Raw genomic sequence first — 56739 nt, forward strand, 5'->3', positions numbered from 1 at the left:
GCCCGCCGGCTCCACACGGAGTCGGCGGGCGCCCGTCTTTTAGCTGCCTTATAGCTTTAGGCGCCGCGCCCGGTGACGATTTCGCCCTCCAACCTTTACCCCGTCAGCGGCCGAAGCGGCGTGAACGGTTCGAGTAGTCGCGCACCGCGCGCAGAAAGTCTGTCTTGCGGAAAGCCGGCCAGTAGGCCTCACAGAAATAGAACTCTGAATAAGCGCTCTGCCACATAAGAAAGCCTGACAGACGCTGTTCGCCCGACGACCGGATGATCAGATCCGGGTCCGGCTGGCCCTTCGTGTACAGGTGCTCTGACAGCTTCTCTTCGGAAACATCGTCGATTGCACAGCTGAGGTCTCGCCCGGATTCGAGTTCCGCCTGAAGATAGGAACGGATCGCATCAATGATCTCAGCCCGCCCTCCGTAGCCGACGGCAATGTTAACCGCGACTCTCGAAGCGGTTTCAGACGCTCCAGCCGACCGTTCCTGAGCCGCCTGCAGTCTGCTGCGCAGAGCACCGGGCAGAAGTTCGAGGTTGCCCACAAGGTTGACGGAGTACCACTCGGTGTCTGCGATTTCGTCGACAAGGTCGCCGATGATTTCGGTCAGCGCAGCTACTTCTTCTTCAGCCCGCGCCAGATTTTCCTTCGACAGGACGTAGAGAGTGACCATTTCAACGCCGATTTCATCGCACCAGCCCAAGAACTCAATGATCTTCTGTGCACCGGCCCGGTGGCCCTGCTCGGTGGTTGCACCGAATTCGCGCGCCCAGCGGCGGTTGCCGTCGGTAATGACGCCGATGTGCCGGGGAATCGCGGTATCCGGCCGCAGGGACTTGACCATGCGCAGGTTGTACAGCCGGTGCAGCAGGCCCGTGGATGAACCAGCACGCGGTATTCTCGGTGCTTTCATCTTTCGGCCTTTCTCCCGTGCGGACATTTTCACTCGTGCAGGCATTCAGCCCATCACGCCCCGCATCCACCGTGTGTTTGTGGGTGCGTACCTAATCTAATGGATAGAAGGCACCGCGCTGTGGAATGCCCACGCTTCTGTCAGACCCACAACATAGACTTCACATATGGAGCACCAAACCACCGCCTCGGCCCTTGTTCCGGACGATCGTCCACGTGAAGAAACCGCTGCCCCCGGCCGCAGGGTCTCTGTGTCGCGCAGCCGCATGTCACGCCGCAGGCGAGCCTTTCTTCGCACTGAGCTGGGCCGCATGGCCGGGCAGAAGAAAACGTCGTGGCGCGGGTGGATTCACGTCGGAGCGTTCCCTCTTGCCGTCATCGGCGGCTTGGCTGCCGTCATCCTCGGTCCGACCGTCGGGGTGCGCCTGGGTGCTGCTGTTTTTGCCCTGACCGGCATGCTGCTGTTCGGTACGTCGGCCGTGTATCACCGTGGGCCGTGGCGCATGCGCATTCGTCTGTTGCTGCGCAGGTTCGACCACGCCAATATCTTCCTCATCATCGCCGGCACCTACACTCCCCTGGCACTGCTCTTGCTGCCGCCTGGCGAGGCGCTCATCCTCCTGACCGTCATGTGGGTTGGGGCGGCTGCCGGTGTCGCGTTCCGGCTCATCTGGACGTCAGCCCCGCGAGCGCTGTTCGTCCCGGTCTACATCGGCATCGGAGTGGCCGGGGTCGGCTATGTGCCGCACATGTGGATGGCAAACCTCGCGGCGGGAATCCTGATTGTGATCGGCGGGGCGTTCTACATTGCCGGAGCTGTCATCTACGGGCTCAAGCGCCCCAATCCGGTGCCGGGAGCCTTCGGCTTCCACGAGATCTTCCACGCCTGCACGGTGGTCGGCTACGGCTGTCATTTGGCGGCTATGCTCACCGCCTCCGCTATGGCCATGTAAACGATTGGGGCGACTGCCTGATACGGCAGTCACCCCGGTCTTTTGGCATTCCTCTTAAAGGCGCCGATCAGCTTTCAGCTGTCTGTGCGGGTGTCTTCGGGTCCGGTTTGTTCGCTGTCACTGTCCTGCTGCTCTTCCGGTCCCTGCCAGTCGGGACGGGCTGACTGCTGTCCTTCGAGGTCGCCGTCTTTGCGCAACGGAATGGTGTATTCGACCCGTGCGCCGTCGCGTGCGCGAATGCGGCGGATGCGGCGTACGGCGTCGCGGATGAGGAAGATCGTTGCAACCACAACAAGCGCTGTGGCGACGAAGCCGATTGTGCCGGGGGTGACCAGCACGGGGTCCGGCATTTTCGGCGGCTGTTCCTGTGCCACGGCGAAGACGATGGTGTCGAGCATCATTCTCCTTGGAGTTTCTGGGCGGGTTCGACGATCTCAATTCCGGCTGTGCGCATGGCGGCTTTCAGGTCTCCCGGCGCTACGCCGGCGCCGTCTTCGAGTGTGATTCCCTCAAACAGGTCATGTTCGGAGAACTCGCCGAAATCGCCGTCCCTGCCGGTGTTGTCGACGGCGAGTTCGAACTCTTCTGTCGGCCAGTACTGTTCGGCCATCATCTGCACTTCTGAGAAAAACCCGCTGCTGGGGTCGATCTGGGTTGCGTGAGCACGCAGCGCTTCTGCCGCGGTTTCCAAGAAGGCCCCCGCGGGGATTGATGCGGTCAGCTTGTAGTCGCGTTTGTTCGCCGAGGTGCGGATGCGCTCCTGGCGTTCAGGGCTCAGGGGCGATTCGACGCCCAGTTTCGCCATGATGCCGTGAATGTGCATCCACTTAGCCGGGGTGAGGTCCATGTTGTAGTAGACCTTCGGCACCTGCCAGGCCTCGCCCAGTTCGGGGTTGCAGTCAGCATCAGCTGCCATCTGGACCGCGAGCATCGTGGCTTCGTGAGCGCGGATGTGGTCCGGGTGGGGGTACCCGCCGAGTTCGTCATACGTCGTCACCACGTGCGGGCGCAGTTGGCGGACGAGGTGGACCAGGGGCCGTGCCGCAACTTCTGTTGGGGCGGTCCAGAACGTTCCGTGATCAATATCGTCGAAGCCGCCTTCGGGCAGACCGGAGTCGACGAATCCGATCCACTTGTGCTGGGCACCAAGACGCTGTGCGGCACGCGCCATTTCGTCACGGCGCAGACCCGCGATGTCGCGAATGGCCGCGGGGCTTCCCTCCAGAGCAGGGTTGAGAATCGAACCCGCTTCCCCACCGGTCATCGTGGCGATCGTGACCTGCGCTCCGAGTGTCGTGTAGAGCGCCGTCGTCGCACCTCCCTTAGACGATTCGTCGTCAGGGTGAGCATGCACTGCAAGCATGCGCAGCTGCGAATACGGCGCGGTTGGCTTCACGTGGACCTCCATGAGGGCGCCGGCTGGCTCCCGGCAGAAATGACTACTCTAGACTAGTACGTCGAAGGTAGACGCTTGACAGAAAGGTCGGCTGTGAGCGAAAGATACGGGGGTCGTGCACCCGGCTATCAGGGCACGAAGCTGAATAAGCGCCCTCTGCTCATCGTCGCCGGCATCGTCACCGTACTCATTGCAATCGGGGCTGCTTTCTTCGCGTTCCGCCCGGCCGGCGCACCGACCACAGCGTCCGATGTTTCGTTTGAGGCCCTCGACTCCAACCGCGCGGTCGTGACATTCAACATCCGTCCGGATCGCGAACGGGACTCCGTGTGCTCAGTTGTTGCCAAGAACGATTTCGAAGCCGTGGTGGGCTACCGCGAAGTGACGATCCCAGCGTCACCCGACACCGCCTCGTCAGATCTGTTCCATCAGGAAGTCGAGGTCAACACGACCCAGCGGGCCGTACAGGGACACTTAGAATCCTGCTGGTTCGTCAGCTAAGATAGCCGAATCACCATCCCGGGTCCGCAGCGGACCCGGGATTTCACGTAGACAAGCGCTGCACGGTGCAGCGCCTGAGGAGGAAACAGCATGGCTGAGGAAAACGTCGGCGACAAGACGTGGCTGACCAAAGAGGCCCACGAGCGCTTGACGAAGGAACTCGAGCACCTCCAGGGCCCGGGCCGCGCAGAAATCGCCGAGCGCATTGACGCGGCACGCGAAGAGGGCGACCTCAAAGAAAACGGCGGCTACCATGCTGCCCGCGACGAACAGGGCCAGATGGAAGCTCGTATCCGCCAGCTCGAAGAGCTGCTGCGCAACGCAGAAGTCGGCGAAGCCGATGCGGACGACAAAATCGCAGGCCCCGGCAAGCTCATCGTGGTCGAAATGAACGGCCGCAAGATGGAGTTCCTGCTGGGTTCGCGCGAAATCATCTCGGAAGAGGACAAGGTTGAAGTCTTCTCCGAACAATCGCCACTTGGCAAAGCGGTCAACGGTGCGAAGGTCGGCGACGACGTCGAATACGAAGCACCCAACGGCCGGAAGATCACCGTCACCGTGAAGTCGGCCAAAGCTTACTGATCACCTGAGACAGCGGAAAGCAGACTTCCCAAAACACTGACGGCGGGAACAGACACACTGTCTGTTCCCGCCGTCTTTGTGTTCAGGCTCAACCCAGTCAGAACCTCACAGACTCAGTCAGAATCAGCGGGCTCAGAATCACTGAGCTCAGTCAGCCGGTTTGCCCTCCTCGAAATCGGAGATGATGACGGTGCGCCGGCGGCCGTCGGAAGGATCTGCAGCGTGGCCGGGTGAGTCTTCACCCGGCAAGTTCGGCCCTTCCCCCGGGGCGATCACGCCTTCACGCCGGGCGTCGGCAAGCATCTGCTGGGAGGACAGCTCGGCAAGATAGCCGATGGCTGCGGATATGGAAGCGACGACCGGCACGGCGAAGAGAGCGCCGACAATGCCGAACTGGTAGGAGCCGACGGCCACTGCGAGAACAACGGCGAGCGGGTGGACAGAAACCGCCTTGCCCATGAGGAACGGCTGGAGGACGTTGCTTTCGACCTGCTGCACCAGCAGGACGATGCCCAGCATGATGATCGCGTGGACGAAGCCCTTGGCCACCAGTGCCAACAGAACCGCGATGATCCCGGTTGCGACCGCACCGACGATCGGGATGAAGGACGCCAGGAAGATGAGCACAGTCAGCGGGATGACAAGGGGAACACCCAGAATCAGCGCGCCGATGCCGATGCCCAGGGCATCTACCGCGGCGACGATCACCTGGATGCGGGCGTACTGGCCCAGCGCCACCCAGCCGCGAACAGCGGCCCCGAGGGCAGGTTCGCGCGCGGGCACCGGCAGCAGACGGGTGATCCAGCGGGCAATCCTCGAACCTTCCAGCAGGAAGAAGAAGGTGGCGAACAGCGAAATCAGCAGGCCGGCGAAGAAGCTGCCGACACTCGTCGCAGCACCGACAACACCCGTTGCGATTTTGCCCTTCTGGGCGCTGAGGAAATCATTGACCTGCTGTGTTCCGTCAGCAACAGCCTGTGCGATCACGCTTGAATCCAGGCCCAGCGGGTTTGACTGAAGCCACGTGGCAATGGCGTCAACACCCTTCATGGTGGTCGATGTCAGATCGATGATGCCGGTGACAAGCTGCTGGCCGACGAGCGCAAGCAGGCCAACCACCACAAGGATGAAGCTCAGCAGCACCGTCGCGGCAGCAGCTGCACGCGGCCACTTGTGACGCACCAAGAAATTCACCAGCGGAGTCAGCAGTGCCGAAATGAGCAGGGCGACAAGCAGCGGAATGAGAACGTACGTGACCTTCCCCAGGAGCCACAGAAGAACCGCAACCGCTGCCAAAACAACAAGCGAGCGCCAGCTCCACGCTGCGGCCAAGCGCAGTCCGCGAGACACAAAAGGCACATAGCTTCGCGACTGCAGACGGTACGCGTCAGCCATAGCGGGATCCGTCAGCGGCTTGACCGCTGTTCCCGGCTGTTCTTTGGAGATCTTCTTCGTCATGAGACCAGGCTATATCCTGCACGCCGTTTCAGCGCTCCCGGCTGGCCGAACGCGAGGTGTGTCCTGTGCGTACGCCGCCGTCTTCGGGACGGTTAGAGTGGAATTGTGAAGAACAGCTGGAAAGCGATACTCGCAGCCGGAACGACAGCCGGTGCTGCAGTGGGAGCCGGATCGGGAATTCTGCGCGCACAGTCGAAGCGTGTTCGCCGCGCGTTCCGCGCCGATGCACAGCGGCGAAAATATCCCCATGCCGCCATCGTGAGCGAAGACGGCTCGCGCGGCCCGCTGAGCGCTGAGGACAGCGGCCTGCCCGCCGTTGCCGTCATCGGGGATTCGTGGCTGTCCGGCGTCGGTCTGGAAACAGCTGCCGACCACCCGGCTGTGCGCATTGCCCGGGGCTTTGCCGCTTTGGCACAGTCACCCGTGCGCCTGCGCAGCCTTGCTGTTCCCGCCGTCGGAGCTTCCGCTGTTGCCTCCCAGGTTTCGGAGCTGCTGGCCGATGCGACCATGGAGCGCACACCCGGCGGATCGCAGCTTCGCCTGGCCGTTATCTCAATGGGCACAGCCGATGTGGCCCATCCGGTCAAAGGCACAATTGGCCTGCCGATCCTCACCAACGCCATCAACCGACTGCAGGTTGAAGGCCACTACAGGGTCCTTGTTCTCACCACTCCGAACCTCGGCGGGCTGCCGGGTCTGCGCAATCCCGTGCGCACAGTCCTGCGCCGCTCATCGCGTGTTCTTGCCGGTTCGCAGACTGTCGCCGCCCTGTCGACCAATGCGGTCCCCATCAGCCTCACCAACCTGCTTTCCGGCACCTCGCGAGTGAGCCTGCTGGCACCCGAAGGCCGCTACCCATCCCGCTTCGGAAGCGCTCAGATCGCCTCGGGTGTCATCACAACAGCCGCCCGCGTCATGGAGTTCCCCACCGCGATCACCCAGCCTTCCCAGCCCTCGTCCACTCCCCCTGCACCCACACAGGCCTTGGAAAGGCAGGCCGCCCGGGCGCCTCGGAACCGTGCGGCAGAAGAAGCCGCGGGGGAAGAACAGGAGAGCACAGTATGACCGCAGTGATCCTCGCATCCGGGTCTCCCTCCCGCCTGTCGATCCTGCGGGCAGCCGGCGTCGAACCGACAGTCATCGTGTCCGGCGTTGACGAAGACGCGGCCCTTACCCGGGCAGAAAAGGAGCGCGGCCGCGAGCTCACCACCGCTGAGCAGACCGCCGTCCTGGCCACCGCTAAGGGCCGTGCGGTCATCAGCGAACTGACCGCTGACAGTCTGCCGGGCCGCACCGGTGAACCGGTTGTGCTCATTGCATCGGATTCCATGCTGGAACTTGACGGGCGGGCCGTCGGCAAACCGCACACACCGGAAAGGGCGCGCGCACTGTGGCGGGACATGGGCGGGCGCACCGCACATCTGCACAGCGGCATCTTCATGGCGCGCTTGAGCCGCGTAAGCGACGGCGGTGCACCCGCTGTTGAGGACTCAGCGGAGGCCGTGGGCTCCACGCTGATCACCACCGCTGAACTCACAGATGCTGAGATCGATGCCTATGTGGGAACCGAGGAGCCTCTCGAGGTGGCAGGAGGCCTCACAATCGACGGCTACGGGGCCGCTTTTGTCACCAGGATCGAGGGTGATCACACCAATGTCCTGGGCATGTCGGTTCCACTGTTGCGCGATATGTGCCGACAGCTGGGCATCGAATGGCACTCCCTGTGGAACAGGGCGTCCGGCGCCAGCGTGTGAGCGCTGACGCCGTCGGTGCCGTGTGAGCGATCGCGTGGATGGTCCCCAGCACGCACCGGGCTGACACGTAGGCCAACCCACAGAAGACACGCGCGCACAATGCTTGCGCCAAAAGCTTTTCCCCTGCTTTTGTCTCCAACACACAAACCATTAGTGCCTATCACTAGATTTGCTGTGTCTATCCCCGATCCCCACAGGAGAGCGAATGTCGTCGACCTTTTCCGCAACGGTGAACACAAAGCCGTTCACGCGGGTGCTCATCGCCAATCGCGGTGAAATCGCCCTCCGGGTTGTCCGGGCATGCCACGATCTCGGCCTGACCGCGATCGCTGCATACACGACACCCGACTCCGACGCCGACTTCGTCCGCTACGCCGACGACGCCTGGCTCATGCCCGGCAACGGCGCAGCTGAAACCTACCTCGACATCGACTCCATCCTCACAATCGCCGAACGCTCTGGCGCTGAAGCCGTTCACCCCGGCTACGGGTACCTGGCAGAAAGCCCCGAATTCGCGCAGGCGGTCATCAACGCGGGGCTCGTGTGGGTCGGACCTCCCCCGGCGGCCATCGCCGGTCTTGCAGACAAAGCCAACGCCCGCGCGGTTGCCCGCGAAGTCGGTGCGCCCACCACGCGCGGCTCCAACGGTCCCGTGAAGAACGTCGACGACGCTCTGGCCGTGGCCGATGAAATCGGCTACCCCGTCGTCATCAAAGCAGTCCACGGCGGCGGCGGACGCGGCTTCCGCACGGCAGCAAGCCGCGCCGAACTGCCGCACGCCTACGAATCCGCTGGCCGCGAAGCCAAAGCCGCTTTCGGCCGCGACGATGTGCTGGTCGAACAGCAGATCCTCCGCCCCCGCCACATCGAGGTTCAGGCAATTGCCGATGCCGCCGGACGGATCCTCATCGGCTCGACCCGCGACTGCACACTGCAGCGCCGCAACCAGAAGATCATCGAAGAGGCACCGGCACCGTTCCTCAGCGACGAACAGGTGGCCACGCTGACAGAGGCGACTGAAAACATTCTGCGCGCCGTCGGCTACGTGGGTGCTGCCACGTGTGAGTTCCTCATGGGCGATAACGGCACGCTGTCGTTCATGGAAACCAATGCCCGCATCCAGGTGGAGCACACCATCACGGAAGAAGTTGCCGGCATCGACCTGGTCGCATGGCAGCTGAAGATCGCCCAGGGTGAATCGCTGCCCGAATCCTTCCCCGCTCCCCGCGGTCACGCCATCCAGTTCCGCATCAACGCCGAAGACCCCGCCCAGAACTTCTTCCCAGCAACCGGCAAGATCACGGCTCTGCGCGAACCCGCAGGCCCGGGTGTGCGTATGGACTCCGGTGTGGAGGTCGGTCGTTTCGTCACTTCTGACTTCGACCCCATGCTCGCCAAGCTCATCGTGACCGGCGAAGACCGCCAGCAGGCTCTCGCCCGCGCCCGCCGCGCCCTGGACGAGTACGTGCTGGAAGGTGTGGCCACACTTCTGCCGCTGCACCGCGCACTGGTGAACGAACCGGCTTTTGCTGAAGACTTTTCGGTGTCGACCGAATGGCTGCAGACGGAATACGTCCCGAACTTCGACATTCCCGCCTCAACACCGGGCGAGACCAGCCCCGACACCAGTTCGGTCGATGTTGTCGTCGAGGTTGACGGTCACCGCCTGACGGTCAAAGTTCCCAAGGAACTCGCGGCTGCCGGCAACGGCAGCGCAGTCCCCGCTGAGCGTCCCGCCCGTCGTCTGCGCCGCAAGGGATCGCGCCGTTCGAACGAATCGGCTGAACTGGCAGCCCCCATGCAGGGCACCATCGTGTCCGTCGAGGTGGCAGCCGGCGATTCGGTATCTGAAGGTCAGACGCTGGCCGTCATTGAGGCCATGAAGATGGAACAGCCGCTCAAGGCCACCCGCGAGGGTGTCGTGAGCGACGTGTTGGTTGAGGCAGGCGCCTCCGTAAAATCAGGGACGACGCTCATCACCTTCGCCTCCTAAGGCCTGCCTGCCGAGCGTACGGGCCAGCTCTCGGCACACCCGTTAGACGGAATCCACGCCTTAGCCGCACAAAAACACCCGATAGCCGGGATGTGCGCCTTAGCAACCACTGCTAAAGCGTGGATCCGTTGCTAAAGCGTGGGCGGGTGCTGAAGGCCGAGGCGCCGGGCGGGTGCTGAAGGCGAAGCACCGGGGCCATAGGACCAACTGAAAGCAGAAGAGCCGCACACTAAGTGCGGCTCTTCTGCTTTTGCGGCTTTTCTGCCGGGATTCAGAACTCCAGACCTGCCGACTGGTGCAGACGGCGGGCGGCCTCTGTAATAGAACCAGACAGCGACGGGTAAACGGCAAAGGATGCTGAGAGCTGATCGACGGTCAGGCGGTTTTCGACTGCAACCGTAATCGGCATGATGAGCTCAGATGCTTTCGGACCGACAACAACACCGCCGAGCACGGAACCTGATCCGCGGCGAGCGTAGATCTTGACGAAGCCGTCCTTGATGCCCTGCATTTTTGCGCGCGCGTTGGTGGGCAGCGGCTGCAGCAGCTCTTCGACGTCGTGACCGGCTTCAGCCATTTCGGCCTGCGAAAAGCCGACGGTTGCGATTTCCGGTGCCGTGAAGACGTTGGATGCGACGTTGCGCAGCTTCAGCGGCATAACCGCGTCGCCGAAGGCGTGCCACATGGCGATCCGGCCCTGCATGGCGGCAACCGAAGCCAGCGGAAACACCGGCGTGCAGTCACCGGCCGCGTAGATGCCGGGAACCGTGGTGCGCGAAACCCGGTCGACGACAATGTGCCCGGACTCTTCGACTGCGATCCCGACCTTTTCCAGTCCGAGGTCGTCGGTGTTCGGGATCGAGCCGACTGCCATAAGGCAGTGGGAGCACTTGACCTTGCGACCGTCAGCGAGTTCCACCGTCACGCTGTCGCCGTCACGAGTGACAGAAGCTGCGCGCGAACGGCTGAGCACGTTCATACCGCGACCGCGCAGAGCATTCTCAAGCACTTCGGCGGCGTCTTCGTCCTTGCCCGGAAGAACCTGGTCACGCGAGGACACGAGGGTCACTTCGCAGCCGAGTGCCTGGTAGGCCGAGGCGAACTCGGCACCCGTCACACCGGAGCCGACAACCACGAGGTGCTCGGGTAGTTCGTCAAGGTCGTACAGCTGCTTCCAGGTGAGGATCCGCTCGCCGTCCGGCTTGGCGGTATCGAGTTCGCGCGGGTGCGCGCCGACGGCGACGAGAATGGTGTCGGCCTTGAGCTGGTATTCCGTGCCATCCGGCTCGGTCACATCGACAAGATCCGGGCCGGCCAGGCGGCCGCGGCCCTTGATGACTTTGACGCCCGCTTCGTGCAGGCCCTGCTTGATGTCTGATGCCTGAGCATCGGCAAGCCGCTTGATGCGCGCGTTGATCCGAGCGAGGTCGGCACCGAGGCCAGGATCTTCAGAACCGCCGGAGGTCACGAGCCCCAGGTGGGAGGCCGATTCCATTTCGACCATGAGTTCGGCCGTTGCGATCAGGGACTTCGAAGGCACAACGTCGGTCAGCACTGCCGAACCGCCGGTGCGGTTGGCTTCGACGAGCATGACTTCACCGCCCATCTGAGCGGCGACGAGAGCGGCTTCGTATCCGCCGGGACCACCGCCGATGATGACTACACGGTTCTGCGAGGGATCAAGCACATTCTTCACACGGGCATTATCGCAAACTCTCGCGGCGACCGAGCTGGCCGGTCCGGGTGTGCCCATCCAACAGCACCGGCCATCACCCTGCGGTCAACCAGAGTTGTCATGGAGTTCACACAAGAAACCCCTTGTGCACGCGTGCCCGGTGTGTGACCCTTAATGCAGGCTGTAAACACAGGCCATTCGAAGCATCGCCGCTCCCTCCATCCACACCCCTGGATCAGGCATGCTTTGGTGCCCTCACCAGCCGCCTGCCTAACGGCAACCGTACGAAAGGACATCATGGACTGGCGCCACCGCGCAGCGTGCCTCAATGAGGACCCCGAGCTCTTCTTCCCCATCGGAAACACAGGGCCGGCCCTGCTTCAAATCGAAGAGGCCAAAAGTGTCTGCCGTCGTTGCGAGGTTGCTGAAACCTGCCTTCAGTGGGCTCTTGACTCCGGTCAGGACGCCGGTGTGTGGGGCGGTATGAGCGAAGACGAACGCCGCGCCCTCAAACGTCGGGCTGCACGCGCACGCCGAGCACGCTGACATCATTCAAAGCGCAAGCGGGGACTGAGTGACTCAGTCCCCGCTTCTGCGTGTGTACGGGAATTCCCCGGCTGCCCCGGGCTTCAGCTATTCGCCTTCGCGCAGCGGAACATCAATAACAGCTTCCGTGCCGCCGCCGGGGCGCGGCCGCCATTCGATGCTTCCGTCGAGGTTGGTGGTGATGAGTGTGCGCACAATCTGGGTGCCCAGGCCGGACCCCGGTCCGCGCTCACCGGAAATGCCCACTCCGGTGTCGGCGACGATCACTTCGAGGCGATCGTCATAGCGGCGAGGTGTCACAGTCACCGACCCCTCAACTTCTTCATCTTCGTCGAAGCTTCCGAAGCCGTGTTCCACAGCGTTGGTGACCAGCTCCGTCAGCGCCAGCGCAAGAGCGGTCGAATCAGCCGAGCTGATCGGCCCGAAGCTGCCGCGCCTGCTCACCTCCACCCGAATGTTCGGTGAAGCCAACTCCGGTGTCAGGCGCAGGCCCTTGTCGACGATCTCATCGAAGTTGACTTCCGTTTCAATACCCTGCGAAAGCACGTCGTGGACAATCGAAATCATCTCGACTCGGCGCATCGCCTCCGAAAGCGACTCCTTGGCGTGCGGTGATTCCGTTCGCCTCTGCTGCAGGCGCAGAAGCGCCGATACGGTCTGCAGGTTGTTCTTCACCCGGTGATGCACTTCGCGGATCATGGCGTCACGGCTGAGCAGATCGCGCTCACGCCGGCGGATTTCCGAAACGTCGCGCAGCAGAACAAGCGCACCCGTGCGCACACCACCGCGCGACAGCGGCACCGAGCGCAGCGAAACGGCAACCCGGCCCGCCTCGACCTCGGTGCGCCATGCGGCCCTCCCCGTGAGCACCAGCGGAAGAGCTTCATCGACCGGCCGCTGCTGTTTGATAAGCCCGGACACGATCTCAGCCAGGTAGAGGCCCTCAATATCGCCTTCGTGCCCCAGCCTGTGCAGAACCGAAATCCCGTTCGGCGACACGTACCGCACCCGGCCCTCGCGAGCGAGAACAACCAGGCCGTCTCCCACGCGAGGTTCACCTCGGCGGGCAGCAGACGGCGCCTCGGTCCCGGGGAAAGAGCCTTCGGCGATCATCGCCAGAAGAGTCGACCCGCACAGCCGGTAGTTCCGCTCCAGCCGGCTGACACCGCCGCGGCGCACACCCTGCGTGTGGCGGGTCAGCAGCGCAATCGTGCGACCATCGCGCTTAACCGGCACCGCTTCGACCTCGGCCAAGTCACATTCGTCCTCGTGAGTGGCGACAATCCGCCCCTCCGCGTAGGCGCGCGCCAGAAGATCGTGCACCACGGGCTCAGCGCGCTCCCCCACCTGGTCGCGGTGGAACACCGTCGCCCCCGTTGTGGGCCGGCAGTGGGCGATGATGCGGAAGCTCTCCTCACCATCGACTTCCTCGGGAACCCACAGCACGAGGTCGGCAAAGGACAGGTCGGCAATGAGCTGCCAGTCCCCCACCAGCAGGTGGATCCACTCGGTGTCTTCTTCCCCGCGGATCGACGGCGCCGATTGCAGCTGGTCCGTGAACGTCATCGAACCTCAGACTGGAACTCGGTGGAGCGGACAACCGAACGCAGCATGCGCAGCAGAACCGAAATCGGGGCCTGTCCGGGATCATCGATCCGGCTGATCTCGTCAATGAGCTCCACCACCTGCTCCATGGTCGTGCGGTTGGTGTACTCCCACTGCTCCATGCGCTCAGCCGCACGGTCTTCCAGCGTCGGCGCTGTTGTGTGCGAAACATCGAAAACAGACACGACGATTCCGTGCAGGGCCTGGTAGAACTCGTCGCGCGTTGCCGCACGCGCCAGGGCCTTCCAGCGGCTGCTGCGGTCGAGCCTGCCGATCATCTTCAGAAGCGACGCCGCCTGGAAGCGAGCCGACATTCCGTAGTAGACGGCGGCCACGTCGAGTGCCGGACGGTCCACGCGGCTGGCGATCTGCACAATGTCCAGCAGCGAGAACTCATCGAGCAGCCCGGCTGCGCGAGCGGCGACGTCCTCCGGGACGCCCTCGTCGATGTATGCCTGCTTGTTCGCTTCGTAGTCCGACAGGTCCTTGCCCTGCAGAACTGAGGGCATGAGATCGCGCAGCTGAGCGACAGTGGCCTGGTAGTACTCGAGTGCGCTGAGCACGTCGAATTCACCCGGCGCCTGCTGGATGAGCCAGCGCGATGCGCGGTCAAGCAGGCGTACTGCGTTGTACTGCAGGCGCTTCTGCACATCGACCGAGACCCGGTTGTCGAGCGTGCGGATGTCATCCAGGTGCGCCTCAAGGCTGAACAGCTCGTTGACAACCGTGTAGACGCGTGCCGCGTGAGCCACGCTCGTGCCGGTCTCTTCCAGCAGACGGTAGAGATAGCTGATGCCGCCGAAGTCCACGATCCGGTTGACGAGGTTCGACACCGCGATTTCGCGGGCCAGCGGGTGGGAGGCCAGGACCTCGGAGAACTGCTCGGCAAGTGATGCCGGGAAGTAGCTCTCCAGGTAGCGGCGCATGAACGCTTCATCCGGCACCGCCGAGTTGTAGATCTGGCTGCCGGCGTCCATCTTGACGTAGGCCAGGAGCACTGCGGTTTCCGGCGTTGTGATGCCGCCGCCGGCTTCGTGGCGCTCCGTCAGCTCTGCGTCGGTGGGCAGAGCTTCGACCTCGCGGTCGAGCCCCGCGTGCTCTTCCAGGTACGCCATGAGGCGCACGTGCGTCTGCGTCATAGCGCGGGCGTTCCACGCGGCGTCGCCAAGTGCTGCGTTCTGCGCGTAGTTGTGCGCAAGCACCGACTGTGCGACGTCATCCTGCAGTGAGCGCAGAAGGCCGCTGCGGTCTTCGCGGGCCAGGGCGCCTGCGGCGATGGCCCGTTCGAGCAGCAGTTTGATGTTGACTTCGTGGTCAGATGCGTCAACGCCGCCGGAATTGTCGATTGCGTCGGTGTTGATGCGCACCCCGCTGCGGGCGGCTTCCACGCGTCCGCGCTGGGTGCAGGCGAGGTTGCCGCCCTCCACCACGACGCGGGCGCGCACGTCTTCGCCGTTGATGCGGATAGCGTCATTGGCCTTGTCGCCGACGTCGAGGTCGGTCTCTTCCGTGGCCTTGAGGTAGGTGCCGATCCCGCCGAAGTACAGGAGGTCGACCGGCGCGCGCAGGACTGCGCGGATCAGGTCATCCGGCGAGGTGGAGCCCGGTTCGATTCCGAGGGCCTCGGCTGCCTCTTCACTCACCGTGATGGCTTTGGCGCTGCGGGAGAACACGCCGCCGCCTGAGGAGATGAGCTCCCTCGAGTAGGCTTGCCAGGACGAGCCGGGAAGGTCGTACAGGCGCTTGCGCTCCTGGAACGATGCGGCCGCATCCGGGTTGGGGTCGATGAAGATGTCGCGGTGGTCAAACGCGGCAACAAGGCGGGTGTGAGGTGTGCGCAGCATGCCGTTGCCGAACACGTCGCCGCTCATGTCGCCCACGCCGACGACGGTGAAGTCATCTTCGTCCGTGTTGACCCCGAGCTCACGGAAGTGGCGCTCCGTGGACTTCCAGGCGCCTCGGGAGGTGATGCCCATTTCCTTGTGGTCGTAGCCGTTCGACCCACCGGAGGCGAAGGCGTCTCCCAGCCAGAAGCCGCGGGCGGTCGAGATTGCGTTGGCCACGTCGGAAAAGCGCGCCGTGCCCTTGTCTGCGGCGACGACGAGGTAGGCGTCTGCGCTGTCGTAGATGACGGTACGCTCGGGGCTGACGGCCGTTCCGTCGGCATCGAGGTTATCGGTGATGTCCAGCAGCGCGCCGATGAACTCTTCGTAGGCAGCCTGGCCCAACTGGGCGCGAGTTTCAGGGTCGCCGACCGGCAGACCCTTCGGGTAGAAGCCGCCCTTCGCACCCGCCGGCACGATGAGGGCGTTCTTGACCATCTGGGTCTTCGCCAAGCCGAGGGCTTCCGTGCGGAAGTCATCGCGGCGATCCGACCAGCGCAGGCCGCCGCGGGCGACCGCACCGAAGCGCAGGTGCACGCCCTCAACCCGCGGTGAATAGACCCAGGTTTCGATCTGCGGGCGCGGCAGCGGAAGGAAGCTCAGCTCTTCCGGCAGCAGTTTGAACGCGAGCGCCGTCGGCAGGGTGCCGTCGGTCGGGTGGTAGAAGTTGGTGCGCACAACAGCCTTGATGAAGGCCAGCATGGAGCGCACGATGCGGTCCTCATCGAGGGTTGCAAGGCCGCGCAGGCTTTCCTCGACTCCGCCTTCGAGTTCGCTGACCGCGGCTTCGCGGTCACCGACGAAGTCCGGATCGAACTTAGCGGCGAAAAGGTCGACCAGGCCGCGGGCAAGGTCTGTGTTGGCCGCGAGCACGCGCGCGATGTAGCTGTCGGAATAGGCCACCGAGGCCTGGCGCAGGTAGCGGACAATTGCGCGCAGAATCTCGACTTCGCGCCAGTTCAGGCCCGCCAGCAGCAGTCGGTCGAGGTTGCCGTACTCGCGTTCTTCCATCCACCCGGCCAGGTAGGCGTCTTCCAGCCGGCCGAAATCAGCCTGCGTGATGGGTGTGGGGAACTCGATGCCGAAGTCGTACAGGTAGCGCTGTGTGCCATCGCCGAGCGACAGGCGGAAGGGACGTTCGTCGATGATGTCGCCGCCCATCGACGACAGCAGCGGCAGCATGGTCGACAACGACGCGGGCTTTCGCTTGTAGAACAGCATGCGCACGCGGGTGAGTTCTGCGTCGTCCGGCAGGGTGTCAGGATCGATACCGGCCTCACGCAGATATTCGGAGTCCGGTTCAAAGCGCATGAGTGCGCTGCCCAGACGTTCGCACTTTTCAAAGCGCGCAATGTCGGTCAGTGCGTCGTGCGGCGTGTAGGACTCTTCGTAGGCGCCGGGGAAGGCGTTGCCCCACTGGGCCACGCGGACCTGATCGCTGTGGGATACACGAGTGCCCGAAGGTGCGAGGAATTCCTGCACGTCTTCGCTCCAGGACCGCACGGCGGCCCGAATCCTGTCGGCCACTTCTGCGGAGTCGACCGCGGGAAGCGGTTCGCTGCGGGCCACCCGGGCGGTGAAGTGCAGGCGGGCGAGCGCGGAGGAACTCAGCTGGACGTCGAAGTCCACGCTTTCAGCCCGGTAGCGCTGACGCAGGACGCGCTCAACGCGCTTGCGCGAAGCTGTGTCGTAGAGGTCGCGCGGCACGTACACGAGCACGGACACGAAGCGTTCGTATTCGTCACGGCGGATGAAGACGCTGGCTTCGCGCTTCTCCTGCAGGTTGACCACCGGCAGGACGACCTTTTCGATGTCTTCGATGGTCGACTGGAGGATTTCGTCGCGCGGGTAGCTTTCGAGCACCGACAGGAGTTCGTCACCGGAGTGCGATTCCCGGGACATGCCGGAGCGTTCGATGATCGCGCGGGCCTTGCCGCGGATGACCGGGATGTCGAGGACTGACGAGGTGTACATGGACGTTGTATACAGCCCGACGAAGCGCTTCTCGCCGACGATCTGCCCGTTTTCGTCAAAGGTTTTGACACCCAGGTAGTCCATGTAGTCAGGACGGATGATGTGGGAGCGCGAATTGGCCTTTGTCAGGACCAGAACGTGGCGGTCCAATGCATGCGCCGCAACGGCTTCTGACAGCGGCGAGGTGGTTGCTCTGCGCATAGCGGAAATGCCCAGCGCGGTGGCCTCAATCGGTTCGAGGACAGACTGGCCGTCGACTTCGTTGAGCCGGTATTCGCGGTACCCCATGAAGGCGAAGCGCCCATCGAGCCATTCGAGCAGTGCGGCGGCTTCGCTGGCTTCGGCTGCGAGGTCTTCCGCCGGCGGGTTTGCGCGCAGGCCTTCCGCAATTTCGCGGGCGCGGTCGCGCATGGCCGGGTAGTCGCGGGTGGCCGCACCGAGCATGCTGACAACGCTGGCGAGGGTTTCCTGCAGCTGGCCGAACTCTTCTTCCGGGATCCGGTCGATTTCGATGTGGATCCACGATTCGACGTTCGACTGTCCGCCTTCGCTGAGCTCAGCCGAGATGATCGGCAGAGCCGAGGTGTCGGTCGTGGTCTGTCGCAGCTGCGCGGGGTCGATCACTTCGAGAGTGCCGCCGGTGCGCACGGTGCGCAGGATGGGGTGGTGCACGGCCCGGATGGCGTAGCCGAGGCTGGAGATCTTGTTGACGATCGAGGACAGGAGGAACCGCTTGTCACCGACGACGATGTCGATGATGGTGCGGTTGCCGGTGTAGTCCGGGGCCTCGGTGTCGGGGTTGTGAATGTCAATCTGCGGCGCTTCGCCGTCGAAGCGCTGGGCAACACCGAAGTGGTAGTCGAGGGTAGCCGCGAGAACTTCTGGGCCGTACACCTCGAAATCGCTTTCGGTGACATTCGGGTAATACGCGCTGGCAAGGGCAGCTGATCCGGGGTTGCTTGACAGCTGCTGCCAACGCTGTGCGATTTCGGCTGTGTACGCCTGCGTCACGCTCATCACCTCATGAATGGTCTAAAGCTTTCGGTACCACTCTAGGACGTGAAAGGCGATCGGTATATTTGCCGAATGAAGAAAATTCGCGTGAGTGAACGACTGAGGGTGGAAACCGACTCGATCCGCTCGATTCTGGCCTCCCCGGACAGCTGGCAGACGGCTGAAGGATCTGCTGCGACAGCCGAAGCGACTGGCTCCGGAACCGTCGTACACGCCCGGGCCTCGCTGGCCTCTTTTGACATTCCCGATGCCGCTGCCGCGTTCGTGAGCAAAGCGGCGCACCTCGAGCAGACGATCACGGTGCCGAACGCATTCCCGGATCAACCGGCCGCCTACAGCGCAGAAATTCCGGGCGTGCCGCTTGGCATCACCGCCGACATCACCGCTGAGGGGCTGGGTGACGGTCATTCGCTCATCACGGTCGACGCCGAGGCGGAATCCTCCATCCCGCTGCTGGGCGGCATGATCGAAGAAGCCGCTGCAGCCGCGGTCGAACGCGTCTTCCGCGAACGGCTGGCCACCATCGCCGGCTCTGAGTGAGGCGGAGCTGAGCGAGGGTCGCGCGGCTCTGAGTGAACCTCGCGCGGCTCAGCCGCGGAAGTCCCCCAGCAGGTGATCAATTTCAGAAGGCGCGTACCACAGCAGGTCCTGCTGGATGAGATCGTCTTCCGTGCTTTCGTGCCGCAGATGCTCATCCACGTGGAAGCTCACAACCGACGCCGCGGGAACGCTCGCCGAACCCACCGCTATCTGGTCATCCACGTTCGAGGTACTACTCACCTCAACATCGGCAGCCGCCACGATCCTGGCAGTTCCGCTGGAAGCCGCAGAAGCGGCTGCCGCTGTCGCCGCGGCCGTCATCGCACGCCACTCGGCATAATCAAGGTCGTCCCCGCGCAGGGCTGCCGCTGAATCTGTCAGGAAGAACACCGTCCGCTCCCCCAGGTTCGGCCAGGCGGCTGCGAATTCTTCCAAATCACAAGCTGTGTAGACGCGCTTCTTCATACGCCTATTGTCCAATGCCTGCGCGCCTGCCTGTGCGAGCCCCGCTGTCGCGCGGTGAACTCTTCAGCAGCTTCGCAAAACCGCGCCTGCGAGGCCTCCCCGCTCTCCTGCGCCCGGCCGGGGCGAGCCCGAGTTCCCTTGCGAAACCCCACAGGGCAATGCTCAGGGGATTCTTCGGAGCGGACTCAATGATCGTGGTGCCGGCAAGAACTGCCCTGTCGATGACATCCCGCGCATCCGGCAGCAGAACCGGTGATTCGCATGCGACAAAGCGCTGAAGTGTCTGCTGGATGCGCCGCTCGGGATCGGCTCCAACAGCGCTTTCGCGCACCCGGTTGACAACGACGCGTGTCTTCTCCGCATGCCGAAAACGCTCGCTGCTGAGGACATTCATAAGCCTCACGAGCGCCGGCGGTTCCGCCGCACCGACCACGATGACGTCATCAGCGGCATCCAGAACCGCCCTGGTCGCCGCATGCCGGTCATAGAAGGGATCCGCAAGCGGGTCATCGGGGTCAATGCGGGCAGAAACATCGACGATGACAACCGGATAGCGCTTGGCCAGTTCCTCAAGAACGGCAGTCAGTGCGCCGGCTCGCACCTCGGGCCACCGATCCGCGCGGCTGAGCCCAGTCACCACATCCAAGCCATCGCGGACGCGCGCAATGCAGCGAGAAATCACCGTGTCGTCAAGAGATTCTGCGCTGCGACACAAAGCGGCGATCTTCGATGCGTCGTCCAACAGGCCCAACATGACAGCCTGCCCGGCATGGACCGTGTCAGCATCGACGAGAACCGTACTCGCCGCCCGCGAGCTGATGTCGGCAAGCGCTGCCGCAATCGTCGAGCGGCCCGGAGCACCGTCAGCGCCCCACACGGCGACAATCCGCCCCGGGCTTCCAGCTTCGACCGGTGCGACGGCGGGCGCTTCAGAAACCTCCGCTGGTTCAGCCTGAGCACAGGCGCGCACAGCCTCACACAGGGCTTCCGCCGAACAGCCGGCCTCCACCTCGACAGCCACACCCCAGTCCGCCACCAGCCCCGCGCCATAGCCCAGAATGCGCACACCCAGCCGGCGCGCGCGATCCCGGAACTCAGCATCGACTCCGGGGAAATAGCGGCTCAGCACATAGACTTCCGCGGCACCGGCCGACATCGCGGCAGCAAGTTCAACCCCATCGGCGGGCCGGGAGCGAACCGCTATATCGCCGGCAGCCGAAAGTGCGGCTGCGGCGGAGCTTTCGAACTCAACATCGACCGCCAGCACAACCGAAATCATGGACGGTCCTTCGGAATCGACACGACCGACAGATGGTCTTCAGCCGCAACGGCCTGCAGAACCTTCTGCAGACTGTCATTGGGCACGAACACCTCAACGCTCACACCCGAACTGACAGTGAATCCCCCACCGTCGCGATTCACGGCAAGAACCGCAGCATTGCGCAGAACAGGCTGCGGTTCTCCCCTGTCCTCGCGCATGTCAACCGCCCACACATCGACCCGGGAACCGGCCTTGACATCTGCCGGCAGAGACCGCTGCAGCGGAAGCGAAACTCGTCGACCGCCCAAGCTGTCACCCGAACCGACCTGCGATGCCGGTACAAGGTCGCCGGCCGCAATGGGGCTGAGGACTGTCTGGCCGATGAGGTCGTCATCGGACGCCCGCTTGTATCCGCCGCTGTCCTCCGGCAGTCGCACTTCGACCGGCCGGACGTTCTCGCGCGTGATGACAGTGCCCGGCGCCAAAGGCTCCGCTGCTGCCCACACCGTCGTCGTCTTCGCAACGCTCGTGACCACCAGCCACGTGGCGACAACGGAGGCGACAAGTAAGAGAACAGCTATGAGAACGCGCGGATCACGCAGCTTGGGAGTGCGGAAACGGGGTGCAGTGTGCATCAGATCTCCATTGATCGATTTATCTGCCGTTAGGTGTACTTTGCTATCATTTTATGCAGTTTGCGGAATATTCTTCTTTGAATATACACGGATACGCCACCCTCGCCCACCCCTTTGCGGTTGGCCACCAGACCAAGGAGCTCGCAATGGTCGTCGAAACACGCTTCCTCCCTCTGACCGATGTCGCCGAAATGCTCAGCATCTCGACCGCAGGGGCTCGCGCACTCGTCCGCTCCGGCGAACTGCGAGCCATCAAAGTCGGCGGCCGCGGGCAGTGGCGCGTCGAAAAAGCTGAAATCGAAAACTACATTCAGCGCATGTACGCCCAAACCCAGCAGGAAATCGAAGCCGGCACTGACGTGTGAGCACGTCCGCACAGCGGCGCTATTGCAGCACCCGGACCACAGAAATCCTGCGCAAAGGCACCAGCTCAAAGGCACCTCGTCTGCGCAGCTGCAGATAGTCACGCGCAACAGCGTGCAGCGTCCCCTCGAGTGCTGTTCCTGCAGTTTCAACCCGCACCTGCTTACGCTCAGCACACCACTGCCCCAGAATTGAACGCGCAGACCTCCAGCGCTCCTGCGCTGCGTGCTCACGCGGCTTCAGCGCCACGCCTTCGACAGCTGCGAGCATCACAAGAACTCCTCCGTCAATACAGCAGCACCCTTCACCCACCGAGGTCAGCACGCCGGAAACGGGGCCGGAGGCGGTGCGCAGATCGACGTGCTCACCGACAGCGCCGGCCAGCCGCTCCACAAAGGTGACCTCATAGAAGCTCTCAGCAACGAGATCGCCGAACTCACCATCGCGTTCGCGCGCCCTCTCAGCCGCAGCCTGGCCCTCCAAATCAGCAAAAAGCTCATCAAAGCGATCCATAAAAACATTGTGCCCCAGGCACGCAGCCAAACCATGGCTTGAAGATTTTATTCGCACTTATTCGAACATTCTTGTGTTTTGAGTTTGATCATGTACTTTGGTTGCAGATGATCACAAAGGAGTGAACATGAAGCCAACAGAAATCCATGTGGGAGCATCCGCTCTGCACCTGCTGATATGCGCTGCGCTGCTCACAGCGGGTCCCTCTTTCGCAGACCGCGCGCTCAACGCAGACATCGGTGCCGCGGTCGTCGTAACAGCACTCTGCGCGGCAGCCCTCGCCGGTCTTCGCCTGCAGCTGTCGCTCGTACTCATCTCGGCGGCTCGCGTCTTTGACCTCATCGGCGTGCCGGGCGCAGTCGCACTTGCCACGTGGGCGCGCAGGATCGCCCCCGCCGCGCTGAAAGCATCAGCCGCATCCATGACAGCGGTCGTTCTCGCCGCCGGAACAGCCCACGCGGCACCGGCGCAGAATTCGCCCTCACAAGCAGAGGCCGCACACGGTGAGTCCACAGCACCCCAGACCGAGGGCACGCAAACACCCCCGCCGCACTGGCCGACGTCCCCGCCGGGCGACACCCCCTACCCCGGACCCAGCACGGCCCCACCTGCCGACCCCAGCTGGCCAACACAGAAGCCCGAACCGAAACCGCCTCGGACGCAGACCAAGGAACCGAAGGAACAAGAAACTAAACCCGAGCAGCGCAAACAGGACGCGCACGGCAAAGAAGCCGAACACACAGCACCGAAACCCGAATCGCCTCAGCGCGTAACAGTCAAAAAGGGCGACAGCATCTGGAAGATCGCCATCGCCCACCCGAAACCCGGCCAGTCAACAGCTGAACGCGTAAGCGCCATCAGCAAAGCCAATGCCGACACCCTGGGCGGCAACCCCGACCTCATCTACCCCGACACCGAACTGGAGCTGCCATGACCGCCGAACCACTCACCCTGACCCGACCCGCGACACCTCGTACCCGCATGTTCAACAAGCGCCCGCCGACTCCCGAAGAGCAGACAGCTGCCGAAAAACAGCGCGAAGCAGCAGCCGCAGCCGCCTTTGTGCGCTCAATCGTCACTGCTTTGACCGAAGTCGAATACGGTGTGCGGACCCTGCAGTCCATTGAACGCTGGCTCGACCCGGAAGTCCGCAGCTCCGTGGTCTCCGCACTGCGGATGCGCCGCGCACTGCGATCCGAACAGCAGGTTGACTACATCCGCGGCATCGGCCGGCCGCGCTTGAGTTCACCTGCGCCGAACGTCATAGAAGCCGCTGTGTCGATCGCTCTGCGGCCCCGCACAAAAGCCTGCGCGCTGCGTTTGGAGAAGAATCGCGACCGGTGGATCGTCCGCGAATATCTGACTGCCTGAACCGACAGCAGGCACCCCTGCGGAACGAACACGGCCACAAACAGCGAGCCCCCGCACTGCGATTCGCAGCACGGGGGCTCGTCAGTGCTCAGACCGGGGCCTCAGCGACGCTTCTTCTTGCGGCGTTCAGCGCGGTTGCCCGAACCGCCGTCGTCGTCCGCCGCAGTGTCCGTGCGCGCTTCACTTTCCCCAGATTCGCTGGGGCCGGCCAGCGTCAGCTTGGGCAGCTTGGTGCGGAAGACATCGGACTCAACTTCGACCTCGTCGCTCTTGACGGTCTTGACCTGCACCTGCAGCTTGTTGACAAGGCGCGTGGCGTCTTCCTTGATGCCGTCCTGCATTCGGGTGAACATCTCAAAGCCCTCGCGCTGATACTCCACGAGCGGATCGCGCTGCGCCATAGCGCGCAGGCCGATGCCGTTCTTCAGGTAGTCCATTTCGTACAGGTGCTCACGCCAGCGCTTGTCGATACTGGTCAGCAGAACGCGACGCTCAAGCTGGCGCAGCGCTTCTGAACCGAGTTCTTCTTCGCGCTTTTCGTAGGCGAGGTCGGCATCCGCCTGGACTTCTTCGAGGATCTTTTCGCGGTTGAGGCTGTTCTTGCCTCCCGCGTCCTCGTAGAGGTCTTCCGGCGTAATCGAGGTGGCATAGAGGTCCTGCAGCGCAACGAACAGCTTGTCCATTTCCCAGTCTTCGGGATCGCCGACCGTCGCGCCTTCGACGTAGGCGCGCAGGACATCGTCGCGGAAGTCGTGAATCTGGTCTTCGAAGTCGTCGCCTTCGAGAACGCGCTGGCGTTCATCGTAAATGACGGTGCGCTGGCGGTTGAGAACATCGTCGTACTTCAGGACGTTCTTGCGCTGTTCCGCGTTGCGCTGCTCGATCTGGTTCTGTGCCGACAGGATTGCGCGGCTGACCATCTTCGATTCAAGCGGTTCATCTTCCGGGGTGTTCGCAAGAGCGAGTGCGCGTTCAGCGGCACCGGCGCCGAACAGGCGCATGAGGTTGTCGCGCATCGACAGGTAGAAGCGCGATTCACCGGGGTCCCCCTGACGGCCGGAGCGTCCGCGCAGCTGGTTGTCGATACGGCGGGATTCGTGGCGTTCGGTGCCCAGAACGTAGAGGCCGCCGAGTTCCCGGATTTCCTCCGCGGCTTCCTCGACCTGCTTTTCAGCCGCTTCGAGAACGGCTGGCCACTGGGCTTCGTATTCTTCGGAGTCATCGGCCGGGTCCAGGCCGCGCTTCTCCATTTCTGCCACCGCAATGTGCTCAGCATTGCCGCCGAGCATGATGTCGGTACCGCGGCCGGCCATGTTGGTGGCGACCGTAACCGCGCCCTTAACACCGGCCATTGCGACGATCGCTGCTTCGCGCGCGTGGTTCTTGGCGTTGAGGACCTCGTGGCGGATGCCCCGCTTGGCCAGAAGCCCCGACAGGTATTCGGACTTCTCCACGCTGGTGGTGCCCACAAGAACCGGCTGGCCCTCTTCGTGGCGCTCCGCGATGTCTTCGACAACCGCGTCGAACTTCACCTTTTCATTGCGGTAGACGAGGTCGGGCTTGTCTTCGCGCAGCAGCGGCTTGTTCGTGGGAATCGGCACGACGCCGAGCTTGTAGGTCGAATTGAATTCGGCCGCTTCGGTTTCAGCGGTACCGGTCATGCCCGACAGTTTGTCGTACAGGCGGAAGTAGTTCTGCAGTGTGATCGTGGCGTGAGTCTGGTTCTCGGCCTGAACTTCGACGTTCTCCTTGGCTTCCAGCGCCTGGTGCAGACCCTCCGAGTAGCGACGGCCGGGCAGAATGCGGCCGGTGTGTTCGTCGACGATCATGACTTCGCCGTCGAGGACGACGTAGTCCTTGTCGCGTTTGAACAGCTCTTTGGCCTTGATCGAGTTGTTGAGGAAGCTGATGAGCGACGTGTGGTCTTCGTCGTAGAGGTTGCCGATGCCGAGGTAGTTCTCAACCCGCTCAATACCGGGCTCGAGAATGCCGACGGTGCGGTTCTTTTCGTCGACTTCGTAGTCGCGGTCCAGTTTGAGGCGCTTGACGATCGTGGCGAATTCGCCGAACCAGCGGTTGGCGTCGCCTTCTGCAGCACCCGAAATGATGAGCGGGGTGCGCGCTTCGTCAATGAGGATCGAGTCGACTTCGTCGACGATTGCGAAGTTGTGGCCGCGTTGGACCATGTCGGCTACTTCCAGCGCCATGTTGTCGCGCAGGTAGTCGAAGCCGAATTCGTTGTTGGTGCCGTAGGTGATGTCAGCGGCGTACTGCTTACGACGCTGGGAGGGCGCCATGTTCGACATAATGCAGCCGGTTTCCATTCCGAGGAACCGGAACACACGCCCCATGAGTTCCGACTGGTAGCTGGCCAGGTAGTCGTTGACCGTTACGACGTGCACGCCCTTGCCGGTCAGCGCATTGAGGTACGACGGCGCTGTGGCAACCAGCGTCTTGCCTTCACCGGTCTTCATTTCGGCGATATTGCCCATGTGCAGAGCGGCGCCGCCCATCAGCTGCACATCGAAGTGGCGCAGTCCGACCGTGCGTGTGGAGGCTTCGCGGACAGCTGCGAAAGCCTCCGGAAGAAGCTTGTCAAGGCTTTCGCCGTCGGCAACACGCGCCTTGTAGCGGTCGGTTTCTTCGCGCAGCTGCGCGTCAGTCATGTCGCTGTATTCGTCGGACAGGTTGTTGATCGCCGTGGCGTAGTTCCGGAGCCTCTTCAGGGTGCGTCCTTCGCCGAACCGAAGCAGCTTCTCAAGGATGTTGGCCACGTTTCTCCTCTGTCCGTCTCAGCGCAGCGGATCTCGACATGCGCCCGTCAAGTCTAACGCGCAGTTGCGCGCATGTCGCGCGGACAGCCTGCGGGCCGGACGAGCCAGCAGGCAACATCGCCCATCGGACTGTCAGTGCTGCCCCACTCCGACTCCAGAAAACAGAACGCGGCGGATGCCGTGGGGCATCCGCCGCGCTGTTTCAGCAGCGCTGACAGATCAGCTGCTCTTGGAGCCGTCCAGTGCGATCACACCGTAGCTCCAGCCGCGCCTGCGGTAGACGACCGACGGCTGCGAAGTTTCTTCGTCAATGAAGAGGTAGAAGTCGTGGCCGACCATCTCCATGCGGTTGAGCGCTTCTTCGATGCCGATCGGCTCGGCCGGGAAGGTCTTTTCGCGCAGCAGAACCGGAGAATCGCCTTCAGCCTGAATGCGGCCGTTGGTGGGGTCTGCTTCCTCGGCGTCGCCGCCTCCTTCGACTGCCGGTTCGCCGTCTTCGGCGGCTGCGGGGGCTGCCGGGGCGTCGACAACGGGCATTTCGGCGAATGCTTCACCGGTCGACTGGCGACGGTGACCGCCCTTGCGGGAGATCTTGCGGCGATCACGTGCCCGGCGCAGACGCTCAAGGAGCTTCGCCCAAGCGAGGTCAAGTGCCGCGTACTTGTCGGAAGCGTGCGCTTCGGCGCGCAGAACCGCTCCCTTGCTGAATACGGTGATTTCCACGCGGAAGGCCTCGTCTGGACGACGCACGCTGTCTTCGTGGGTGATGTTGACTTCAACGGCCTGGGCATCAGGGCTGAGCTTTTCGGCCTTGGAGATCTTGTCCTCAATGTGGGTGCGGAAGCTGTCCGAGATGGCGAGGCCGCGTCCCTTGACGACGATGTCCATTGTGCTCTCCTTTGACGTCGGGAAACCATCAAAAACGATGGTCACCTTCATTAAACCGCATCGAGCTCAAGCTGACGAGAACTCCCCCGCGCGATTCCGATAACCGCGAGTCCATCCGGTGTGCACCCGGCATTCATGAGTGCGCGTGTCGATTCCGCACCCGTTGCCCCCGTGGTGGAAATGTCGTCGACGACGACAACCTTCGCCCGCTCGCCCCACTGTCGCACCAGGTGAGTGTGTTCGCGGGCGATGGCGTGTGTGCCTTCGACATTTGCCTTCCTGGCCGCACTGCCGAAGCCCACCTGGTCGCGGTGGCGGCTGACGGTGAGAACATCGGCGCACCCAGCCCGCAGCCCGTCAGAGCGAAGCATCTGGGCTGCTGACTCAGCGAATGCGGCAACGTGGTTGCCTCCTCGCCTGCGCACAGCGGACGATGACGAGGGCACCGGAACGAGGATCACCGGCTTGCCGTCAATCTGCCTGTTCTGAAGGGAATCGACAACGGCACGGGCCAGGAGAAGACCCAAAACGGCCACGATGTCACGTCTGCCGTTTTCCTTATAGGCCACGAGCACATTCCGCAGCACACCGTCGTACACGCCCGCCCCGCTGACCGGCAGGTGGCCGAAGCGCGGTTGGCTGCGCACAACGGGTCCATCGAGAGCTTCGATGCAGTCGCCGCACAGCGACACGGTTTCTATCCCGCACCCTGCACACACGCGCGGCAGGAGCAGATCGGCGATGTCGGACAGCAGCTTCACGGTCAGCCCGGGTACGTGGGATTCCAGGCCTTTGCGCCGACGATTCGCTGCCACGTCCCGGACGTGTAGGTGTAGACATCACCGCTCTCAGCCCCAACCCGCATGCTGCCGAGGTCGCCGGCAGCCGAGATCGTCTGGCCGCCGGAAATTGACCCCAGTCCCACGGACGGTCCGCCGACCCACACGCGGTAAGCACCAGCCGAAGCATCATCCGCGGACAGCACGGCCAGATAGGATCCGCCGGCCCAGCTGAAGTCCGCAACCTGATCGAATTTCTGGCCGACCGGCAGCGGCGCCCCCGTGGTCAGATGGTTGGGCTTTCCGCCTCGGGAGCGGACGATTCCCACCACGTCGATGCGGGTGCCGTCCGCAGCGGAAGTCAGGACGGCCAGCCGGCTGCCTTCGCGGGAGACCGCGATTCGCTTGATGGTGCGGTCTTTGGCGAACGGCACCGCCATCTTCACGAGTTCACCGTTTTTGCCCACGGCGCGGATCTCCGCCGACTTGGCTTCGGCCGTGTACACCCATTCGAAACGGTCAGCGCTCACACCCACAAAGTCTTTTCCGGTGATGAGGGTTTCGACGTCTTTTTCTGCGCTGAAGCGCTCGACCTGTTTGCGGTTCTCATTCGTGTAGTAGTAGGTGTTCCCGTCATAGGACTGGGCCGGAAGGACCTTGTCCGACACTTTCGGCGAATTGGGAACCGGTTCGAAGGAGTTGCCCCGAACTTCCGCGATCTTCCCTTCCGAAACCACAACGGCGGGCGCATCGACCGGCAGGTCAGCTGACACATCGGAGCCCGAGGTGATGTTCGACTGGGGTGTCTGCACGCGCACATCAGAGATCGAGGTGTTGGCCCGCAGGGTTTGGGATATCTGGGAGTACAGGCGCTTGCTTGTCCCTTTGTCGAGGTCACCGGCTTCCTGGGACAGGCCCACGTCGACTGTGCCGCCTTCGACTGTGACGACGGACGGTTCGAGCGTCGTGCCTTCCGGAACGGCCGAGATGACAGCTCCGCGCAGATTGTCCGCGGGTCCCCGAAGCAGCTGGCGGGCCACTTCCGTCAGCGTGCTGTTGCTGCGGACAAACCACCGCACGTCGGGAACAAGATATGAATAGTCCTGCGTGAAGAAGTACAGCGGATATGCCTGGAAGAGCCGATTGAAGTTCGCTTCTGACAGCACGATGCCGTCGGGAGCATCCGAGATCCGCCATTCGCCGTTGACCTGGCGAAGGCTGAACTTCAGCTGCGTCTCTGTACCCGAGGGGCTATCGCGGTAGACGTGTGCGGAATCGAGGGATGCCTGCACGGGAACCGTAAACGACACACTGCGCGAATCGGTTGTCACAGAAGCTGTGAGGCTCTCCAGCGACAGACCCGATTCGACTATCGAGACGCTTTTGAGCGGGCTCCATTCGCCGGCGAAATCGTCAGTCAAGAAAGAGCGGGCCACTGCAAAGCTGCTGGCAGGGCTCGAACCGGCCGCCAGGAAGCCGCGCACGATCGAGGCGGGGCTGGCACCGGGTGCCGGGCCGTCCGGGTCGGTGCGGGACTGGACATCGTTGTCGGAGTCCTCCACGGCGACCGTTCCGATCTGCCCGCTGTGGGGAATCGTGGCGCAGCCGGCCGCACTGAACGTCAGAAGGCAGGCCGTCACAGCCGCCGCGAGTTTCCGGAGCCTGCTGGTCATGGCTGTCCTCCGTCCTCGTCCGCCGCATCAGACGGTGATGCGGTTTCAACGACAATCGGTATCGAGCCGGTCTGCACGCGCACCGCGCCGTCCGAGGTTGCGGGCCCGGCGATGAGCGCAGGTCCGCTGCTCGGGGCGTCTGCCGGCGGCAGCGGCAGCGGTGAGGATGTCAGCTCGGCTCCCTGTTTCCGCGGAAGCGTCAGCCGGAAGCACGCTCCGTCGCCCGGACTGCCCCACGCCTGCAGCCACCCGCCGTGCAGGTGGGCGTCTTCCAGTGCAATCGCCAGGCCCAGACCGGTGCCGCCGAGCGTGCGACGCCGCGATGGATCACCACGCCAGAATCGGTCGAACACGTGCTCGACCTGATCTGCGGTCAACCCGACGCCGTGATCGCGGACGCTGACCGCGCACGACTCTGCGGTCGCCGCAACATACACGTCGATGTTCTTCTTTTCGCCGTGTTCGATCGCGTTGACGATGAGGTTGCGCAGAATCCGGCCAATGCGGATCTGCTCGACTTCCGCGGTTACGGGCGTGGACGGGGTGTGCATGACGATCTGACTGCCGGACTGCTCAGCCACGAAGGTCAGCCCGTCAACCACATTGGACACGATTTCGGTGATGTCCTGTTCAGTGGTTTCCAGCTTGACGAATCCGGCGTCGTTCCGTGAGACCTCGAGAAGATCCGACAGGAGCAGCTCGAAGCGCTCAACTTGGGACTTCAGCAGCTCAAGTGAACGCTGCCCGGTTTCGTCGAGCTCGTCCTTTTCCACGTACAGCATTTCGGTGGCCGCGCCGATCGTAGCCAGTGGTGTGCGCAGTTCGTGAGAAACATCCGACACGAACTGGCGCTGCTGCACCGTGAGCTCTTTCATGCGCACGATCTGGTCCTGCAGTGTGTCCGCCATGTCATTGAAGCTGCGTCCCAGAGCACCGAGTTCGTCGTGGCTGGTGACGGTCACACGTTCGTCGAGGTCCCCGTCGGCCAAGCGGGTTGCGGCCTTTGCGGTGGAGCGAATGGGGGCGACGACAAGGCCTGTCACAAGCCAGGCGACGGCCACAACGAGAACGACCATGACGACGCCGGCAACCGTGAGTGCGCGCTGGATGAAGCTCAGCGTGTTCTGCTCTTCCTGCAGATCCGCAACTACGTACAAGTCGAATTTGCCGCTGCCGGGCAGTGCCACCATCTGCGCAACTACAATTCCAGGAGAGCGCTGCTGCCCCGGGAGGGTGATCGACTGGTAGGTCTGGTTGCCCGCGGGGGTCTCCTGTACCCGATTGAGAAACGCCTCGTTGAGCTCTGCAGGGCGTACAGGCTCCTGACCGTACGGCAGCGCAATGATCGGCGCGACCGAGCGTCCGCGATCCCGCGGCTCCAGGGCGATGCTGCGCAGTGGAGTCGATGACCGGACCATCATGGAGCGCAGCTGAGTATTGACGGTTTCACCCAGCTGTGCGGTGCCCTCCGACGTTGCGGTGGCTTCGAGCTCTGACGCGTAGCCGGCGGTTTGAGAGGTGATCGACTGCAGTTTGGCTTCGAACAGGCCGCGGGCGATTTCCCGCGACACGTAGGACCCCACCAGAAGAACCGCCGCGATCGACAGGACGAGGGTCAGCGCTACGACGCGCACCTGCAGGGAACGGCGAAACAGCCGAACCGTGAACAGGTACGTCCGCAGCGCCAGCCGACGAACGGTCTTCCAGAGTCTCACGCAGCGCGACCGGCCCTATAGCCCACACCGCGGACAGTGACGACGATTTCAGGGTTCTCAGGGTCGCGCTCGATCTTCGAGCGCAAGCGCTGCACGTGCACATTGACCAGGCGGGTGTCGGCCGAGTGCTGGTAGCCCCACACTTCTTCCAACAGCTGTTCGCGCGAAAACACCTGCCACGGCTTGCGGGCCAGCGCGGTCAGCAGGTCGAATTCCAGGGGTGTGAGCGAAATCGGTTCGCCGCCGCGGGTCACGTTGTGACCGGACACGTCGATTGTCACGTCCCCGACAGTCAGGTGTTCCGGTGCGGTGGGCTCGGTGATGCGCAGTCGGGCGCGCACACGGGCGACGAGCTCCTTCGGCTTGAACGGCTTGGGCACATAGTCATCGGCCCCGGCCTCAAGACCGGCGACAACGTCAACCGTGTCCGACTTGGCTGTGAGCATGATGATCGGAACATCCGATTCCCGGCGGATTTCACGGCAGACTTCCATCCCGTCCTTGCCGGGAAGCATGAGGTCGAGAAGCACGAGGTCGGGTTTGGATTCGCGGAATGCGCTGAGGGCACCGTCGCCGGTTGCGCAGAAATCGGGTTCAAATCCTTCTGACTTCAGCACAATGCCGATCATTTCGGCCAGCGCCGTGTCGTCGTCTACCACAAGAATCCGTGCATTCATAGATTTTATTGTTCCCTACCGATCAGAGGTTTTCACTTCGGCCCGCCGATTTTCACGCCGCCTAGTCCCGGGAAGCTGTGGAATGATGGGCTGGTCAAATGCTCATCTCGCAGGAGTGAAGTGTTCACACAGAACAACAGCCCTGATTGGGGTCTGACCGTCGACTGGTCGACGGGCCAGCGGGTTCCCGCCAAGGCTCGCCGCCGGCCGCAGTGGTCTCCCCCGCCGGTCCCGGGGATTCTGCCCAAGCGCCCCCTGGGCTTCTTCGAGGTCCTCGACGGCGGATTCCGCCTGATGCGACGCTACCCCGCCTTGACTTACGGCAGCGCAGGAATCGGGGCAGGGCTGACCGCTGGCGTCTTTGCTCTTGCGGGAGCCGTCACGTGGTACTTCGGTCACAGCTTCTTCACCAAGCTCCTCGATTCGTCCGAGGAGGCTCTGAGCGGTCTGAGCTTTGTGGTGCAGATCAGCGCGGGAATCGTCGAATACCTCACCCTGGCTGCTCTCATCGTCTTCAGCGGACTGGCGAGCATCGGCGCCCGCGAAGCATTCTTCGGCCGCACAATGTCACTGCGCCAGGCCTGGCAGCACCTCCGAGGATCCCGTCGAAAGCTGTTCGGTGCGGCACTGCTTATGGGCACGGCCCACCTCATAGTTCTCGCGGTCTTCCTTGCCGCAGCGATTCTCGCCGGCGCCGTCGGCGGGACTGTCATCGGCCTGACCCTGGGCACAGCGCTCGTCCTCGTCTGGTGGGCGCTGACGGTGTTCTTCGGCATTCGCCTGAGCCTGACGGGATGCATCATCGCCCAGGAGCGAGTGGGGACCTTCACCGCCATAGCCCGGTCCTGGAAGATGACAGGTCGCGGCTTCTTTCAGGTGGCTGGACAGACCGTGTTCGGGTTCTGGCTGGCCAATCAGGTCATCGGCATCATCGCCACACCGGCTTTCATCTACTTGGGAGGCGTCATCGGCGTGCTCTCGATTCTGATGCTCGGCGGCAGCGAGCTTGAGGGGCCTGCTGTCGCTGCTGTTCTCGGCACCATCTTCACGGGGCTGTTTCTGGCCATCGGGGTTCTGCTCTACGCCTACCGGGCGGCACTTCTGTCAACCGTCTACTTCAACCTGCGGATGCGCACAGAGGGCTATGACCTCGTCCTCCTGGCAGAAGCGGAGGAAGTATGAGCGGACTGCAGCAGCCCACCCCAGAACAAGGCCGTGAATGGGCCGAACGCGAACTGTCTGATCCTCGCTACAGCGAAGTCGACATTTCGTTCTTCGGCAAGATCAAGCGCATGCTCGACCTGTTCTTCCAGAAGCTCGCGGAAGGGGTCGACAACGCCCAGTCCCCGTGGTTCATCATCGGCGTCATCCTGTTCACAGCCGCCGTTGTGGGCTTTGTGATCTGGCGGGTTCGCCGCGGCACCGACGACGACTTCTCGAAGCAGCTGTTCGAAATGGACTCCGAGTTCACCGGTGTCGAACCCCGTGTGTTCCGCAAGCTCGCACACGAAGCTGCAGAGAGCGGCGATTGGGCAGATGCCACTGCCAACCAGATTCGCGCAGTCTTCGCAGAGCTGAACAAGAAGCGGATCATCGACGTCGAGGCCGCCTCGACTGCAGCGGAGCTTGCAGCCGCGGCTTCCGCGGCACTGCCGGCTATGAGCGACAAGCTGAATAAGGCCGCCTCTCTGTTCGACCGGATCGTCTTCGGCAGTTACCCCGCGGACGAAGCCGACTACCGCTTCGCCGAACAGCTCGACTCCGCAACTCAAGCGCTGCGCGCGCCCGGTCAGGAAACAGCTGACTCGGCTGAGGCTGCAGACTCCCGCGGTTCTGAGCAGGTGAGGGCATGAGCGCCGCACTCGACGTCGCGGTCCGCGGCACACGCTCAGCGGGTGCCGGACGCAGCCTGAAGTCCCTTGGTCGATCAGCCGGTCTGTGGCTCGTTTTGGTGGCTGTTCTCCTCATGGCCAGTGCGGCCATCACGCTGACCTCCGCGGAGCGTGACGAAACACGTTCCGGGCACTACGACAGCTTTGGCGCAGACGGCACCCACGCCTACGCCAAGCTTCTTGAAGATCACGGCGCCCGGCTTAAGAAGACCGACAACTTCGACACAGCCGTAGAAGCCGCTGCCAAACCTGGCACAACGGTCGTTGTCATCAACCCGGACGACATTTCCGTCGACAGCAGGCAGAAGATGACCGCCGCAGCTCAAAAAGGCGGCCACGTGATCCTTTCAGCCCCGTACGACATGGGCGGCTGGGGAAACACAATCCACCCCACAGAGGAATTCGCCGGCCCCGACGATTTTGAAGAATCCCGCGAACCTGCCTGTGACTACCCCGCGGCCAAGAAGGCAGGCCCGGTCAGCGCGCCCTTCATTCACTACTACTCGACCCACAAAGACTCGGTGAAGTGCTATTACCGCCCCGACATGGGCAAGCAGGCCTCCGGCCTCGTCCAAGCTCCGGTCGGCAAGGGCACTATGACGGTGATGGGCAACAGCAGTTGGATCGGCAACGACGAGATCGCCCTGCACGGCAATGCCTCACTGGCTATGGGTCTCGTCGCGGACGCAGATTCCGTCGTCCTGTTCTGGCCGAATCCCGATGACTTCATCGACTCCGATATCCAGGAGACCCAGGATTTCGTTCCCCAGTGGGTGTACTTCGCAGTCCTGTGGATCGGCGTGCTCACTCTGGTGGCTCTGCTGTGGCGCGGACGCCGCTTCGGCCCATTGGCCGCCGAGCACCTGCCGGTGACTGTTCCGGCAAAGGAAACCGTGACCGGACACGCGGGTCTTCTGCAGCGAGCCGGGGCCCGACCAGAAACCCTGCGCCCCATTCAGCAGGCCGCGATCATCTCGCTGGCCCGCAAGCTCAGCGTGCCCACGTCAGCTCCGGCAGAAGACGTCTGCCGCGCGGTCGCGGCCAAACTGGGCGAGAGCCCACAGCGCATCGAGCACCTTCTGCTGCACGCAGAACCGACATCAGACGCAGAACTTGTCAGCCTGGCTCAGGCCATCAGCGAACTCGAAAGGCGACTATGACAAACCAGCACGACCCCAGCGCTCCCATCCCAGACATGCCGGAGAACGAGCCCGGCGCGCACCAGCCCGGCGCCCAGCCGTCCGGTTCGGTGCCCGCCCCCGCCGACTCCACCTCGGCAGCGGCTCCCGCCCAGCCGAACCCCCAGACGAGCGCTCAGCAGCCCGGCGCGCAGCCCGCATCGTCGCTTGTTGACCGCCTGGCCCAGGACCACCAGCTGACGGACGTCGACCACGAACTCCGGGCTCACTTCGGCGCCGTCAGCACCGCCACTGCCAACGCGGTCGTCGGTCAGGGCCACGCCACGCACGCTCTGCTCATTGCACTTCTCACGGGTGGCCACGTGCTGCTGGAAGGTGTTCCCGGTGTCGCCAAAACGCTGCTGGTGCGTGCTCTGTCGCACGCTGTTGAGCTCGATCACGCGCGCATCCAGTTCACCCCGGACCTCATGCCCAGCGATGTGACCGGTTCGACCATCTACGACGCCAAGACCGGCGACTTCGAGTTCCGTCCCGGCCCGGTGTTCACCAACATCCTCATCGCCGACGAAATCAACCGCACCCCGCCGAAAACCCAGTCGGCCCTGCTCGAGGCGATGGAAGAAAAGCAGGTCTCGGTCGACGGCAACACGTACTCCCTGCCCCAGCCGTTCCTCGTTGCCGCAACCCAGAACCCCATCGAGTACGACGGCACCTACCCGTTGCCGGAAGCCCAGCTGGACCGCTTCCTGTTCAAGGTCCAGATGAACCTGCCGCAGCGCGATGCTGAGCTTGACATCTTGCAGCGCCACGCGGGCGGTTTTGCCGCAGACAAACTGGCCGATGCCGGGGTGACCCCGCAGATCGACGCCGAGGGGATCCTCGCTGCCCGCGAGCGCGTGGCAGATGTCTACTGCGCCCCGGAAGTGCTCGGGTACATCGTCGACCTCGTGCAGGCCACGCGCCAGGCCCCGTCACTGGAACTGGGTGTGTCTCCCCGAGGCGCCACTCGCCTTCTGTCTGCCGCGCGGGCTCACGCGTGGCTGTACGGGCGGGCGTTCATCACCCCGGATGACATCAAGTTCCTCGTGCCGATTTCCTTCCGCCACCGTGTGCGCCTCAACCCTGAAGCGCACATGGACGGTCTCGACGTCGACGATGTTCTCGAATCGATCGTGTCGACGGTTGCGGTTCCGCGCTGATGGTTCTCACGTGGCGCACCATGGTCTTCGCCGGGATCATCGGCGTAGGCGTTGTTGCCCTGCAGACGACCGCGGCCGCGCTCATCGGGATCACGGTGCTGCTGGTCGGCATTGTCGTCGACCTGCTCATCACGCCGTCCCCGCGCAGGATTGAGGCGGCGCGCACTCCCGGCGGCAAGGTTCGTCTGGGCCAGGAAACGTGGGCCGACCTCACCCTGCACAATCCCACCAAGCGCACGTACAGGCTGCACCTGCGTGATGCGTGGTCGCCCAGTGCCGGTGCTGAGAACAACCGGGACCGCTGTCGTCTTGCCGCGGGCGAATCGCACGTGCGCCGGCAGACGCTCACTCCCACGCGCCGCGGCTGGCTGTCAGCGGACAAGGTCACGCTGCGCAGCTTTTCGGTCTTGGGGATTGCCGGCCGTCAGGTGTCATTTGATGTTCCGGCCCAGGTTGCGATCACTCCCCCGTTCCTGTCGAGGCGCCACCTGCCTTCGCGTCTGCACCGCCTGCGGGAACTGGAGGGCCGCACGGCACTCATGGTGCGCGGTATGGGAACCGAGTTCGATTCGCTGCGCGAATACGTGCCGGGTGATGATGTGCGCTCAATTGACTGGCGTGCCACGGCTCGTGCCCAGGAGGTCATGGTCAAGACGTGGCGGCCCGAACGCGACCGTCGCGTGGTGATCGTCATCGACTCCGGCCGGCTGGCGGCGAAGCGTTCTGCCGAGGGCACGCAGTTCGACACGTTCGTCGAAGCGGCGATGCTGCTGACGGCTTTGGCCGGTTCGGCTGGCGACCGTGTTGATGTGATCGTGGCCGATGCCAGGATCCGCACCGCGTTCGGCCCCCTGGCCCGGGAAAAGGCGATCCCCCGTTTTGATGAGGAGATCGCGGACATCTTCCCCAGCCTGTACGAATCCGACTGGCAGGTCATGGCCTCTGAGGTTCTCAAGCGCTGCTCAACACAGGCGCTCGTCGTGTTCCTCACTCCCCTGGATGCCATCACCATCCAGGAGGATGTTCTGCCGTCGCTGCCGCTGCTCAAGCGGGGCCACCAGATCGCGTTCGCCTCGGTTTCTGATCCACAGCTGCAGGATATGGCCGACGAGGTCTATTCACCCGCTCAGGTGTACCGGGCCGGTGCGGCACAGCGGGAAATGCTCAATCAGCGTGCGCTGAGCCGCGCAATGTCGGCAAGCGGCGTCTATTCACTCACCGAACCCGAAGAGAAGCTCCCGCCGGCGCTTGCGGACCTCTACATCCGGCTCAAGGCGCAGGGGAAGCTCTGACGAGCGGCACCTCGTGAATTGACGTACGAGGTGCCTGCCCCGTGGTCTGCTGACCACGGCTTTCTCTGTGGTCGGGCTTACTGGACGGTGACGGTGCGGTAGCCGGCGCGCTCCTCGTCGAGGTCTCCGTCGAGACCCGCAAGGTAGGCGGGACGGCCCAGTGCAATCGTGTAGGCGACGATGCCGATGGTGAGTGCAGCACCGAAGATCATCTTGATTCCGAAAGGCATGTAGGACGGGGTGATGAAGCCTTCGATGAGGCCGGACAGGAACAGGAAGATCACGAGTCCCATGGCAACCGTGATGAGGGAACGGCCCTCTTTGGCCACCGCCTGACGGCGTGTCATGTTCCGCGGAATGATCCAGGACGTGAAGATCTTCAGGCCCGCTGCAGCGGCAATGAGGATGCACGTGATCTCCGGGACGCCGTGGGGCAGGATGAACTTCCAGAAGTCCTCCGCGTAGCCGGCCTCATACATGACAGCGGCCATGATCCCCGTGTTGGCAGCGTTCATGATGATGCCGTTGATGACGTAGATCCCGGTGATCCCCAGCACCACCCACTGCACGGCGATCCAAGCGTTGTTGACCCACACGCCCAGGGCGAAGACCGAACTGGGGTTTTCGCGGTAGTAGGCGACAAAGCCGCGTTCGGCGATCTCGCGCTGTGCTTCCGGCGGCAGCATGTAGTCAAGCAGACCCGGCGTGGTTGCCGCCCAGATGTGGGTGCCGACGGCAACACCCGTGAACAGCACGAAAACGCCGACAAAATACCAGCGCAGCGAATACAGTGCCGCCGGCAGCGACTGCCCGAAGAAGCGCATGGCCGTCGACTTCGCAGAACCGGGAACAGAGCCGAAGTGGACCCTCGCCTGCAGAACTACCCTGCTTAAGTAGACCGCGGCGTCCGATTCCGGGGCGACCGTCTGCAGATGCGACAGGTCTTTGTTCGCCCTGCGGTACAGGCGGTTGAACTCTGCCACTTCGGGCCCGGACAGGCGCGACTTCTTCGAAAGGCGCTGCAGCTCTTTCCAGTCCGGCGAGTTCAAAGCGGCCAGCAGAATGGGATCCATGAAGACCAGATTAAGGCATCTTGACCCGGCGGCGAATATGCGAGGATGTACGGGTGAGCAAACTCGTCACCGGTGAGGCCATCAGCCTCAGCATCCGCCCCGCATCCCTCATGGCGCGGGCGGCATCATGCGCTATTGACTTCGCGATCTACACGGTCGTCTACATCGCCTACTTCATCGGGCTGGCATACCTTCTGAGCAATGTCGACACCTACAACGGCGAATTGCTTGCAATCACGATCGCCACGCTCGCGTCGATCTTCATTCTTGTGGGCGTGCCCTGCATCGTCGAATTTCTGACGCGCGGCCGTTCTGTCGGCAAGCTCATTGTGGGACTGCGGATCGTCCGCGACGACGGGGGTGCCCTGGCTTTTCGCCACAGCCTTATCCGCGCCCTCCTGTGGCCTTTTGAGATTCTGGGCTCCGGAGGCGGTGTCGCGGCTCTCGTGGGTCTGTTCTCCGCTGACACGAAGCGGCTGGGCGATCACCTGGCGGGCACCATCGCCATCAGCGAACGGGCAAAGCTGCCGGCGACGCGCACCAACCCCGTCAAGCCGGAACTGGCGGCCTGGGCGCGCAGCGCTGACATTTCCCCGATCCCCGCACCCCTGCAGCACCGCGCGGCACAGTTCCTCGCAACGGCTCACATGCACACGAAGGAATCCCGGTGGGCGCGAGCGGTGGAAATCGCCGATGAGCTCAACAACTACGCTGCCCCGGCTCCGCCGATAGGCACACTGCCCGAAGAGTTCATTGCCACGATTGTGGAGTTCCAGCGCTGGGACGGCTACCGGCGAGCGCAGAACGCGCAGAAGGCAAAGGACGTCTTCGCCAGCCGCATGGACAGGCTGCCCCACGGTATGCGCCTGCAGTGAGCCATGCGCTTGCAGTAAGCGCGGCAGGCGGCCTTCTGCGCAGGCTGAGTGGGCTTACCGAGCGGGCCTATGCGCGGATGATGGCCAGTGCCGCTTCGACGAGTTCGTCAACCCCCTCCTGGCTGCGGGCTTCCACGTTGAGTCTGACAAGCGGCTCCGTATTGGATGTGCGCACATTGATCCAGAAGCCATCACCGTCGAGCGTGATTCCGTCCAGGCGATCAATTGTCACGGGGCCGAAGTCACCGCGCTGGCCGGCCTCAGCCACGGCCTCCAGCACCGCCTGCTGATCTTCGACGCGTGAATTGATTTCGCCGCTCATGGGCCCGGGCGCGTAGTCAGCTGCCAGTTCGCTCAGCTGTTTGCCCGAAGCGTGCACGGCGGCGAGCACGTGTCCTGCTGCGAGCAGACCGGAGTCTGCCCCGAAGAAATCGCGGAAGTAGTAGTGAGCTGAGTGCTCGAACGCAAAGACAGCGTTGTTGGTGCGCATGGCCTGTTTGATGCCGGAATGCCCCACCGCAGTGCGCACGGGCGTTCCGCCGGCCTTTTCCACCCACTGCACTGAAGAACGCGATGTGAGCAGGTTGTGCAGCACAACGGGCTTTTCTTCCGCGCGGACGCGGCGGATTTCGTTGACGGCGGTCATCGCACCGATCGCAGATGCTGACACGGTGTCGCCGTTTTCATCCACAAAGAAGCAGCGGTCGGCATCGCCGTCGAAGGCCAGGCCGATGACAGGTTCGGCTGTTTCGGCACGCGCTGCGATGACAGCTTCCTGCAGGTCGACGAGGTTGGCAGGATCGAGCGGGTTGGCGGGGTGGTGCGGGAAAGTGCCGTCGGGCTCCATGTACATGCCGCGCACCGTGATGTTCAGCGCCTCCAGCCCCGCCGCACTTCCGAACACCTGCGGAACCGTCAGCCCGGCCATGCCGCTTCCGGCGTCGACGACAATCGTCAGCCCCTGGACCCGGTTTAAGCCGGTGAGGCTGCGGATGCGCTCGGCGAAGCCGCGGGCCGTGCGCTGCGCCAGCGCTTCATCGACGCCAAGCTGCGTATCAGCGGCTGCCGCAGAGTCGGCGGAGCTGAGGCCGTAGGAACATTCGGGGGCGGAGTCCAGCAGTTCGAGTGCTGTGCCCAGAAGGTCTTTCCGGGACACACCGGATGCTCCGGGTCCGCACACTTTGATTCCGTTGTATTCGGGCGGGTTGTGGCTGGCGGTCACCATGAAACCGGGCAGACCGTATTCGCCGGAAGCGAAGTACAGCTGATCGGTCGAGGCCATGCCGATGTTCTTCGGCTGCAGTCCCGCCTGCCGGCTGCCTGCCGCCAGCAGGCGCGAAAAACGCGGCGAGGTTTCCCGCATGTCGTGGGCGATGAGGATCTCTTCGCTGCCCCACTCGGCCTGTGCCGCATGGGCAACAGCCCAGCCGAAGGCGAAGATGAAGTCGTCGGTGAGCTCTTCGCCGACGAGCCCGCGTACGTCATAGGCGCCGACGGTTCGGCGTTCACGCGCATAGCGAGTCATGTGTCCTCGATAATGGTCAGGTGTCCGTGTTTGCGGCCTTCGGGCGCTTCGGGTTCGGCTTCGCGGACGGCATCTGCAATCGCCAGCAGATCATCGCGGGTTCGCTCGATGGGCGGGCCGTCGGTTTCCAAGCGGATGATCTGCCATTCCTGTGGCGGGGTGATCCGATCGGAGTGAGTTTCGCACAGGTCGTGTGCTCCCGGTTCGGGCTGTTGGGAAAGAGGGCCGATGACAATGCACGCTTCGGAATGCACATAGGTGAGCGTGCGATTGGCCGGTTCAGAGCAGCCGATTTTGGAACAGGTGCGAAACACACAGGCAGTGTAGTACAGGCCGCTGCGCGTTTGAGCGGATACGCTGGCCCGGAAGGGAGGCCCCGTGTCCAGGCATCGTGATTTTCGCGGTTCGGCTCTGCCGCCGCACGCTCCGGCATCACTGACCCGCTGGGATCAGCTGGACAGGGCCGGGTCGGAGCTGCTGGCTGAGCTGCTCACTGCCCGAGGTACCAATCCAGAAGACTACGAACTGCGGCTGCGCTGGGTTCCGCCGGCTGGTCAGCAGGGGCTGACCACGTCGATGGGCCTTGCGGCTCTCGCCTATGAGCGCACTGATACGAGTCCCGGCATCATCGAGATCAACTACCTGCCGCTGCGCGCTTTGGCACGCACTGCCCAGGAGAGGGGCCAGATTCTCGATGCGGAGCTGACGGAGCTGCTGGACCTTATGTTCGGCTGACCTCACCCGAGACAGCGGCCCGGGAACGGAAAAGGGGCGACGGCTGGCGCCTCGCCCCTTTTTCACTCCGCGGAGTTCACACGACCTGCTTCTTCACACGACGTCGTTCGCGTTCTGACAGTCCGCCCCAAATTCCGAAACGCTCGTCGTTGGACAGCGCGTATTCGAGACATTCGGCGCGAACCTCACAGGAAGCACACACCCTCTTAGCTTCTCGGGTGGAGCCGCCCTTTTCGGGGAAGAAAGCCTCGGGGTCCGTCTGGGCGCACAGCGCCTGGTCCTGCCAGTCCAGACCGGCGTCGCCTTCTCCCAAGAGGAGAGCCAGCGGATTGATGCTGGAAATGCCGGCATCGGGTCCGCCGGAAATCGGCTTGAGCTCGGTAGGATCGACAGAAAGCGGATCCGGGACGAAAGACGGGGAGGAGTGCGCAGGGTCGACGAACCAGTCCTGAGCTGCACGCTCGGTGACACTGGGTGCCGGACGCTGCGGAGAACTCTTGTATTTGCGCGCTTCTGACACGTGCTTCCCCTTTCTACGACAGTCCTTGCGGGACGCGTCGTAGTTAAATTACACGTGTGTCATTCCCCTTTAGTCAAGTGGGGTCATGCTATTCAGCCCTCCCAGAACCTGACAATAGAACACGCGTTCCCACGGGATCCGCGCGCCGAACACAATATGTGGACGCCCAACAACGCCTGCACCACAACCTATGGGAATGAAGCAGTTTTCTTATGATTTTTCTGGCTCCGGCCTGCTGCGGGCGGCCATGCCGGACAGTCCCGTGCGGAACAGGCCGAGCCGGCGGCACTCGGCAGAAAGAACACTGTGCACCGATTCGGCGCACGCGAACATCGGATGACATGATGAGCGCATGAAGATCACCGTTCTGCCCGTCACCGACGGACTCACCCACGTGCTCGCCGATGTCCGCCAGGCGGGTCTGCGGCATAGCGATGCCGAGCTCACGGTGATTGCCTCCACGCTCACCGACGTCACCGTCCACGGGCTGCGCTTCTGCCCCGACATCGACGCCTGCCTCATTCCGCCGGCCTCCCCCGTCCCCGGCGGCGCGGCAGCTGAACTGGCCGCCTTCCGGGTAGACGCCGAGTGGTTCCGCATGAACGACCTCCAGCTGGCCGCGGCGGTCCTGCGCAGCCGGCTTATGGGGCTGGGCTACGGGCTGGCCGCGGTCACACAGGCCATGAGCAAGCGCTACGCACCGGATTTCGCACTGCTGCCGCTGACCGACACCGCTGTCGAAACGATGGTGGTCGTGCCCGGAGCTCAGACTGAGGAAGCGTGGCCGGCACGTCGCTACATCGCTGAACGCCGCACGGACGCCACGCGCATTGCCCGCCCTGTATTCGACAGCACCAAAGCCGCCCCTGGCGTACTCAAAGCGATCCGCGAGGCTGACGTCGTCATCTTCGCCGTCGACGAACGTCCCGAGTTCACGGCCGAACCAGCGCTCCGTCTGCCAGGCATGATGGATGCCCTCAACGGTACGCGCGCCCGAGTTCTCACGATCGGCGCCGACCGACTGGATGCGAAAACCCGCACCAAACTCGGCGGCGAACAAGCTGATGAGCGGCTTGACGAAATCCTCACAGAAGCCGCCGCAGCAAGCCCCGATGACGGACCGACCACGGTGTGGGGCTGATGGCACGCACATCACTGGCCACGGCGTTCGGAATCGCCGCCAGCCTCCCACAGAACCCCCTCGACACCGACCGCGCGGCAGCGCTCATCGCCGCCGACATCGACAGGGCCCGCGTGGAAATCCGGGATGACGACATCATCGCCGTGCGCGCAGACTTCGTGTCCACCTGCCAGGGGCGCCTGCTGGCCTCCGACAGCCCCGACGTCGAAACAAGCATTGCCGCGACCACCCGCGCGCTCGTAGCCTCACGGACGTTCAACGGCACACCCGTGCGCCTGACCTTCACCTCCAACGGCACCGTCGAATTCAACGGCGGCCACCGCACCTCGGGCCAGACAGTCATCGCTCCCGTGTATCACCCACACCAGTGGGCGGCCGGTGCCGGCGCGTGGCTGCGCTCCTATTTCTCAGCCGATATCGGCGTTGTCATCTTCCAAGACCTCCCCCACCCCTTCCGGCGGGGACAGCGGGCGGGAAGCCTCGCCTCTTACGGGGTTGTCGACCAGAGAACAGCCGACCACGCAGCCGCAACCGCGGCACTCACGGCAGAAGACTCAACGCTGGCAATCATCCGCGCCCACAGCAGCAGCCCGGTCATACCGGACGCAGCGACCGAACGCCCCGCGGAAACCTTCGAAGAAGCAGGCGGCTTAGCCCCGTGGTTCCGCCTGGGCTGGGCAGAAGCGTGCCAAAGTGCACTCGGAGCCCACCCGGAAGGCCTCCGGCCGATCTCCGGCACCCTCCACGACGACATCCTCGCCCACGTCAGCCGCGCAATAGCGACAGTGCGCTCAGGCCCCGCCCGCGTGCCCGGCGAAGACGGCTGGCGCTTTGTGCCCATGGGCTCCGGTGCTCGCGTGCTCATCGAACCGGCAACGAACGCCGTGGCGGAAGACCCTCGCGCAACCATCGGCCTGGGTGCGCTTGTCGAACGCTTCAGTTCGGCGCTGTGGATTGAAGGCCTGCGCGCCGACACTCACGTGCGCACCGACGGCAGCGGCGCCGACGTGCGGATCATCGTGCCCTGACGGCTTCACCGCCGAAACCGCTTCGCCCACTGCTTTCCTGCCGCGCCCTGTCAGTTTCCGGAGAAGGAGAACCGTGTTCGCATCGTTCATCACCCAACTTGCCGCCCGTTCCGAACCCGCACTGCGCTGGTCTGGGCCGGCCGGAGACCTCGAGCTCACAGGCGCCGTCTTCGCCAACTGGATCTACAAGTCCACCGCTCTGTGGGAGGACTACGGGGCCTCGGGACTAGCCGTCATCACCGACGGCCACCTGCACTGGCGGGCGGCCGCCGGCATGCTCGCCGCGGCGGGCCTCGGTCTGCCGGTTTCTGTACTCGAGGCCGATTCGGCCGCTCCCGATGGCGCTCACGTGGCTCTTGTTCCCGCAGGCATGGAGCAGGCGGAAGCGGCTTTCGACGCCGATGAGGTCTTCGTATACGCGACCGAACCGCTGGCACTGAGCACCGATGTCCCTGAGGATTTCCTCGACTTCATCACCGAGGTCCGCTCCCGGCCGGATGTGGTTCCGCTTGCCAGCACCCAGCAGCTGCGGCTGGACGTGAAGGGCCGGACGCTGAGTGTCCCGATTCCCGAAGAGCCGGGACCGGACGCTGTGCTGCCCGCCTTCCCCACTGACGAGGCGGAGCTCACCAGCGCTCTGCGGGCTCTGCTGGGCGGGATTCTCACCTTGGGCTGAAAACCCTGCAAAGCCAATGGGGTCGCGTGATAAGTTCGCACCATGGACAAAGAAGTTTCATCGCCCGCTGAAGCGGTTGCAGACATTTTTGACGGCGCCCGCATTGCCGTAGGCGGCTTTGGGGTCGTCGGAATTCCCGAATACCTCATCCGCGCTCTGCGTGATCAGGGTGCAAAGAATCTCACCTGCGTTTCCAACAACGCGGGAACTGATGGCCGGGGCCTTGGCCTTCTGCTCGAAAGCAAGCAGGTCAGCCGCATGATCGCCTCTTACGTCGGGGAAAACAAAGAGTTCGCCCGCCAGTACCTGTCCGGAGAGCTCACCGTGGAACTGACCCCGCAGGGCACTCTGGCAGAAAAGCTGCGCGCTGCCGGTGCTGGGATTCCGGCGTTCTACACCATTACAGGTGCCGGCACCCAGGTGGCCGAAGGCGGCATGCCGTGGCGCTATGATGCCGATGGCAACGTGGTCGAGTCCTCCCCCGCCAAGGAAGAACGCCAGTTCGACACCTTCGGCGAAGAGCAGACCTACGTGCTGGAAGAATCCCTGCCGTGCGATTTCGCACTGGTCCGCGCGGCCAAGGCCGACCGCCACGGCAACCTCGTGTTCAACAAGTCAGCACAGAACTTCAATCCGCCGGCCGCGCAGGCCGGGCGCATCACGATCGCAGAAGTCGAAGAGCTGGTCGAACCGGGCGAAATCGACCCGGCGGATGTTCACGTGCCCGGTGTGTACGTGCACCGGGTTGTGAAGCTCAGCCCAGAAGAAGCTGCTGACAAGCCCATCGAAAAGCTCACGGTGCAGGAGGACTGACATGGCACTTTCACGCAACCAGATGGCTGCCCGCGCCGCGCAGGAACTCGAAGACGGCAGCTACGTCAACCTCGGCATCGGCATGCCCACCCTCGTCCCGAACTATGTTTCCGACGACGTCCAGCTGGTGCTCCAGTCTGAAAACGGTCTGCTTGGCGTGGGCCCCTACCCCACTCGCGAAACCGTCGATCCGGACCTCATCAACGCCGGCAAGGAAACCGTCACCATGCGCCCGGGTGCAGCGTATTTCGACTCTGCGCAGAGCTTCGGCATGATCCGCGGCGGCAAGATCGATGCGGCCATTCTCGGCGCCATGCAGGTCGATGAGAAGGGCGACATCGCCAACTGGATGATCCCCGGAAAAATGGTCAAGGGCATGGGCGGAGCCATGGACTTGGTGCACGGCGCGAAATCCGTTTTCGTCATCATGGACCACGTGGCCCGCGACGGTTCGCCCAAGCTTCTTGAGAAGTGCGAACTTCCGCTGACCGGCAAGGGTGTTGTGCAGCGCATCATCACCGACCTCGCAGTCATCGACGTCACCCCGGAGGGCTTCAAGCTCATTGAACGCGCACCCGGTGTCACGGTCGAGGAGATCGTCGACAAGACGCAGGCGAAGCTGATCGTCGACGGCGATGTTCCCGAAATGCAGGTTGCCGACGTCTGATCCTGCCGGGCCACCTGTCATACACAGAAACACCCGTCAGCCGTGCTGCTGATGGGTGTTTCTGCGGCTGTTGGGCGTTTGGAGAACAGTGAGAGGGGCGGCCTTCTGGCCGCCCCTCTCAGTGTCTGCGCCTGCTGGCTGAAGCAGCCAGCCGGTGTGTCAGCGTCCCAGGCCGCCGACGAACAGCGCTCCCTGGCCGTTGAACGTGGGAGGGGCTTCGTCAGCGCCGATGAAGTAGGCGTCACCCGGCTTCAGCTGCTGTGTGCCGTGGTCGGTGCTCACCTGGAACTCACCCGAGGTGCACAGGGCGATCGTGGGAGCGTCCTCGCCGGGCTGGAGGTTGTCTGCACAGCTGATGACCTGCATTCCGAAGTCGCGGCATCCGGTGTCGAGCAGGCCACTGTCATCAGGATGCTGGATGTGGGGCTTCTGCACTTCGAAGCGCACCAGGCGCTGCAGTTCAGGAATATCGATGTGCTTACTGGTCAGGCCACCGCGAACGACGTTGTCAGACGAGGCCATGATCTCCACACCCAGACCGCGCAGGTAGGCGTGCGGAATGCCGGCCTTCATGGCAAGAGCCTGGCCCGGGAGCATGCGGACCATATTGAGCATGAGCGCAACGAGAGCGCCCGCGTCGCTCGGGAAGTCGCCGTTGGTCATCCGCAGGATGTGGATCGGATCGATATCGCATCCGATGCGCGAATCGCAGTCTGGTGCGGCCTCAGGGATATCAGCGGCGGCCAGACGGTCGGCAACCGCACCGAAGTTGGGAGTATCCAGCAGGAGGTTCATGGAGTCCTGCAGCGGGTTGTCCCCCGCCAGGACCTCACGCCACGTGAGCAGTGCCGCGTGAGTGCCCGGCACCTCGGCAGCCAGCAGACGATCGACGGTGGCCGCAATGGCGTGCGGTTCCCGGAAGCCGGTGAGTGCATCAAACGGCGACAGTGCGTAGATGAGTTCGGGTTTGTGCCACGCGTCGCGGTAGTTGCGGTGCGGTGCATCGATGGGAATGCCGGCGGCGTTTTCGCGGGCAAAGCCTTCGCGGGCCTGTTCGAGGTCCGGGTGCACCTGAATGGACAGCGCTTTGTCCGCTGCGAGAAGCTTCAGAAGGAAAGGCAGACGCGGGCCGAAGGTTTCAACCGTTTCTTCGCCAAGAACAGCGGCGGGGCTTTCGGCGACAACGTCAGACAGGGTGCGCGGAAGAACTGCAATCCCGTATGCCTGTTCCGATGCGGGGGCGGACCAGACGACCTTCGAGGGCCTGGCTTCGTGAGCACCGAACCACATTTCGGCAATGGGTTCACCAGTGGGAGCCTGTTCGAGAAGGGCGGGAATGGCGGTGGTCGAACCCCAGGCGTAGTTGGCCGGCGAGCCTTGTAGCTTCAACATCGTCTCCTTGCAACCTTAGCGTCCGGCTACCGTAGGAGTCCACTGTGAACGCTGTGGCCGCATAAGGCGACGTCAAGGTGAAGAGAGGGTTACATTCGCCGAAATCACTTGGGAACCGAGCAGATGGAGCTGGCCTTGGGCTTCTTTTCGGCCGCGTGTGCCGGGGCCGGCGCGAACAGCCCCGCTGAAGCCTGCTTGTCCTCTTGTTTGGACTTCTCGATTCCCTCTTGGACCAGCTTCTTGGTCACTGTGAAGTCCGGGTGGGAAGGTGTGACCTGCGGCGGGGTGAGCTCAACCGACAGTATCTTCTGCGATTTCGCCTTCATGCCCAGGTTGATGAAGTCATCGGCCTGCCGCTGCGGAACATCGGTCGAAATGACATCCGGTGCGGCCGCGGCGAGCTTCGTAAAGCGCGTCATGAGAGTCGCCGGGTCCATCTGCCGCAGCATGGCTTCCTGCACGCAGCGCTGGCGGACCATGCGCTCGTAGTCAGAGGAGAATTCGCGGGAACGGCCGTACCACAGGGCTGTGCGACCATCCATTTTGATGTTCTGGCCCGGTTCAATCCATTCCTTCGGCGGATAGTGCTTGCCGGTGGCCGGGTTGATGGGCCTCGAGATGGGCACGCGCACTTCCGAATTCAGCCGAATGCCGCCCATGGCGTCAATGAGCTGTTCGAAGCCCTTGAGGTCGATCATCGCGTAGAACTGGATGTCGAGGCCAGTCACGCCTTCGAGGGCTTCAACCGTGCCCTGCACTCCAGCGGGAACATCGCCCTCGTATTCGTCGGCGTGTTTTTCCGCTTCCTGATAGACGGCGTTGATGAGGCACTCATTGCCGCAGTTGTAGCCCTGCGGGAAGTGCTTGTGCATGGGCGAAGACTTGGAGAACGGCACGTTCTGGGTGTTGCGGGGAACACCGATGACAACCGATTTTCCGGTTTTGGCGTCCATCGACACAACCGTGAGGCTGTCGGGGCGGATGCCCTCGCGGCCCTTGCCCGCGTCAGAGCCGAGCAGAGCCACGTTGTACCGGCCCTCGACCGGCTTCTTGAGCTTGCCGGAAGCGAACAGCTGAGACATGAGCGAACGCTGCGCGTTGACCGTCACGCCGCCCCACGCGGTGCCCAGGCCCACGATGAGGGCGGCAGCCAGACCGACCGCCAAGAACTTCGGCCGGGTCTTCTTGCTGAGGCTGACGACCTTCACGCGCCGCATGGTGTCCAGCAGACACACAACCCAGTTGATGCCGGCAGCAAGCACCACGAGCAGAACGACGATCAACAGAAAGGGATCGGTGCCGACGGTCAACAGGAAGCTGCGTTTGATAAGCGCAATGATGACGGTCGCCAGCGCCAGCACCCACGTGCCGAGTGTGATGCCCAGCGCCGTCCGGGTGAACTTCCGCGGGGCGCCGAGCACACTCTGCACGGAACCCGGCATGAGCGCAGAGCACAGCAGCAGCCACCACCCGCGACGATCCCGGACATACTGCGGGCTTCGCTTGGGGTTGCGGATGGGGTCTGCGTACTGCAGCTGCCTGCGCTGGCTCATGCGGGTGTCGTCTTTCAGCCGAGCAGCTTACGTCCCATGACCAGACGCTGAATCTGGTTGGTGCCTTCGTAGATCTGGGTGATCTTCGCATCGCGCATCATGCGCTCAACCGGGTGGTCGACAACGTAGCCGGCACCGCCGAGCAGCTGTACCGCATCGGTGGTGATCTCCATGGCGACATCGGAAGCGAAGGCCTTGGCGGCTGCGCCGAAGAAGCCGAGGTCGTCGTCATCGCGCTCCGACTTCGCGGCTGCCGCGTAGGTCAGCTGGCGGGCGGCTTCAAGCTTCATGCCCATGTCCGCGACCATAAACTGCACAGCCTGGAAGTCAGACACCGACTTGCCGAACTGCTTGCGGTCCTTGATGTAGTCAATCGCGTAGTCGAGCGCGCCCTGGGCAACACCGACGGCCTGCGCGGCAATCGTCACACGGGTGTGGTCGAGGGTGCGCAGGGCGATCTTGAGGCCTTCGCCTTCATTGCCGATGATGCGGTCGCCGGGGATGCGGCAGTCTTCGAAGAACAGTTCGCGGGTGGGGCTGCCCTTGATGCCGAGCTTGCGCTCTTTTTCGCCGAAGGTGAAGCCCTCGTCGTCTTTTTCCACCACGAATGCGGTGATGTTGCGGCCGCGGGGGCCTTCGGGATCGGTGACGGCCATAACGGTGTAGAAGTCAGAAACACCTGCATTGGTGATCCAGGTCTTGACGCCGTTGAGCACCCAGTCGTCGCCGTCGCGCTTAGCGCGGGTCTTCATGCTGGCGGTATCGGAGCCTGCTTCGCGTTCGGACAGGCCGTAGGAGAATCCGCGGCCCTGCGCCAGCTGCGACAGATACTTCTGCTTGATCTCTTCGCCGCCGCCGAGGATGACCGGCATGGAGCCGAGCTTGTTGACAGCAGGGATGAGGGACGACGACATGCAGCCGCGGGCCACCTCTTCGATCACAATGCAGGTTGCCAGGGCGTCTGCACCCACACCGCCGTATTCTTCGGCCACGTGCGGGGCGAAGAAGTCGGTGGCCACGAGAGCGTCGTGTGCTTCCTGCGGGTAGCGCGCCTCAGCGTCGACTTCGGCTGCGGCGGGGATGATTTTGTCTTCGACGATCGAGCGCACCGCGGCGCGGATCTCTTCGTGCTCTTCGGCCAGCTTGTAGACATCGAACATTGGTTTCCCTTTCAGCTGTGCTCTTCGAGCCGGCGCTTGAGCGCTCGGCCCTTCTCTTCAGCGGCACGCCCCAGTTCGAGGCGGTAGTCGTCAAGGCGACTGCGCAGAGCCGCCGACTCGTCGTCCCGTCCGGCGCCGATGATCCTGGCGGCCAGCAGGCCCGCGTTCTTCGCTCCGCCGATCGACACTGTCGCCACCGGCACACCGGCGGGCATCTGGACGATCGACAGGAGTGAGTCCATGCCGTCGAGGTGCTTCAGCGGCACCGGAACGCCGATCACCGGCAGGGACGTGACCGAGGCGATCATCCCGGGAAGGTGGGCGGCACCTCCGGCACCGGCGATGATGACGGAATACCCCGCCTCGTCAGCACGGGCACCCCATTCGATCATGTCGTGGGGCATGCGGTGGGCGGAAACGACTTCCGCCGTAAACTCGATGCCCAGCTCTTCCAGGACATCCGCGGCGGCGCTCATGGTGGGCCAGTCCGAGTCGGACCCCATGACGATGCCGACTTTCGGCTTGGTGCTCATGTCTGCGTCCTCCCTCAGGGCAGGTCAGGGTGCGGGTTGGTGTCAGTTCCGGCAATGAAGTGCGCCGCGTGGCGGGCGCGTGCCAGAACCGATTCGACGTTGTCACCGCTGATGTTGACGTGTCCGAGCTTACGACCGGGACGTACTCCCTTGCCGTACATGTGGACCTTGACCTGCGGGTCGTGCGCCAAAACGTGCAGATAGGCCCGGTAGAGGTCTTCGCGGTCGGCACCGAGGACATTCGCCATGACCGTCACGAGAGCCTTCGGGGCCGGGTCACCCAGCGGAAGGTCGAGAATGGCCCGCAGGTGCTGCTCGAACTGGCTGGTGATCGAACCGTCCTGCGTCCAGTGGCCCGTGTTGTGGGGCCGCATGGCCAGTTCGTTGACCATGTAGCCGTCAGCGGTTTCGAACATCTCCATGGCCATCACACCGGTCACACCGAGCGATTCGGCGACCGTGAGCACATCAGCGGTGATTGCTTGGGCCTTCGCGGGATCGAGGTCGGGAGCGGGTGCGACGGCCTCAGTGCAGATGCCGCCTTCCTGCAGGGTTGCCACAACCGGCCACACGGCGGTCTGGCCCATGGGCGAACGGCCGACCATGACGGACAGTTCGCGGGTGAAGTCAACGGCCTCTTCGGCCAGCAGCGGGCCCTTGCCAAACCAGTCAGCGGCTTCGTCGGCGCTGTTGATGAGCTTGACCCCGTGGCCGTCATAGCCGCCGCGGGGTGTTTTCACGATGATCGGCCAGCCGATCTCATCGCCGAAGGCCTGCAGGGAATCAGTGTCTGCTACTTCGCGCCACGTGGGGTTGGGCAGGCCGAGTTCATCCATTTTGGCCCGCATCTTGAGTTTGTCCTGCGCGTAGACGAGCGCGTGAGGGCCGGGGTGGACGCTGTGACCGGCCTCAACCAGAGCTTCAAGGTGCTCAGTCGGCACGTGCTCGTGGTCGAAGGTGATGACGTCGACCGTTTCGGCAAACGCGCGCAGCGTGTCGAAGTCCTTGTAGTCCCCGACGGTTACCTGAGAGGAAACCTGCGCGGCAGAAGACCCTTCTGCCTCCGACAGAACATGAAAAGCAACACCGAGCGCTTCGGCCGCAGGCGCCATCATGCGCGCCAGCTGACCGCCGCCGATTACACCAATACGTGGAAAAGACACGCCCTCACTCTAGCGCCCGCCACCTGACCAAGCCCTGAGTGACTCGCGCCCAGTGTCGACCAACCCGCGGTGGGCGCAGCCTGCCTATAGTGGGCGCGTGGGCAAGAAGAGACGCGAACTCGTCAAAATCGGCCGCTTCACAGTGGTCGGGACTGTCGCATTCTTCGTCGACGTCAGCGTTTTCAACCTGCTTATGCTGACTGTCCTGCAGGGCCACCCCGTGTGGTCGAAGACCGTGGCGGTTCTGTGTGCAACAGCTGTTTCATGGATCGGGTCGCGGCGCTGGACCTTTGCCGACCAGGAGTCGCGCTACCGGCCCGCTTTTGAGGGCATCCTGTTCTTTGCCATCAATGCCGCGGGAATGGGCATCGCGCTTCTCACCCTCTGGGCCTCCCACGATGTTCTGGGCTTCACATCGCTGCTGGCCGACAACATATCCGGCAATGTCATCGGCCTGCTGCTGGGCAACATCATGCGGTACTTCGCCTACCGATCCTGGCTGTACCGCGGAAAGTCGCACAGGCGCGAGGTCCTGACAGACACATCGTCAGATTTCGGCAACCCGGCACCCGCCCCAGAATCAGACTCAGCCGTGCAGAACGAGCAGCGGGATGGTGAGCTCGGCTGAGCTCACTCCCCCGTGGTGGCCCAGCAGGCTCAGAGCCGAGGGCGAATCATTGCGCGAATCGACAATGGCGGTTGTTTCGTCACACACCACCACGAGGTCGCCGATGCGAGCGCGGAAGGCATCGGCGACTTCCCCGAACCAGCCTTCGCGAATGGCTTCGTCACGGGTCATGACGCGTCCCCGACCGGCCAGCTGTGTGCGGAGGGCTTCCGCTGTGTCGTCGCGAGCGCCGTCGCGGGTGTAGAGGTGCGCTGCCCGCGGCTCTCCCCCGACAGCTGTCAGTCCCGCAGCGAGCTCGGGGTGTTCGGCCAGGTCAATGCGGTTGTCGTGGGCGACATCGACCATGCCGTGATCGGCGGTGATGATCATCGTCATGTCCGGCCCGAGTGCTGCCGCGAGGCTGCTGAGCATCTGGTCGACCTGTTCGAGCTGTTCGATCCACTGGTCGGAGTTCCAGCCGGCCTGGTGTCCGGTTTTGTCGAGTTTGCCCCAGTAGAAGTAGACGAGCCGGCGGCCGGGAGCGCGCATTTCTTCGTGTGCGTGGCGCACCCGCTGCTCCCAGGAGTCAGAGCCCCGGAAGCGACCCCCGCGCAGGGTTGCCGCGTTGAGTCCGCCGCGGCTGAACTTCGGCTCGCCCAGCTGCACGACGTCAAGACCTGAAGATGTCAGCCGCTCGAACAGCGTGGTGTCGGGCACCCACCGGCTGGGGTCGACTTCGCTCGAACCCGTCAGCTGGTTGAACACCTCGCCGCTTTCGGGGTCGAGGAGTTTGTAGCCCATGATTCCGTGCCCACCGGGCAGCATTCCCGTACCGAGCGAGGACAGCGAGTTCGCGGTGGTCGACGGAAAGCCCGCGCTGCCGGCCCGCAGGTGCTGGCCGACTGAACGCAGAAACGGCGTGTAGGCCTTCCGGGCGCGCAGCAGCTCAAGCCCCATACCGTCGATGAGCACGACAACCACAACGCGAGCTTCGGCCGCACTGCCGCTGAGAATCCGCTCGGTGCGCAGTCGCTGATCGGCTGACAGCACACTCTGGGCATCGAGTGCGGCGGCCGCTGCCGGAACGATGTCCGACAGCAGCGGGCTGTTCGCGTAGTCCGGCGGCTGAAACTGGTGTGTCACGCTGGGCTTTCTGACGTTGCGTACGGGATTTCTCTGACGAGGCGGAGGCCCGGTTCCGCACTGCCGTGCGGCCTAGGCGGGATGTTGGGTTTATCGACGCTGGGTGCGTGCGGCGTGGATGACCCGGCGCAGTGTGTTCGCGAAGCTGACGGTCGCATCGACGGCCTGCTGGCCTTCGGCCTGGGCGGATACGCGCAGGGCGACGTCTTCGCTGAACGTGCCGCCGCTGAAGCCGTGGTCGACGTCGCAGTCGGGGTTGCCGCAGTTTTCGGGGAACACTTCCAGGCGGCTGCGCGCACCCCACGACATGACGAGCTGCACTTCGACCGGGCCCACGCCGGGACGGTAGTGAGCGGGGTCAGCGTAGGTGGCGAAGATCGCCGGGGCCGCGAGCTTGTCGAGTTCCACTTCTTCTGTGCTGCACAGGGCGCGCGGTTCGCTCCACCCCGGTTCGGGGTGTGGCTCGTCGTCAACGCGCGCAAGCAGCAGTCGGGTGGGGGTGAGCACGAAGACGCTCACCAGCCGGTGGATGGTGTCGAGGTCCATGTGCGTGTCGGTGTAGACCAGGTGGTCGAGCACGGGTTCGTCCAGCAGGGCTTCCGCTATTGCAGTCGCTGCGATCTGCGGGTAGTAGCCGGCGTCCTGGATGTCGGCGATGAGTCGCTGTGGGAGGTCCATTGCACCATTGTCTACTGCCGCCCGCGCGTAGGGCTAGGCGGGAGCCTCCGCGGCGCATAAGCTGGGTGGTATGAGCGCCTATCCACAGTCTTGGGAAGCCGACGTTGTCCTCCGCGATGGTGCGACGGCGCGTCTGCGCCCCATTCTTCAAAGTGATGCCGACGGTGTGCAGGCTATGCACTCGAAGCAGTCCGCCGAATCCATCTACATGCGGTTCTTCGCCCCGATCAAGCAGATCCCGGAAAAGGACCTCGAGCGGTTCGTCAACGTCGACTACCGCGACCGCGTTGCCTTTGTCATGACGATCCGCGACGAAATCATCGGAATAGGCCGCTACGACCGGCTGGATGAGAACTCTGCCGAGGTGGCGTTCAATATTGCGGACGCTCACCAGGGCCGCGGCATCGGCTCAATTCTTCTTGAGCACCTGGCTGCGGCTGCCCGCGAAATGGGCATTGACCGTTTTGTGGCCGAGGTTCTGCCGCAGAACCGTCCCATGCTGCAGGTCTTCGCCGCCGCCGGCTACGAGGTCACCCGCGAATTCGATGACGGCGTTGTGGCTGTTGCTTTCGACATCGACCCCACGGAGAAGTCCCGGCAGGTGCTGGCATCGCGTGAGCATCGCGCTGAGGCCCTGTCGGTGCGCGGCATTCTGCACCCGGAGTCGGTTGTGGTGTTCGGGGCGTCGCGCAGCCGTGCTTCGATCGGCAATCTTCTGCTGCGCAATCTGACCGCCGGAGGTTTCCGGGGTCGGCTCAACATCGTCCATCCGGAGGCCACCGAGGTTGCGGGCCTGCCCACCGTGTCGAGCTTGGATGAGATCGAGGGCGACATCGACGTCGCCGTCATCGCGGTGCCGGCTGCCGCTGTGCCCCAGGTTGTCCGCGACTGCGCGGAACGAGGCGTCAAGGGCGTCGTCGTGATTTCGTCTGGTTTTGCGGAGACTTCCGAAGAGGGCGCGCGACTGCAGGAGCAGGTGCTCACCACCGCCCGCACGTGGGGCATGCGCCTGATCGGCCCGAACTCCTTCGGTGTTCTCAACTCGGACCCCGAAGTTGACCTCAACGCTTCACTGTCGCCGTTCCTTCCCGATCCCGGCCACGTGGGAGTGTTCAGCCAGTCGGGCGCCCTGGGCACGGCAATGCTGGCGGCCGCCCGCGAGCGCGGCATCGGCATTTCGACTTTTGTGTCCGCCGGAAACCGCGCCGACCTGTCGGGCAACGACATGATGCAGTACTGGGAAGAAGATCCCGCCACAAACGTCGTGTGCCTGTACCTCGAATCGATCGGCAATCCGCGGAAGTTTTCGCGCATTGCCCGCCGGGTCACGCGCAATAAGCCCGTCATTGTCATCAAGTCCGACCTCACCGGCGGTGAGCTCCCGCCGGGCCACGCGGTGCGCGTGTCCTCCCTGTCAGCCAGCGCAATGGATCAGGTTCTTGCGCAGGCCGGTGTTATCCGCGCCCGTTCGGTCAGTCAGATGTATGACATTGCGCAGGTGTTCGACACTCAGCCGCTGCCCGGCGGCAAGCGCGTGGGCATCGTCGGCAACTCCGCGGCCCTGTCGACGCTTGTCGAACAGTGTGTGCGTGCGGAAGGGCTGAAGCTCGGCACCGCTCCGGTGTCCATGCACCCGGAGGCCACGGTCGATGACTTCGAAGCTCAGCTGCGGCAGGTGTACGCCAACCCGCACGTGCATTCGGTCGTCGTCATCATCACGCCCTCCCCCAGTGTTTCGTCATCCCAGATGGCGCAGGCCATTGCGGATGCAGCAGCCCAGTCGGGCAAGACCACGGTCGCGTGCTTCCTCGGTGTGTACGGCAAGGACGAAATGCTCACGTCCTACACCCGGTCTGCCGACGGCGAGCGCACGAAGCACGTCGTCCCGTCCTACGGCGGCCCCGAAGCTGCCGTGTGGGCGCTTGCACGGGCAACCGAGTACGCGGTGTACAAGAAGTCCGATCACGGCCACTACCCGATCTTCACGGACCTGAAGGTTCGCGAAGCCCGCCGGATCATCGAAAGCAGCCTGGCGGAAGCC

General features: G+C 63.6%; 53 protein-coding genes (1 of these 53 only partly in view). 25 read left to right on the forward strand and 28 right to left on the reverse strand.

Annotation, left to right across the window (positions count from 1 at the left end; all coding sequences use genetic code 11):
* Nucleotides 1-103: 103 nt before the first annotated feature.
* Nucleotides 104-907, reverse strand: a complete 804-nt coding sequence (gene uppS, locus HMPREF3092_RS08800; protein ID WP_070424632.1) for a polyprenyl diphosphate synthase — start codon at nucleotides 905-907, stop codon at nucleotides 104-106.
* Between the two features lie 166 nt (nucleotides 908-1073).
* Between uppS and HMPREF3092_RS08805 the strand changes: the two genes are divergently transcribed.
* Complete coding sequence (locus HMPREF3092_RS08805; protein WP_070424633.1) at nucleotides 1074-1859, forward strand: PAQR family membrane homeostasis protein TrhA; 786 nt, start codon at nucleotides 1074-1076, stop codon at nucleotides 1857-1859.
* A gap of 74 nt (nucleotides 1860-1933) precedes the next feature.
* Here HMPREF3092_RS08805 and HMPREF3092_RS08810 read toward each other — a convergent pair whose 3' ends face one another.
* Nucleotides 1934-2257, reverse strand: coding sequence for a hypothetical protein (locus tag HMPREF3092_RS08810; protein WP_070424634.1), 324 nt, complete (start codon nucleotides 2255-2257; stop codon nucleotides 1934-1936).
* Nucleotides 2257-3255, reverse strand: a complete 999-nt coding sequence (mca, locus tag HMPREF3092_RS08815; RefSeq protein WP_083274348.1) for a mycothiol conjugate amidase Mca — start codon at nucleotides 3253-3255, stop codon at nucleotides 2257-2259. The genes HMPREF3092_RS08810 and mca overlap by 1 nt, the downstream gene beginning before the upstream one ends.
* A gap of 93 nt (nucleotides 3256-3348) precedes the next feature.
* Here mca and HMPREF3092_RS08820 point away from each other — a divergent pair, with 93 nt between their 5' ends.
* Nucleotides 3349-3756, forward strand: a complete 408-nt coding sequence (locus HMPREF3092_RS08820) for a DUF4307 domain-containing protein (RefSeq protein ID WP_061944085.1) — start codon at nucleotides 3349-3351, stop codon at nucleotides 3754-3756.
* Nucleotides 3757-3846: 90 nt separating this feature from the next.
* Nucleotides 3847-4338, forward strand: coding sequence for a transcription elongation factor GreA (greA, locus tag HMPREF3092_RS08825; RefSeq protein ID WP_062019779.1), 492 nt, complete (start codon nucleotides 3847-3849; stop codon nucleotides 4336-4338).
* A gap of 147 nt (nucleotides 4339-4485) precedes the next feature.
* On the opposite strand, the gene HMPREF3092_RS08830 is transcribed toward greA, so the two are convergent.
* Nucleotides 4486-5796: an AI-2E family transporter gene (locus HMPREF3092_RS08830; RefSeq protein WP_070424636.1), complete on the reverse strand. Its 1311-nt coding sequence runs from the start codon at nucleotides 5794-5796 to the stop codon at nucleotides 4486-4488.
* A gap of 105 nt (nucleotides 5797-5901) precedes the next feature.
* On the opposite strand from HMPREF3092_RS08830, the gene HMPREF3092_RS08835 reads away from it, so the two are divergent.
* From HMPREF3092_RS08835 to HMPREF3092_RS08845, 3 genes are all read left to right on the forward strand, one after another.
* Nucleotides 5902-6861 (forward strand): SGNH/GDSL hydrolase family protein, encoded by a 960-nt coding sequence (locus tag HMPREF3092_RS08835; protein ID WP_070424637.1) that lies wholly within the window; start codon nucleotides 5902-5904, stop codon nucleotides 6859-6861.
* Nucleotides 6858-7550 (forward strand): Maf family protein, encoded by a 693-nt coding sequence (locus HMPREF3092_RS08840; RefSeq protein WP_070424638.1) that lies wholly within the window; start codon nucleotides 6858-6860, stop codon nucleotides 7548-7550. Before HMPREF3092_RS08835 ends, HMPREF3092_RS08840 begins: the two co-directional genes overlap by 4 nt.
* A 205-nt stretch (nucleotides 7551-7755) precedes the next feature.
* Nucleotides 7756-9543 carry an acetyl/propionyl/methylcrotonyl-CoA carboxylase subunit alpha gene (locus HMPREF3092_RS08845; RefSeq protein ID WP_019175608.1) on the forward strand — a complete coding sequence of 596 codons (1788 nt, stop codon included), beginning with the start codon at nucleotides 7756-7758 and terminating at the stop codon, nucleotides 9541-9543.
* Between the two features lie 271 nt (nucleotides 9544-9814).
* On the opposite strand, the gene HMPREF3092_RS08850 is transcribed toward HMPREF3092_RS08845, so the two are convergent.
* Complete coding sequence (locus HMPREF3092_RS08850) at nucleotides 9815-11239, reverse strand: NAD(P)H-quinone dehydrogenase (protein WP_070424639.1); 1425 nt, start codon at nucleotides 11237-11239, stop codon at nucleotides 9815-9817.
* A gap of 276 nt (nucleotides 11240-11515) precedes the next feature.
* Between HMPREF3092_RS08850 and HMPREF3092_RS08855 the strand changes: the two genes are divergently transcribed.
* On the forward strand, nucleotides 11516-11764 hold the full coding sequence (locus HMPREF3092_RS08855) for a WhiB family transcriptional regulator (RefSeq protein ID WP_019175610.1): 249 nt from the start codon (nucleotides 11516-11518) through the stop codon (nucleotides 11762-11764).
* Nucleotides 11765-11851: 87 nt separating this feature from the next.
* Here HMPREF3092_RS08855 and HMPREF3092_RS08860 read toward each other — a convergent pair whose 3' ends face one another.
* The gene (locus HMPREF3092_RS08860) at nucleotides 11852-13330 is read right to left on the reverse strand and encodes a sensor histidine kinase (RefSeq protein ID WP_070424640.1); all 1479 of its coding nucleotides are present in this window, start codon (nucleotides 13328-13330) and stop codon (nucleotides 11852-11854) included.
* Entirely contained in the window at nucleotides 13327-18237 is a 4911-nt protein-coding gene (locus HMPREF3092_RS08865; protein ID WP_070424690.1) for an NAD-glutamate dehydrogenase, read from the reverse strand. The genes HMPREF3092_RS08860 and HMPREF3092_RS08865 overlap by 4 nt, the downstream gene beginning before the upstream one ends.
* Nucleotides 18238-18312: 75 nt before the next feature.
* Here HMPREF3092_RS08865 and HMPREF3092_RS08870 point away from each other — a divergent pair, with 75 nt between their 5' ends.
* Nucleotides 18313-18780, forward strand: coding sequence for a DUF2505 family protein (locus tag HMPREF3092_RS08870; protein WP_070424641.1), 468 nt, complete (start codon nucleotides 18313-18315; stop codon nucleotides 18778-18780).
* A 48-nt stretch (nucleotides 18781-18828) separates the two neighbouring features.
* Here HMPREF3092_RS08870 and HMPREF3092_RS08875 read toward each other — a convergent pair whose 3' ends face one another.
* Genes HMPREF3092_RS08875 through HMPREF3092_RS08885 form a run of 3 tightly spaced genes read right to left on the reverse strand, consistent with a single transcriptional unit; the run spans nucleotide 18829 to nucleotide 21141 of the window.
* Nucleotides 18829-19245 carry a DUF6912 family protein gene (locus HMPREF3092_RS08875; protein WP_019175614.1) on the reverse strand — a complete coding sequence of 139 codons (417 nt, stop codon included), beginning with the start codon at nucleotides 19243-19245 and terminating at the stop codon, nucleotides 18829-18831.
* Between the two features lie 4 nt (nucleotides 19246-19249).
* Complete coding sequence (locus HMPREF3092_RS08880) at nucleotides 19250-20524, reverse strand: CpaE/TadZ family protein (protein WP_070424642.1); 1275 nt, start codon at nucleotides 20522-20524, stop codon at nucleotides 19250-19252.
* A complete protein-coding gene (locus HMPREF3092_RS08885; RefSeq protein WP_061944054.1) occupies nucleotides 20521-21141 on the reverse strand; it encodes an SAF domain-containing protein in 621 nt (206 codons plus the stop codon). The genes HMPREF3092_RS08880 and HMPREF3092_RS08885 overlap by 4 nt, the downstream gene beginning before the upstream one ends.
* 146 nt (nucleotides 21142-21287) lie before the next feature.
* Between HMPREF3092_RS08885 and HMPREF3092_RS08890 the strand changes: the two genes are divergently transcribed.
* Entirely contained in the window at nucleotides 21288-21506 is a 219-nt protein-coding gene (locus tag HMPREF3092_RS08890) for a helix-turn-helix domain-containing protein (protein ID WP_061944051.1), read from the forward strand.
* 19 nt (nucleotides 21507-21525) lie between these two features.
* Here the strand turns inward: HMPREF3092_RS08890 and HMPREF3092_RS08895 are convergent, their stop codons facing one another.
* Nucleotides 21526-22017, reverse strand: a complete 492-nt coding sequence (locus tag HMPREF3092_RS08895; RefSeq protein ID WP_070424643.1) for a hypothetical protein — start codon at nucleotides 22015-22017, stop codon at nucleotides 21526-21528.
* Nucleotides 22018-22144: 127 nt separating this feature from the next.
* Between HMPREF3092_RS08895 and HMPREF3092_RS08900 the strand changes: the two genes are divergently transcribed.
* Together HMPREF3092_RS08900 and HMPREF3092_RS08905 are read left to right on the forward strand one after the other, a co-directional pair.
* On the forward strand, nucleotides 22145-22951 hold the full coding sequence (locus HMPREF3092_RS08900) for a LysM peptidoglycan-binding domain-containing protein (RefSeq protein WP_070424644.1): 807 nt from the start codon (nucleotides 22145-22147) through the stop codon (nucleotides 22949-22951).
* Nucleotides 22948-23388 carry an Rv3235 family protein gene (locus HMPREF3092_RS08905; RefSeq protein ID WP_070424645.1) on the forward strand — a complete coding sequence of 147 codons (441 nt, stop codon included), beginning with the start codon at nucleotides 22948-22950 and terminating at the stop codon, nucleotides 23386-23388. Before HMPREF3092_RS08900 ends, HMPREF3092_RS08905 begins: the two co-directional genes overlap by 4 nt.
* A gap of 101 nt (nucleotides 23389-23489) precedes the next feature.
* Here HMPREF3092_RS08905 and secA read toward each other — a convergent pair whose 3' ends face one another.
* From secA to mtrA, 6 genes are all read right to left on the reverse strand, one after another.
* Nucleotides 23490-26162, reverse strand: coding sequence for a preprotein translocase subunit SecA (gene secA / locus HMPREF3092_RS08910; RefSeq protein WP_062019755.1), 2673 nt, complete (start codon nucleotides 26160-26162; stop codon nucleotides 23490-23492).
* A gap of 219 nt (nucleotides 26163-26381) precedes the next feature.
* Nucleotides 26382-27101, reverse strand: coding sequence for a ribosome hibernation-promoting factor, HPF/YfiA family (gene hpf, locus HMPREF3092_RS08915; RefSeq protein ID WP_331711540.1), 720 nt, complete (start codon nucleotides 27099-27101; stop codon nucleotides 26382-26384).
* Nucleotides 27101-27865 (reverse strand): ComF family protein, encoded by a 765-nt coding sequence (locus HMPREF3092_RS08920; protein ID WP_141738003.1) that lies wholly within the window; start codon nucleotides 27863-27865, stop codon nucleotides 27101-27103. The genes hpf and HMPREF3092_RS08920 overlap by 1 nt, the downstream gene beginning before the upstream one ends.
* On the reverse strand, nucleotides 27814-29502 hold the full coding sequence (locus HMPREF3092_RS08925; protein ID WP_070424646.1) for an LpqB family beta-propeller domain-containing protein: 1689 nt from the start codon (nucleotides 29500-29502) through the stop codon (nucleotides 27814-27816). Before HMPREF3092_RS08925 ends, HMPREF3092_RS08920 begins: the two co-directional genes overlap by 52 nt.
* Nucleotides 29499-31217 (reverse strand): MtrAB system histidine kinase MtrB, encoded by a 1719-nt coding sequence (gene mtrB, locus HMPREF3092_RS08930; protein WP_070424647.1) that lies wholly within the window; start codon nucleotides 31215-31217, stop codon nucleotides 29499-29501. The genes HMPREF3092_RS08925 and mtrB overlap by 4 nt, the downstream gene beginning before the upstream one ends.
* Nucleotides 31214-31894, reverse strand: coding sequence for an MtrAB system response regulator MtrA (gene mtrA, locus HMPREF3092_RS08935; protein WP_070424648.1), 681 nt, complete (start codon nucleotides 31892-31894; stop codon nucleotides 31214-31216). The genes mtrB and mtrA overlap by 4 nt, the downstream gene beginning before the upstream one ends.
* Before the next feature lie 120 nt (nucleotides 31895-32014).
* On the opposite strand from mtrA, the gene HMPREF3092_RS08940 reads away from it, so the two are divergent.
* Genes HMPREF3092_RS08940 through HMPREF3092_RS08960 form a run of 5 tightly spaced genes read left to right on the forward strand, consistent with a single transcriptional unit; the run spans nucleotide 32015 to nucleotide 37416 of the window.
* Nucleotides 32015-33076: a hypothetical protein gene (locus HMPREF3092_RS08940; RefSeq protein ID WP_070424649.1), complete on the forward strand. Its 1062-nt coding sequence runs from the start codon at nucleotides 32015-32017 to the stop codon at nucleotides 33074-33076.
* The gene (locus tag HMPREF3092_RS08945) at nucleotides 33073-33747 is read left to right on the forward strand and encodes a DUF4129 domain-containing protein (RefSeq protein WP_070424650.1); all 675 of its coding nucleotides are present in this window, start codon (nucleotides 33073-33075) and stop codon (nucleotides 33745-33747) included. Before HMPREF3092_RS08940 ends, HMPREF3092_RS08945 begins: the two co-directional genes overlap by 4 nt.
* Nucleotides 33744-34946: a DUF4350 domain-containing protein gene (locus HMPREF3092_RS08950; protein ID WP_070424651.1), complete on the forward strand. Its 1203-nt coding sequence runs from the start codon at nucleotides 33744-33746 to the stop codon at nucleotides 34944-34946. The genes HMPREF3092_RS08945 and HMPREF3092_RS08950 overlap by 4 nt, the downstream gene beginning before the upstream one ends.
* The gene (locus HMPREF3092_RS08955; RefSeq protein WP_070424652.1) at nucleotides 34943-36124 is read left to right on the forward strand and encodes an AAA family ATPase; all 1182 of its coding nucleotides are present in this window, start codon (nucleotides 34943-34945) and stop codon (nucleotides 36122-36124) included. Before HMPREF3092_RS08950 ends, HMPREF3092_RS08955 begins: the two co-directional genes overlap by 4 nt.
* The gene (locus HMPREF3092_RS08960; protein ID WP_061944011.1) at nucleotides 36124-37416 is read left to right on the forward strand and encodes a DUF58 domain-containing protein; all 1293 of its coding nucleotides are present in this window, start codon (nucleotides 36124-36126) and stop codon (nucleotides 37414-37416) included. Before HMPREF3092_RS08955 ends, HMPREF3092_RS08960 begins: the two co-directional genes overlap by 1 nt.
* Before the next feature lie 77 nt (nucleotides 37417-37493).
* Here the strand turns inward: HMPREF3092_RS08960 and HMPREF3092_RS08965 are convergent, their stop codons facing one another.
* Complete coding sequence (locus tag HMPREF3092_RS08965; RefSeq protein WP_070424653.1) at nucleotides 37494-38489, reverse strand: stage II sporulation protein M; 996 nt, start codon at nucleotides 38487-38489, stop codon at nucleotides 37494-37496.
* A 53-nt stretch (nucleotides 38490-38542) separates the two neighbouring features.
* Here HMPREF3092_RS08965 and HMPREF3092_RS08970 point away from each other — a divergent pair, with 53 nt between their 5' ends.
* Nucleotides 38543-39364, forward strand: a complete 822-nt coding sequence (locus HMPREF3092_RS08970; RefSeq protein WP_070424654.1) for an RDD family protein — start codon at nucleotides 38543-38545, stop codon at nucleotides 39362-39364.
* Between the two features lie 67 nt (nucleotides 39365-39431).
* Here the strand turns inward: HMPREF3092_RS08970 and manB are convergent, their stop codons facing one another.
* Nucleotides 39432-40889 carry a phosphohexomutase domain-containing protein gene (gene manB, locus HMPREF3092_RS08975; protein ID WP_070424655.1) on the reverse strand — a complete coding sequence of 486 codons (1458 nt, stop codon included), beginning with the start codon at nucleotides 40887-40889 and terminating at the stop codon, nucleotides 39432-39434.
* Nucleotides 40886-41203, reverse strand: coding sequence for a DUF3499 family protein (locus HMPREF3092_RS08980; protein WP_019175635.1), 318 nt, complete (start codon nucleotides 41201-41203; stop codon nucleotides 40886-40888). Before HMPREF3092_RS08980 ends, manB begins: the two co-directional genes overlap by 4 nt.
* A 64-nt stretch (nucleotides 41204-41267) precedes the next feature.
* Between HMPREF3092_RS08980 and HMPREF3092_RS08985 the strand changes: the two genes are divergently transcribed.
* Nucleotides 41268-41624: a hypothetical protein gene (locus tag HMPREF3092_RS08985; protein WP_070424656.1), complete on the forward strand. Its 357-nt coding sequence runs from the start codon at nucleotides 41268-41270 to the stop codon at nucleotides 41622-41624.
* A 76-nt stretch (nucleotides 41625-41700) separates the two neighbouring features.
* On the opposite strand, the gene HMPREF3092_RS08990 is transcribed toward HMPREF3092_RS08985, so the two are convergent.
* On the reverse strand, nucleotides 41701-41967 hold the full coding sequence (locus HMPREF3092_RS08990; RefSeq protein WP_167317597.1) for a WhiB family transcriptional regulator: 267 nt from the start codon (nucleotides 41965-41967) through the stop codon (nucleotides 41701-41703).
* 529 nt (nucleotides 41968-42496) lie between these two features.
* Between HMPREF3092_RS08990 and HMPREF3092_RS08995 the strand changes: the two genes are divergently transcribed.
* The 5 genes from HMPREF3092_RS08995 to HMPREF3092_RS09015 all read left to right on the forward strand — a co-directional run bounded on the left by HMPREF3092_RS08995 (nucleotide 42497) and on the right by HMPREF3092_RS09015 (nucleotide 46469).
* Nucleotides 42497-43285 (forward strand): 2-phospho-L-lactate transferase CofD family protein, encoded by a 789-nt coding sequence (locus tag HMPREF3092_RS08995; RefSeq protein ID WP_070424657.1) that lies wholly within the window; start codon nucleotides 42497-42499, stop codon nucleotides 43283-43285.
* Nucleotides 43285-44313 (forward strand): coenzyme F420-0:L-glutamate ligase, encoded by a 1029-nt coding sequence (locus HMPREF3092_RS09000; RefSeq protein ID WP_026022822.1) that lies wholly within the window; start codon nucleotides 43285-43287, stop codon nucleotides 44311-44313. Before HMPREF3092_RS08995 ends, HMPREF3092_RS09000 begins: the two co-directional genes overlap by 1 nt.
* A gap of 73 nt (nucleotides 44314-44386) precedes the next feature.
* The gene (locus tag HMPREF3092_RS09005; RefSeq protein ID WP_019175641.1) at nucleotides 44387-44989 is read left to right on the forward strand and encodes a hypothetical protein; all 603 of its coding nucleotides are present in this window, start codon (nucleotides 44387-44389) and stop codon (nucleotides 44987-44989) included.
* 42 nt (nucleotides 44990-45031) lie between these two features.
* Nucleotides 45032-45802, forward strand: a complete 771-nt coding sequence (locus tag HMPREF3092_RS09010) for a CoA transferase subunit A (protein WP_019175642.1) — start codon at nucleotides 45032-45034, stop codon at nucleotides 45800-45802.
* A 1-nt stretch (nucleotide 45803) separates the two neighbouring features.
* On the forward strand, nucleotides 45804-46469 hold the full coding sequence (locus HMPREF3092_RS09015) for a CoA transferase subunit B (RefSeq protein ID WP_019175643.1): 666 nt from the start codon (nucleotides 45804-45806) through the stop codon (nucleotides 46467-46469).
* Between the two features lie 159 nt (nucleotides 46470-46628).
* Here the strand turns inward: HMPREF3092_RS09015 and manA are convergent, their stop codons facing one another.
* The 5 genes from manA to HMPREF3092_RS09040 form a co-directional block, all read right to left on the reverse strand.
* Nucleotides 46629-47861, reverse strand: a complete 1233-nt coding sequence (manA, locus tag HMPREF3092_RS09020) for a mannose-6-phosphate isomerase, class I (protein WP_019175644.1) — start codon at nucleotides 47859-47861, stop codon at nucleotides 46629-46631.
* Between the two features lie 104 nt (nucleotides 47862-47965).
* Nucleotides 47966-49414: an LCP family protein gene (locus HMPREF3092_RS09025; RefSeq protein WP_070424658.1), complete on the reverse strand. Its 1449-nt coding sequence runs from the start codon at nucleotides 49412-49414 to the stop codon at nucleotides 47966-47968.
* A gap of 14 nt (nucleotides 49415-49428) precedes the next feature.
* Entirely contained in the window at nucleotides 49429-50574 is a 1146-nt protein-coding gene (locus tag HMPREF3092_RS09030; RefSeq protein WP_070424659.1) for an acyl-CoA dehydrogenase family protein, read from the reverse strand.
* Nucleotides 50575-50585: 11 nt separating this feature from the next.
* Nucleotides 50586-51107, reverse strand: a complete 522-nt coding sequence (gene purE, locus HMPREF3092_RS09035; RefSeq protein WP_061943977.1) for a 5-(carboxyamino)imidazole ribonucleotide mutase — start codon at nucleotides 51105-51107, stop codon at nucleotides 50586-50588.
* A 14-nt stretch (nucleotides 51108-51121) separates the two neighbouring features.
* Entirely contained in the window at nucleotides 51122-52270 is a 1149-nt protein-coding gene (locus HMPREF3092_RS09040) for a 5-(carboxyamino)imidazole ribonucleotide synthase (protein WP_061943974.1), read from the reverse strand.
* 97 nt (nucleotides 52271-52367) lie between these two features.
* On the opposite strand from HMPREF3092_RS09040, the gene HMPREF3092_RS09045 reads away from it, so the two are divergent.
* Nucleotides 52368-52898, forward strand: coding sequence for a GtrA family protein (locus tag HMPREF3092_RS09045; protein WP_070424660.1), 531 nt, complete (start codon nucleotides 52368-52370; stop codon nucleotides 52896-52898).
* On the opposite strand, the gene HMPREF3092_RS09050 is transcribed toward HMPREF3092_RS09045, so the two are convergent.
* The gene (locus tag HMPREF3092_RS09050) at nucleotides 52857-54020 is read right to left on the reverse strand and encodes an alkaline phosphatase family protein (RefSeq protein WP_070424661.1); all 1164 of its coding nucleotides are present in this window, start codon (nucleotides 54018-54020) and stop codon (nucleotides 52857-52859) included. The genes HMPREF3092_RS09045 and HMPREF3092_RS09050 overlap by 42 nt on opposite strands.
* 90 nt (nucleotides 54021-54110) lie before the next feature.
* Complete coding sequence (locus HMPREF3092_RS09055; protein WP_019175651.1) at nucleotides 54111-54698, reverse strand: DUF5998 family protein; 588 nt, start codon at nucleotides 54696-54698, stop codon at nucleotides 54111-54113.
* Nucleotides 54699-54768: 70 nt separating this feature from the next.
* On the opposite strand from HMPREF3092_RS09055, the gene HMPREF3092_RS09060 reads away from it, so the two are divergent.
* Nucleotides 54769-56739, forward strand: partial view of a bifunctional acetate--CoA ligase family protein/GNAT family N-acetyltransferase gene (locus HMPREF3092_RS09060; protein WP_061943959.1) — the 5' portion only. It continues 699 nt past the right edge of the window; the window shows 1971 of its 2670 coding nt (coding positions 1-1971); the start codon lies at nucleotides 54769-54771; its stop codon lies off the right edge, out of view.

Source organism: Brevibacterium sp. HMSC24B04 (assembly GCF_001806835.1).
GTDB classification, from domain to species: Bacteria; Actinomycetota; Actinomycetes; order Actinomycetales; family Brevibacteriaceae; genus Brevibacterium; species Brevibacterium ravenspurgense.

Coding starts and splice junctions, on each gene's coding strand:
- HMPREF3092_RS08880 (WP_070424642.1), bottom strand. CDS start 20,524: ATGATTTCGGTTGTGCTGGCGGTCGATGTTGAGTTCGAAAGCTCCGCC.
- uppS (WP_070424632.1), bottom strand. CDS start 907: ATGAAAGCACCGAGAATACCGCGTGCTGGTTCATCCACGGGCCTGCTG.
- HMPREF3092_RS08905 (WP_070424645.1), top strand. CDS start 22,948: ATGACCGCCGAACCACTCACCCTGACCCGACCCGCGACACCTCGTACC.
- manB (WP_070424655.1), bottom strand. CDS start 40,889: ATGACTCGCTATGCGCGTGAACGCCGAACCGTCGGCGCCTATGACGTA.
- HMPREF3092_RS09015 (WP_019175643.1), top strand. CDS start 45,804: ATGGCACTTTCACGCAACCAGATGGCTGCCCGCGCCGCGCAGGAACTC.
- HMPREF3092_RS08890 (WP_061944051.1), top strand. CDS start 21,288: ATGGTCGTCGAAACACGCTTCCTCCCTCTGACCGATGTCGCCGAAATG.
- HMPREF3092_RS09030 (WP_070424659.1), bottom strand. CDS start 50,574: ATGTTCGATGTCTACAAGCTGGCCGAAGAGCACGAAGAGATCCGCGCC.
- HMPREF3092_RS09010 (WP_019175642.1), top strand. CDS start 45,032: ATGGACAAAGAAGTTTCATCGCCCGCTGAAGCGGTTGCAGACATTTTT.
- HMPREF3092_RS08950 (WP_070424651.1), top strand. CDS start 33,744: ATGAGCGCCGCACTCGACGTCGCGGTCCGCGGCACACGCTCAGCGGGT.
- HMPREF3092_RS08840 (WP_070424638.1), top strand. CDS start 6,858: ATGACCGCAGTGATCCTCGCATCCGGGTCTCCCTCCCGCCTGTCGATC.
- HMPREF3092_RS08845 (WP_019175608.1), top strand. CDS start 7,756: ATGTCGTCGACCTTTTCCGCAACGGTGAACACAAAGCCGTTCACGCGG.
- HMPREF3092_RS08855 (WP_019175610.1), top strand. CDS start 11,516: ATGGACTGGCGCCACCGCGCAGCGTGCCTCAATGAGGACCCCGAGCTC.
- HMPREF3092_RS08860 (WP_070424640.1), bottom strand. CDS start 13,330: ATGACGTTCACGGACCAGCTGCAATCGGCGCCGTCGATCCGCGGGGAA.
- HMPREF3092_RS08805 (WP_070424633.1), top strand. CDS start 1,074: ATGGAGCACCAAACCACCGCCTCGGCCCTTGTTCCGGACGATCGTCCA.
- HMPREF3092_RS08965 (WP_070424653.1), bottom strand. CDS start 38,489: ATGGATCCCATTCTGCTGGCCGCTTTGAACTCGCCGGACTGGAAAGAG.
- HMPREF3092_RS08995 (WP_070424657.1), top strand. CDS start 42,497: ATGAAGATCACCGTTCTGCCCGTCACCGACGGACTCACCCACGTGCTC.
- HMPREF3092_RS09025 (WP_070424658.1), bottom strand. CDS start 49,414: ATGAGCCAGCGCAGGCAGCTGCAGTACGCAGACCCCATCCGCAACCCC.
- HMPREF3092_RS08810 (WP_070424634.1), bottom strand. CDS start 2,257: ATGCTCGACACCATCGTCTTCGCCGTGGCACAGGAACAGCCGCCGAAA.
- HMPREF3092_RS08830 (WP_070424636.1), bottom strand. CDS start 5,796: ATGACGAAGAAGATCTCCAAAGAACAGCCGGGAACAGCGGTCAAGCCG.
- greA (WP_062019779.1), top strand. CDS start 3,847: ATGGCTGAGGAAAACGTCGGCGACAAGACGTGGCTGACCAAAGAGGCC.
- HMPREF3092_RS08885 (WP_061944054.1), bottom strand. CDS start 21,141: ATGCACACTGCACCCCGTTTCCGCACTCCCAAGCTGCGTGATCCGCGC.
- HMPREF3092_RS08960 (WP_061944011.1), top strand. CDS start 36,124: ATGGTTCTCACGTGGCGCACCATGGTCTTCGCCGGGATCATCGGCGTA.
- HMPREF3092_RS08955 (WP_070424652.1), top strand. CDS start 34,943: ATGACAAACCAGCACGACCCCAGCGCTCCCATCCCAGACATGCCGGAG.
- HMPREF3092_RS08895 (WP_070424643.1), bottom strand. CDS start 22,017: ATGGATCGCTTTGATGAGCTTTTTGCTGATTTGGAGGGCCAGGCTGCG.
- HMPREF3092_RS08875 (WP_019175614.1), bottom strand. CDS start 19,245: ATGAAGAAGCGCGTCTACACAGCTTGTGATTTGGAAGAATTCGCAGCC.
- HMPREF3092_RS08925 (WP_070424646.1), bottom strand. CDS start 29,502: ATGACCAGCAGGCTCCGGAAACTCGCGGCGGCTGTGACGGCCTGCCTT.
- manA (WP_019175644.1), bottom strand. CDS start 47,861: ATGTTGAAGCTACAAGGCTCGCCGGCCAACTACGCCTGGGGTTCGACC.
- purE (WP_061943977.1), bottom strand. CDS start 51,107: ATGAGCACCAAGCCGAAAGTCGGCATCGTCATGGGGTCCGACTCGGAC.
- HMPREF3092_RS09000 (WP_026022822.1), top strand. CDS start 43,285: ATGGCACGCACATCACTGGCCACGGCGTTCGGAATCGCCGCCAGCCTC.
- hpf (WP_331711540.1), bottom strand. CDS start 27,101: ATGAAGGTGACCATCGTTTTTGATGGTTTCCCGACGTCAAAGGAGAGC.
- HMPREF3092_RS08870 (WP_070424641.1), top strand. CDS start 18,313: ATGAAGAAAATTCGCGTGAGTGAACGACTGAGGGTGGAAACCGACTCG.
- HMPREF3092_RS08945 (WP_070424650.1), top strand. CDS start 33,073: ATGAGCGGACTGCAGCAGCCCACCCCAGAACAAGGCCGTGAATGGGCC.
- mtrA (WP_070424648.1), bottom strand. CDS start 31,894: ATGAATGCACGGATTCTTGTGGTAGACGACGACACGGCGCTGGCCGAA.
- HMPREF3092_RS08900 (WP_070424644.1), top strand. CDS start 22,145: ATGAAGCCAACAGAAATCCATGTGGGAGCATCCGCTCTGCACCTGCTG.
- HMPREF3092_RS09055 (WP_019175651.1), bottom strand. CDS start 54,698: ATGGACCTCCCACAGCGACTCATCGCCGACATCCAGGACGCCGGCTAC.